At 71.8% G+C, this 56,734-nt stretch carries 49 protein-coding genes (1 of these 49 cut by a window edge); 21 read left to right on the forward strand and 28 right to left on the reverse strand.

The features are described from left to right. The 3 genes from FREUN1FDRAFT_RS10345 to FREUN1FDRAFT_RS10355 form a co-directional block, all read right to left on the reverse strand. Positions 1–1,678, reverse strand: a 1,678-nt coding sequence (locus FREUN1FDRAFT_RS10345) for a glycosyltransferase family 39 protein (RefSeq protein ID WP_006539972.1), incomplete at its 3' end; no start/stop codon positions are given. A 52-nt stretch (positions 1,679–1,730) separates the two neighbouring features. After that, positions 1,731–3,896 (reverse strand): cell wall metabolism sensor histidine kinase WalK, encoded by a 2,166-nt coding sequence (locus FREUN1FDRAFT_RS10350; protein ID WP_006539973.1) that lies wholly within the window; start codon positions 3,894–3,896, stop codon positions 1,731–1,733. A 13-nt stretch (positions 3,897–3,909) separates the two neighbouring features. Beyond that, positions 3,910–4,605, reverse strand: a complete 696-nt coding sequence (locus tag FREUN1FDRAFT_RS10355; protein WP_035951215.1) for a response regulator transcription factor — start codon at positions 4,603–4,605, stop codon at positions 3,910–3,912. A gap of 398 nt (positions 4,606–5,003) precedes the next feature. Here FREUN1FDRAFT_RS10355 and FREUN1FDRAFT_RS39655 point away from each other — a divergent pair, with 398 nt between their 5' ends. From FREUN1FDRAFT_RS39655 to FREUN1FDRAFT_RS10370, 3 genes are all read left to right on the forward strand, one after another. Further along, positions 5,004–5,684 carry a hypothetical protein gene (locus FREUN1FDRAFT_RS39655; protein ID WP_198144291.1) on the forward strand — a complete coding sequence of 227 codons (681 nt, stop codon included), beginning with the start codon at positions 5,004–5,006 and terminating at the stop codon, positions 5,682–5,684. 198 nt (positions 5,685–5,882) lie between these two features. Next, a complete protein-coding gene (locus FREUN1FDRAFT_RS10365) occupies positions 5,883–6,593 on the forward strand; it encodes a response regulator transcription factor (RefSeq protein WP_006539976.1) in 711 nt (236 codons plus the stop codon). Positions 6,594–6,642: 49 nt separating this feature from the next. Beyond that, positions 6,643–7,056, forward strand: a complete 414-nt coding sequence (locus tag FREUN1FDRAFT_RS10370; protein WP_006539977.1) for a response regulator transcription factor — start codon at positions 6,643–6,645, stop codon at positions 7,054–7,056. A gap of 178 nt (positions 7,057–7,234) precedes the next feature. On the opposite strand, the gene FREUN1FDRAFT_RS10375 is transcribed toward FREUN1FDRAFT_RS10370, so the two are convergent. The 3 genes from FREUN1FDRAFT_RS10375 to FREUN1FDRAFT_RS10385 are packed head-to-tail and all read right to left on the reverse strand — an operon-like array spanning position 7,235 to position 12,707. Further along, positions 7,235–9,931, reverse strand: a complete 2,697-nt coding sequence (locus tag FREUN1FDRAFT_RS10375; protein ID WP_232295137.1) for an ABC transporter permease — start codon at positions 9,929–9,931, stop codon at positions 7,235–7,237. Positions 9,932–9,963: 32 nt separating this feature from the next. Further along, positions 9,964–11,901 carry a histidine kinase gene (locus FREUN1FDRAFT_RS10380; RefSeq protein ID WP_006539979.1) on the reverse strand — a complete coding sequence of 646 codons (1,938 nt, stop codon included), beginning with the start codon at positions 11,899–11,901 and terminating at the stop codon, positions 9,964–9,966. Further along, complete coding sequence (locus FREUN1FDRAFT_RS10385) at positions 11,898–12,707, reverse strand: ABC transporter ATP-binding protein (RefSeq protein ID WP_006539980.1); 810 nt, start codon at positions 12,705–12,707, stop codon at positions 11,898–11,900. Before FREUN1FDRAFT_RS10385 ends, FREUN1FDRAFT_RS10380 begins: the two co-directional genes overlap by 4 nt. Before the next feature lie 790 nt (positions 12,708–13,497). On the opposite strand from FREUN1FDRAFT_RS10385, the gene FREUN1FDRAFT_RS10390 reads away from it, so the two are divergent. Then, positions 13,498–13,977, forward strand: coding sequence for a hypothetical protein (locus tag FREUN1FDRAFT_RS10390; RefSeq protein ID WP_006539981.1), 480 nt, complete (start codon positions 13,498–13,500; stop codon positions 13,975–13,977). Between the two features lie 205 nt (positions 13,978–14,182). On the opposite strand, the gene mscL is transcribed toward FREUN1FDRAFT_RS10390, so the two are convergent. Beyond that, positions 14,183–14,713: a large conductance mechanosensitive channel protein MscL gene (gene mscL / locus FREUN1FDRAFT_RS10395; protein ID WP_006539982.1), complete on the reverse strand. Its 531-nt coding sequence runs from the start codon at positions 14,711–14,713 to the stop codon at positions 14,183–14,185. A 139-nt stretch (positions 14,714–14,852) separates the two neighbouring features. Beyond that, entirely contained in the window at positions 14,853–17,198 is a 2,346-nt protein-coding gene (locus FREUN1FDRAFT_RS10400) for an Hsp70 family protein (protein ID WP_006539983.1), read from the reverse strand. A gap of 568 nt (positions 17,199–17,766) precedes the next feature. Here FREUN1FDRAFT_RS10400 and FREUN1FDRAFT_RS10405 point away from each other — a divergent pair. After that, complete coding sequence (locus tag FREUN1FDRAFT_RS10405) at positions 17,767–18,015, forward strand: DUF6158 family protein (RefSeq protein WP_006539984.1); 249 nt, start codon at positions 17,767–17,769, stop codon at positions 18,013–18,015. 168 nt (positions 18,016–18,183) lie between these two features. Here FREUN1FDRAFT_RS10405 and FREUN1FDRAFT_RS10410 read toward each other — a convergent pair whose 3' ends face one another. Then, complete coding sequence (locus FREUN1FDRAFT_RS10410) at positions 18,184–18,705, reverse strand: DoxX family protein (protein WP_006539985.1); 522 nt, start codon at positions 18,703–18,705, stop codon at positions 18,184–18,186. A 326-nt stretch (positions 18,706–19,031) separates the two neighbouring features. After that, on the reverse strand, positions 19,032–19,577 hold the full coding sequence (locus FREUN1FDRAFT_RS10415; protein WP_198144292.1) for a MarR family winged helix-turn-helix transcriptional regulator: 546 nt from the start codon (positions 19,575–19,577) through the stop codon (positions 19,032–19,034). 940 nt (positions 19,578–20,517) lie between these two features. On the opposite strand from FREUN1FDRAFT_RS10415, the gene FREUN1FDRAFT_RS10420 reads away from it, so the two are divergent. The 5 genes from FREUN1FDRAFT_RS10420 to FREUN1FDRAFT_RS45060 all read left to right on the forward strand — a co-directional run bounded on the left by FREUN1FDRAFT_RS10420 (position 20,518) and on the right by FREUN1FDRAFT_RS45060 (position 23,801). Further along, complete coding sequence (locus tag FREUN1FDRAFT_RS10420; protein ID WP_369809784.1) at positions 20,518–21,324, forward strand: phospholipid-binding protein; 807 nt, start codon at positions 20,518–20,520, stop codon at positions 21,322–21,324. Next, a complete protein-coding gene (locus FREUN1FDRAFT_RS10425; RefSeq protein ID WP_006539988.1) occupies positions 21,321–22,163 on the forward strand; it encodes a metallophosphoesterase in 843 nt (280 codons plus the stop codon). Before FREUN1FDRAFT_RS10420 ends, FREUN1FDRAFT_RS10425 begins: the two co-directional genes overlap by 4 nt. A gap of 55 nt (positions 22,164–22,218) precedes the next feature. After that, on the forward strand, positions 22,219–22,644 hold the full coding sequence (locus FREUN1FDRAFT_RS10430; RefSeq protein WP_006539989.1) for a DUF2795 domain-containing protein: 426 nt from the start codon (positions 22,219–22,221) through the stop codon (positions 22,642–22,644). A gap of 461 nt (positions 22,645–23,105) precedes the next feature. Beyond that, complete coding sequence (locus FREUN1FDRAFT_RS10435) at positions 23,106–23,432, forward strand: hypothetical protein (RefSeq protein WP_157474601.1); 327 nt, start codon at positions 23,106–23,108, stop codon at positions 23,430–23,432. A gap of 9 nt (positions 23,433–23,441) precedes the next feature. Further along, a complete protein-coding gene (locus FREUN1FDRAFT_RS45060) occupies positions 23,442–23,801 on the forward strand; it encodes a hypothetical protein (protein ID WP_198144293.1) in 360 nt (119 codons plus the stop codon). 214 nt (positions 23,802–24,015) lie between these two features. Here the strand turns inward: FREUN1FDRAFT_RS45060 and FREUN1FDRAFT_RS41315 are convergent, their stop codons facing one another. Both FREUN1FDRAFT_RS41315 and FREUN1FDRAFT_RS10440 read right to left on the reverse strand, forming a co-directional pair. Beyond that, a complete protein-coding gene (locus FREUN1FDRAFT_RS41315) occupies positions 24,016–24,249 on the reverse strand; it encodes a zinc ribbon domain-containing protein (RefSeq protein ID WP_083828645.1) in 234 nt (77 codons plus the stop codon). Positions 24,250–24,402: 153 nt separating this feature from the next. After that, positions 24,403–25,596 carry a thiolase family protein gene (locus tag FREUN1FDRAFT_RS10440; protein ID WP_006539991.1) on the reverse strand — a complete coding sequence of 398 codons (1,194 nt, stop codon included), beginning with the start codon at positions 25,594–25,596 and terminating at the stop codon, positions 24,403–24,405. A 335-nt stretch (positions 25,597–25,931) separates the two neighbouring features. Between FREUN1FDRAFT_RS10440 and FREUN1FDRAFT_RS10445 the strand changes: the two genes are divergently transcribed. From FREUN1FDRAFT_RS10445 to FREUN1FDRAFT_RS10475, 7 genes are all read left to right on the forward strand, one after another. Next, a complete protein-coding gene (locus FREUN1FDRAFT_RS10445) occupies positions 25,932–27,071 on the forward strand; it encodes an asparaginase (RefSeq protein WP_006539992.1) in 1,140 nt (379 codons plus the stop codon). A gap of 247 nt (positions 27,072–27,318) precedes the next feature. Continuing rightward, complete coding sequence (locus tag FREUN1FDRAFT_RS10450; RefSeq protein ID WP_006539993.1) at positions 27,319–28,842, forward strand: CoA transferase; 1,524 nt, start codon at positions 27,319–27,321, stop codon at positions 28,840–28,842. 368 nt (positions 28,843–29,210) lie between these two features. Next, a complete protein-coding gene (locus FREUN1FDRAFT_RS10455) occupies positions 29,211–30,383 on the forward strand; it encodes a branched-chain amino acid ABC transporter substrate-binding protein (protein WP_006539994.1) in 1,173 nt (390 codons plus the stop codon). 148 nt (positions 30,384–30,531) lie between these two features. Further along, positions 30,532–31,302 carry an SDR family oxidoreductase gene (locus FREUN1FDRAFT_RS10460; RefSeq protein WP_006539995.1) on the forward strand — a complete coding sequence of 257 codons (771 nt, stop codon included), beginning with the start codon at positions 30,532–30,534 and terminating at the stop codon, positions 31,300–31,302. Between the two features lie 190 nt (positions 31,303–31,492). Next, positions 31,493–32,164, forward strand: a complete 672-nt coding sequence (locus FREUN1FDRAFT_RS10465; protein ID WP_006539996.1) for a triacylglycerol lipase — start codon at positions 31,493–31,495, stop codon at positions 32,162–32,164. Positions 32,165–32,504: 340 nt separating this feature from the next. Beyond that, positions 32,505–33,299, forward strand: coding sequence for an SDR family oxidoreductase (locus FREUN1FDRAFT_RS10470; RefSeq protein ID WP_006539997.1), 795 nt, complete (start codon positions 32,505–32,507; stop codon positions 33,297–33,299). A gap of 139 nt (positions 33,300–33,438) precedes the next feature. Beyond that, positions 33,439–35,322 carry an AMP-binding protein gene (locus FREUN1FDRAFT_RS10475; protein WP_006539998.1) on the forward strand — a complete coding sequence of 628 codons (1,884 nt, stop codon included), beginning with the start codon at positions 33,439–33,441 and terminating at the stop codon, positions 35,320–35,322. A gap of 353 nt (positions 35,323–35,675) precedes the next feature. Here FREUN1FDRAFT_RS10475 and FREUN1FDRAFT_RS10480 read toward each other — a convergent pair whose 3' ends face one another. The 10 genes from FREUN1FDRAFT_RS10480 to FREUN1FDRAFT_RS43660 form a co-directional block, all read right to left on the reverse strand. Then, positions 35,676–36,320, reverse strand: coding sequence for a hypothetical protein (locus FREUN1FDRAFT_RS10480; protein ID WP_006539999.1), 645 nt, complete (start codon positions 36,318–36,320; stop codon positions 35,676–35,678). A gap of 370 nt (positions 36,321–36,690) precedes the next feature. Further along, positions 36,691–37,056, reverse strand: a complete 366-nt coding sequence (locus FREUN1FDRAFT_RS10485; RefSeq protein ID WP_006540000.1) for a DUF2203 domain-containing protein — start codon at positions 37,054–37,056, stop codon at positions 36,691–36,693. A 190-nt stretch (positions 37,057–37,246) separates the two neighbouring features. Further along, positions 37,247–38,326 carry a hypothetical protein gene (locus FREUN1FDRAFT_RS10490; protein ID WP_006540001.1) on the reverse strand — a complete coding sequence of 360 codons (1,080 nt, stop codon included), beginning with the start codon at positions 38,324–38,326 and terminating at the stop codon, positions 37,247–37,249. Positions 38,327–38,512: 186 nt separating this feature from the next. After that, positions 38,513–38,998: a hypothetical protein gene (locus tag FREUN1FDRAFT_RS10495; RefSeq protein ID WP_006540002.1), complete on the reverse strand. Its 486-nt coding sequence runs from the start codon at positions 38,996–38,998 to the stop codon at positions 38,513–38,515. A gap of 313 nt (positions 38,999–39,311) precedes the next feature. Next, entirely contained in the window at positions 39,312–40,163 is an 852-nt protein-coding gene (locus tag FREUN1FDRAFT_RS10500) for a hypothetical protein (protein ID WP_006540003.1), read from the reverse strand. Between the two features lie 5 nt (positions 40,164–40,168). Continuing rightward, positions 40,169–40,729 carry an OmpA family protein gene (locus FREUN1FDRAFT_RS10505; RefSeq protein WP_006540004.1) on the reverse strand — a complete coding sequence of 187 codons (561 nt, stop codon included), beginning with the start codon at positions 40,727–40,729 and terminating at the stop codon, positions 40,169–40,171. 355 nt (positions 40,730–41,084) lie between these two features. Further along, entirely contained in the window at positions 41,085–41,984 is a 900-nt protein-coding gene (locus FREUN1FDRAFT_RS10510) for a DnaJ domain-containing protein (protein WP_006540005.1), read from the reverse strand. 132 nt (positions 41,985–42,116) lie between these two features. After that, a complete protein-coding gene (locus FREUN1FDRAFT_RS10515) occupies positions 42,117–42,887 on the reverse strand; it encodes a class I SAM-dependent methyltransferase (RefSeq protein ID WP_157474613.1) in 771 nt (256 codons plus the stop codon). 177 nt (positions 42,888–43,064) lie between these two features. Next, on the reverse strand, positions 43,065–45,191 hold the full coding sequence (locus FREUN1FDRAFT_RS10520) for a serine/threonine-protein kinase (RefSeq protein WP_035951217.1): 2,127 nt from the start codon (positions 45,189–45,191) through the stop codon (positions 43,065–43,067). Positions 45,192–45,367: 176 nt separating this feature from the next. Next, entirely contained in the window at positions 45,368–45,859 is a 492-nt protein-coding gene (locus FREUN1FDRAFT_RS43660; RefSeq protein WP_006540008.1) for a hypothetical protein, read from the reverse strand. Positions 45,860–46,017: 158 nt separating this feature from the next. Here FREUN1FDRAFT_RS43660 and FREUN1FDRAFT_RS46120 point away from each other — a divergent pair, with 158 nt between their 5' ends. Continuing rightward, a complete protein-coding gene (locus FREUN1FDRAFT_RS46120; protein WP_232295138.1) occupies positions 46,018–46,308 on the forward strand; it encodes a hypothetical protein in 291 nt (96 codons plus the stop codon). Between the two features lie 53 nt (positions 46,309–46,361). Here FREUN1FDRAFT_RS46120 and FREUN1FDRAFT_RS10530 read toward each other — a convergent pair whose 3' ends face one another. Then, on the reverse strand, positions 46,362–47,393 hold the full coding sequence (locus FREUN1FDRAFT_RS10530; protein ID WP_006540010.1) for a hypothetical protein: 1,032 nt from the start codon (positions 47,391–47,393) through the stop codon (positions 46,362–46,364). A 120-nt stretch (positions 47,394–47,513) separates the two neighbouring features. Further along, complete coding sequence (locus FREUN1FDRAFT_RS10535) at positions 47,514–47,993, reverse strand: hypothetical protein (RefSeq protein ID WP_006540011.1); 480 nt, start codon at positions 47,991–47,993, stop codon at positions 47,514–47,516. A gap of 397 nt (positions 47,994–48,390) precedes the next feature. Between FREUN1FDRAFT_RS10535 and FREUN1FDRAFT_RS10540 the strand changes: the two genes are divergently transcribed. Beyond that, positions 48,391–49,272: a TIGR03854 family LLM class F420-dependent oxidoreductase gene (locus tag FREUN1FDRAFT_RS10540; RefSeq protein WP_006540012.1), complete on the forward strand. Its 882-nt coding sequence runs from the start codon at positions 48,391–48,393 to the stop codon at positions 49,270–49,272. Positions 49,273–49,337: 65 nt separating this feature from the next. On the opposite strand, the gene FREUN1FDRAFT_RS10545 is transcribed toward FREUN1FDRAFT_RS10540, so the two are convergent. After that, positions 49,338–50,099, reverse strand: coding sequence for an SDR family NAD(P)-dependent oxidoreductase (locus FREUN1FDRAFT_RS10545; RefSeq protein ID WP_006540013.1), 762 nt, complete (start codon positions 50,097–50,099; stop codon positions 49,338–49,340). Positions 50,100–50,476: 377 nt separating this feature from the next. Here FREUN1FDRAFT_RS10545 and FREUN1FDRAFT_RS10550 point away from each other — a divergent pair, with 377 nt between their 5' ends. After that, complete coding sequence (locus FREUN1FDRAFT_RS10550) at positions 50,477–50,896, forward strand: hypothetical protein (protein WP_006540014.1); 420 nt, start codon at positions 50,477–50,479, stop codon at positions 50,894–50,896. An 87-nt stretch (positions 50,897–50,983) separates the two neighbouring features. Here the strand turns inward: FREUN1FDRAFT_RS10550 and FREUN1FDRAFT_RS10555 are convergent, their stop codons facing one another. Beyond that, entirely contained in the window at positions 50,984–51,799 is an 816-nt protein-coding gene (locus tag FREUN1FDRAFT_RS10555) for an SDR family oxidoreductase (RefSeq protein ID WP_006540015.1), read from the reverse strand. A gap of 237 nt (positions 51,800–52,036) precedes the next feature. Continuing rightward, on the reverse strand, positions 52,037–53,791 hold the full coding sequence (locus FREUN1FDRAFT_RS10560) for an adenylate/guanylate cyclase domain-containing protein (RefSeq protein ID WP_006540016.1): 1,755 nt from the start codon (positions 53,789–53,791) through the stop codon (positions 52,037–52,039). Between the two features lie 321 nt (positions 53,792–54,112). On the opposite strand from FREUN1FDRAFT_RS10560, the gene FREUN1FDRAFT_RS10565 reads away from it, so the two are divergent. Next, complete coding sequence (locus tag FREUN1FDRAFT_RS10565; protein ID WP_006540017.1) at positions 54,113–56,152, forward strand: PAS domain-containing sensor histidine kinase; 2,040 nt, start codon at positions 54,113–54,115, stop codon at positions 56,150–56,152. 25 nt (positions 56,153–56,177) lie between these two features. Here the strand turns inward: FREUN1FDRAFT_RS10565 and FREUN1FDRAFT_RS10570 are convergent, their stop codons facing one another. Beyond that, on the reverse strand, positions 56,178–56,734 hold the 3' portion of the coding sequence (locus FREUN1FDRAFT_RS10570; protein ID WP_006540018.1) for a hypothetical protein. 142 nt of this gene lie beyond the right edge of the window; 557 of the gene's 699 nt are visible here — the last part of the coding sequence; its start codon lies beyond the right edge, outside the window; it ends in the stop codon at positions 56,178–56,180.

The raw sequence follows: 56,734 nt of genomic DNA on the forward strand, positions 1-56,734 counted from the left end.
CGCGGGGCAGCCAGCGGAAGACCACGAAGAGCAGCGCCGCGGCGAAGCCGATGATCAGCACCGCCCAGCGGATCCACGGATGCCAGTCGGGAGTGCGGTTCAGCAGGACGTAGGACCAGATCGCCGTCAGCGTCAGCGTGCCGGCCAGGGTGGCCGTGGCGAGCGGGTGCTCCCGCCGGCGCCACAGAACCGCGGCGCCCATGCCGACGAGCGCGCCGACGGCCGGCGCGAGCGCCACCGTGTAGTAGGCGTGGAAGATGCCCTTCATCCGGCTGAACACGATCATGGTGATCAGCAGCCAGCCGCCCCAGACCACGAACGCCGCGCGGGCCGGATCCGTCCGGGCTGCCCGCCTGGTCACCCACAGGCCCGCGACCAGCAGGACGAGCGCGGTCGGGATCAGCCAGGAGATCTGGGTACCGATCTCCGAGCCGAACATCCGGCCCCAGCCGGTGGAGCCCCACATGCCGCCACCGCCGCCACCGCCGCCGCCGCCACCGCCACCGCCGACACTGCCGGTCTCGTCCCCGGTGAGGCGGCCGAGGCCGTTGTAGCCGAGGGTGAGCTCAAGAATGCTGTTGTGCTGCGATCCGCCGATGTACGGGCGCGACGACTCCGGGACGAGCTCGACGATCGCGATGAACAGGCCGGCGGGGACGACGAGGCCGAGGGTCCCGGCACCGACCTGCCAGAGCCGCCGGGTGAAGGGGGTCGGTGCGAGGGCCAGGTAGGCGATCGCCAGCACCGGGACGATCAGCAGCGCCTGCAGCATCTTCGTCAGGAAGCCGAAGCTGATGAACACACCGGCCCACACCAGCCACCGGGTGCTGGCGGTCTCGATGGCGCGCAGGGTCGCGTACACCGAGGCGATCAGCAGGAGAACCAGCAGTGCGTCCGGGTTGTTGAAGCGGAACATCAGCGTCGCGACCGGGGTGAGCGCGAGGACCGCCCCGGCGAGCAGCGCGGCGCCCGCGGGGAACGCCCGGCGCACGGTGAGGTAGAGCAGCCCGACCGAGCCGACGCCCATCAGCGCCTCGGGGACGAGGATGCTCCAGGAGTTCACCCCGAAGATGCGGGCCGACAGCGCCATCACCCACATCGCGGCCGGCGGCTTGTCGACGGTGATGGCGTTCCCCGCGTCGGACGACGCGTAGAACATCGCCTTCCAGCTGACCGAGCCGGCCTGGGCCGAAGCCGAGTAGAAGGCGTTCGCCCAGCCCGAGGCGCCCAGGTCCCACAGGTAGAGCACGGCCGTCGCCACCAGCAGCCCGAACAGCGCGGGACGCACCCAGCGCGGATCGTCCGGACGCCCCCGCACCAGCCGGGAGAGCCGACCGCCGTCCGCCGCGTCCCTACCGGAAGCCGGGCCGGGACCTGAAGCCGGGCCGGGCTGGTCGGCGGGCGTTCCGGCTCCCGTTCCGGCTCCGGCACCGCCCCAGGCCGTGTCCGGCGGCGGGGCCTGCCGCACCGGCCGGCGCAGGTCCGGCAGGGTCGCCTCGCTGGACCAGAGGAAGGTGGGCTGCTCCGGCTCCGGGCCCGGGTACAGGCCGTCGCGTCGGGCGGGCGAGAGGCTGGCACCACCCGGGGTGGAGCTGGCGGCGGGCCATGGCCCGGCCCCCACTCCCCCCGGAGGACCGGCCTGGTCGGTCGGTAGTGGCGACGTCGGTGAGCTCGGCATACGTATCAGGCTCGGCCGGGGACCTTTCCGGTCCTTGTGATCGGCCTGTGCGTCACCTGTGAGGGTGGGCGTCCCGGCGGGGAGCGTGGACGATCTCCTTCGCCCGGGCTCGGCGGCCACGCCCCGGCCCGCCGCCCGGATGGGCCGCGCTCGGACGGCCCGGCGCCGCAGTCTCCGTCCCGGCCGACATGTGCGTGGTAACAGGCCCGGCAGCAGGTTCGGCAACGGGCCCGGCGACGGTTTCGGCAAGGGGCCTGGTCGTGCGGGCAGGTTGCGGTGGGACAGCCTGCTCGGCCGCAGGGGAGGACGCCGGTCCGGCCCCTCCGGCCCCTCCGGCCCTTCCGGCCCTTCCGGCGCCGTGCTCGGCGAGGTCAGGCATCCAGCCGGCCGGGTCAGCTTCCTGCCCCGTGGTGAGCGTGAGGTCGGGCCTCGGCCGGTAGCGGGGGCCGGTGGCCGTGCCCACCGGCAGGAGAACCGTGAACACGGTCTGGCCGGGACGGCTGGCCACCTCGACGCGGCCGTGGTGGGCCTCGACCACGGCGGACACGATCGACAACCCGAGACCGGTGCTGCCGGCGGCGCGTGAACGTGAGCTGTCACCCCGGGCGAACCGCTCGAAGACCTTGGGAAGCAGCTCGGGCGGAATCCCCGGCCCGTCGTCGATCACCTGCAGCACGGCACACCAGACGAGCGGCCCGGGCATGCCCGGGGGTGCGAAGCTCCCGGGCGGCGCCGGCCGGGCCTGGGTGGTCAGCCGGGCAGTCACCCGGGTTCCCGGCGGGGTGTGGGTACGGGCGTTCGCTAGCAGGTTGGTCAGCACCTGGTGCAGGCGTGCGGGGTCACCGGTCGTCGTGACCGGCTCGCTGGGCAGGTCGAGCTCGAAGCGGTGCGTGGGCGCGGCGACATGGGCGTCGCTGACGGCGTCCACGACCAGCCTGGACAGGTCGACGGTCTCCCGGACCAGCGGCCGGCCGGAGTCGAGGCGGGCCAGCAGCAGCAGATCGGAGACGAGCGCGGTCATCCGCGCGCTCTCGGACTCGACCCGCCCCATGGCGTAGACGACATCCGGGGGAACCGTGGCCTTGGTGCGCCGGGTGAGTTCGGCGTACCCGCTGATCGCGGCGAGCGGTGTGCGCAGCTCGTGACTGGCGTCGGCGAGGAACTGGCGCATCCGGGTTTCGCTGGCGTGCCGGGCGTCGAACGCGTCCCCGATGTGGCCCAGCATCCGGCCGAGCGCGGCGCCGACCTGCCCGACCTCGGTACGTGGGTCGGTGTCGACGTCCGGCCCGAGCGTCGGAAGGTCGACGGCGCCGCGGTGCAGCGGCAGCTCGGCGACCCGCGCCGCCGTCGCCGCCACCCGGCTCAGCGGGCGCAGCGTCCTGCGGACGATCGCCCCACCCGCGATCGCGGCGGCGAGCACGCCGAACGCCGCGACGGCCGCTCCGATCGCCGCGGTCCTGGTCAGGGTCGCGTCAACCTCGTTCATCGGCAGACCCGTGACCAGGATCCGGCTTCCGTCTCCGGAGAGGCGGGCCGTCAGTCTGTAGTCGCCGTGGCCGCCGATCGTCCGGGTGTGTGCGACGCCGTCCAGTGGAATCTGGGCCACCGTCGTCGCATCGGCGCCCGTCAGCGCGATCACGGACCCGTCGTCGCTGAGCCAGGCGGTGACCTTGTCGACTAGTTCGTCGACGTTCGGACTGAGTGCCGCGGGCGGGTCCTCGGGGCCGGCGCCGGGTCTGAAGGGAACCTGGCCGCGGAGCTCGACGACCGCCCCGAGGGTGCCTGACACCTGGCGGTCCAGAAAAAGGGTCAGCTGGTCGGATACGGACAGCTCGGACGTGCTGGAACCGTTACCGGCGCCAGTACCCGGGCGGAGACCGGCTCCGGCGCCGGAGCCGACGACGCCCGGTGGAAATCCGGTCTGTGCGGCGATGTAGGGCATATTCCAGCGGCGGTCCGCGTCGGCCAGCCGCTCGTCGAGTCGGTCGATGAGGACGCCGCGCAGCGCCACCAGCGTGACGAAGACGATCAGCGCCGACATGACGGCGAGGAGTGCGAGCAGGAGCGCCAGTAGCCGGGTACGCAGCGACCAGCCGGCCGGGCCGCGCCGCCGCCGCACGCCGACGGGCCCGCCAGCGTGGTGACTGGCGGTGTGGTGGCTCGCGGTGTGGTGGCTGAAAGTGGGCTCGCCGGGGATGCCGGCGGGGGCTTGCGTCATTGCGGCGGCCGGCTCAGGTCGCCGGGCGGAGCACGTAGCCGGCGCCACGCATGGTGTGGATCATCGGCTGCCGGCCGACGTCGATCTTCCGGCGCAGGTAGGAGACGTACAGCTCGACGACGTTCGCCTGCCCGCCGAAGTCGTAGTTCCACACCCGGTCGAGGATCTGCGCCTTGCTCAGCACCCGGCGGGGGTTGCGCATGAAGAACCGCAGCAGCTCGAACTCGGTCGCGGTCAGCCGGACCTCCTGGCCGGCGCGGCTGACCTCCCGGCTTTCCTCGTTCATGATGAGGTCGCCGACGACCAGCGTCGCGCCGTCGCTGAGCGTCGAGCGGTGCAGCCGGCGCAGCAGGCCGCGCAGCCGGGCCACGAGCTCCTCCAGGCTGAACGGTTTCGTGACGTAGTCGTCGCCACCCGCGGTCAGGCCGGCCACCCTGTCCTCGACCGCGTCGCGGGCGGTGAGGAAGAGGACGGGCACGTCCGGACTCTCCGCGCGCAGTTTGCGGAGCACCTCGAGGCCGTCCATGTCCGGCAGCATGATGTCGAGGACCACCGCGTCGGGGCGGAAATCTCGGGCGACCTTCAGCGCGCCGCGCCCGTCCGGGGCGGTCTGTACTTCCCAGCCTTCGTACCGCAGTGCCATGGACAGCAGCTCCGAGAGGGTGCTCTCATCGTCAACGACAAGGATGCGGGGGCTCGACGGCTGCATGTCGTCAGAATGCGACCGCTTCCTGTGGGATTGCTGAAGATCATCTGTGTACTGGCTGTGTTCCTTCGCGCCCCTGCGGGATGCCGGGAGGCTGGTGCGATCACACATCCGGCACCTAGCGTCGTCACAGGTCGCTCACAGGTTCGCGGCGAACTCTCCTCCCGACGGCGCGGCACTGACCCGCCGGGACGAGGAGCACGGACATGAGTCACGTCGGTCCGACCGACCCGCCCGCGTCCCCGCCAGCCGGTGGGCCGCCCTCGCCGTCAGCCGGGGGAGAGGCTCAGCTTCCGGCACTGTTCCAGCCCGCGCAGCCACCATTGCCCGCGCAGCTGCCATTGCCCGTGACGCCACCATTGCCCGTGACGCCACCATTGCCCGTGACGCCACCATTGCCCGTGACGCCACCAGCGCCCGCGACGTCACCAGCGCCCGCAGCGCCGCCTGTGATCGCGGCGCCGCTGCCGGAGCCGTGGCAGACCTCGGGCCGGTGGGCCTGGCCGACCCCGAACCAGGGCTCTCCGAGCACGGGTGGTTCGAGCCTGGATGGCCCGCCGCCCGTGGTGGGGGCCGCGACCGGTCCGGTGCCGCCCGCGTCGGCGAAATCCGCGGGGCCGCACACCTGGGGCCTGGGCCGCACGCTCGTGGCCGGGGCCATCGCGATCGCACTCGGTGTCGGCGGGGCGGCCGCCGTGAACGCCAGCAGCCTCGGGGACAGCCAGGGCGGTGGCGGCTTCGGCGGCGGCAGGCAGTTCATCAACCAGCTCGGCAACCAGTTCGGCGGCACCGGCAGCCAGGGTGGCCAGGGCTCCACCGGCCAGGGCAGCCAGGGCTCCACCGGGCAGGGTGGCCTGTCCCAGGGGCAGGGCGGCCAGTTCCAGGGCCAGTTCCCCGGCCAGGGCGGTCAGTTCTCGGGCCAGGGTCAGGGCCTGGGGCAGGGCCAGGGACAGGGCCAGCAGCAGGGCGGGACGACCGGTCAGGGCTCGGTTCCCGGCGGTGGTTCGAGTGGATCGAGCGGATCGAATCAGGCGGATCCCACCGCTGACAGGGGCGGCGGCCCCGTCCCACACCTGGTCTGACCGGTCCGCTCGCGCAGCGGGTCACGGTTGTGCCGACATTCGAGCTCACCGAGCGGGGACGCGGTGGCACCGAAACCGGAACGGCGGTCGCGGCAGCCTGATCGGCACCGCCGACTGTCGCAAGGAGGTCACGTTTTCGGACACCAGTCGTGTTCGCGTGGCTGTTTGCGTGTACCTGGGCGGGCCTAGAGTGGTCCAATGGCCGTTCGTGTGATTCTCGCTGAGGACAATGCCCTGCTCCGGCATGGTCTTGCGACCCTTATCGAGCGGGCAGACGGCCTGGAGCTGGTCGGAACGGCGACAGATCGCCCGTCGCTGGAGCAGGCCGTCCTCGACCATGATCCGGATGTGGTGGTCACCGACATCCGGATGCCGCCGTCCAGGTCGGACGAGGGCATCAAGGTCGCCGGGTGGCTGCGTCGCGAGCGGCCCCGGGTCGGCGTGGTCGTGCTCAGCCAGCATGCCGAGGCCACCTATGCCCTGGCGTTGCTGGAAGGCGGATCGGCTGGCCGCGCCTACCTGCTCAAGGAGCGGGTGGCCGGGGTGGACGACCTGCTGCGGGCCATCCGCGCCGTCGCGGCCGGCGAGTCGGTGATCGACCCGGCCGTGGTCGAGGGGCTCGTCGCCGCGAGCGCGCGCAGGCAGCCCAGCGAGCTGGAAAGGCTGACGCCCCGGGAGCTGGAAGTGCTCAGCCACATGGCGCAGGGCTGGAGCAACGCGGCGATCGCGGCTGCGCTGGTGCTGTCCGAGCGCGCGGTGGAGAAGCACAGCAACTCGATTTTCGCGAAGCTCGGCCTGACCGACGAGCCGGATCTGAACCGGCGGGTCAAGGCGGTTCTGCTCTTCCTGCACTCGGGGAACCATCCGGCCGGCGGGCCGACGGGGAAGGTAGCCACACCGACGTCATGACATGGCTGCACCCTTGGGCGCCGGTGCCCGCTGCGGCGAGACTAAGGACATGAGCTCCTCCCCGTCGGTCTCCGTGCTGGTCGTCGACGACCAGCGCCCCTTCAGGCTGGCCGTGCGGGCGGTGCTCCGCCGCTCAGCGGGCTTCGTCCTGGCCGGTGAGGCGGAGACGGGCGAGGACGCCCTGACCGCCGCCGCGCGGCTGCGCCCGGACCTGGTGCTGATGGACGTGAACCTGCCGGGCATCAACGGAGTGGTCGCCGGTTCGCGGATCCAGCAGGACGCGCCGGGCACGGTGGTCGTCCTGTGCTCGACCTACGGCCGGACGGATCTGCCGGCCGCCGTCGCGGACAGCGGCCTGGACTACCTGTGCAAGGAGGACCTGGCGCCGAGCGTGCTGCGCGACATCTGGCGCCGCCACGGTCCGGACGGCCCGCCGGATGCGTATGCGCCCGCTCCTGTCTAGAGCGGCGCCTCGCTCGGCAGCAGCGGCGGCTCGTAGTCGCAGCGCGATGATCCGATGATTTCGGTCGTTCCAACAACCAAGATCCTCAGGTCTTGCTTGGCAGCAGCGGCAGGCCGGAGTTCGGGATTCGGCTACACGTCTCGACACGTCTCGACCATCCGCTCTGGCCGTGCCCGGATCACTCGCGGCGCAGCAGGGCGCCGGGGAGCAGCCGCGCGGCCCGTGACGCCGGTGGCGCGGCGAGGATCAGGCCGATCAGGATCACCGCCGGCGGCAGTGCGACGAGCAGGCTGACGGGGACCGCCGGGCTGGTGGCGACGCCGGTGGCGGTGGCGATCTCCCACCAGGCCAGACGCCCTAGCAACAGGCCGAGGGGAACACCGACCGCGACCGCCAGCGCGGTTGTCACGCAGGACGTGACCAGCGGAATCCGGGCGGTCTGGGCCGGTGTGAAACCCAGCGTGCGCAGGATCGCGAGCTCGCGCTGCGCGTGGCGGCAGGTGGTCCCGACCGCGTGGCCGGCCGCGGCGACGGCGAGCGCGGCGAGCACGGTCTGCAGCATCGCGGGCAGCCGGCCCATGCCGCCGAGATTGGCCACCTCGCCGGGGGCCCGCCCGGTATCGATCTCGTATTCGGTTCCCAGCGTCGCGGCGAAGGTCGCGGGGTCTGTCTCCGGGATGGCCCGGACCAGCGCGCTGCGCATCGGCTGGGTCCGCTGGATGCGGGTCAGCATGTCCGGGGCCACGAGCATGCTCCCGCCGAGGCGTTCACCGCCCAGGACCGGGCCGACCCCGATGCCGACGACCTGGAGCTGGGCGTGGCCACCGGTGTTCGTGGCCACGCTGAGATGGTCCCCGATTCCGAGGCCGAAGTGGCTTGCGGTGCGTGGGCCGAGAGCGACCTGGTTCGTCCGGGTCGGCCGGGCACCTTCGAAGATCGTCCAGCCGACATCCGGGCCGGCAGCCGTGCCGGCGGCGGGGAGTGGCTTGGCGGAGAGCGCGTAGACGGTGACGTCCTCGCCGGGGGCGACGTCCCCGCGGCCGATCGCGCCCGGACCGGCGTCGCCGGGGCCGCTGGCCACCTCCGGTTCCGGTGACGGCAGCGCGTGCCCCTGGTCGTCGATCTCGATCGTCGCCGTCGAGACGTCGAGCATGCTGACCGCGGCGACCCTGGGGTCGTCGGCGAGCTGGGCGATGATCTTCGGTCGGGCGTCGGTGACCTCCAGGTCCGCGTTCCGGCCGTAGCGGTGCGGCTCGTCGACCAGGCGGTTCATGCTGGTGGCGATGGTGGCGGCGGCGATCAGGGCGATGATGCCGATCGCCGGGCCGGTGATCGGTGGGCGCCGGGCGGCGACCGGACGGTCCTGCCCCCGGGCGAGCGCGAACGAGGCACCGAGCCACAGCCAGAGCGGGCCCCGCCGGCCCACCACGCCGCGGGTTGTGCGGGTCGCTGGCGAGATCGGTCGCCTGATCGACGACGAACGCCCGCCGAGCACGGCACCCACCGGCCGGCCCGAACCCGGACTCGCACCGACGCCGACGCCGACGCCGACGCCGACGCCGGTGCCGGTGCCGGCCGAGGACCGGCCCGGGAACGGCGCGGACTGGGCTGGAAACAGCCCCGCTCGGCCCGGAAAGCGGGCGGCTCGGCCGGCCGGCCTCGCTCGGCTGAGCCGGGCGGGCCGGTGACCGGCCCGCACCGCGGTTGTGGCGGCGAGCAGCAGAGTCGTGATGATTCCCGCCGCGGCGGCGAGGCAGGTGAGCACGGTGTGCCCGGCATAGCCCGGGTGCGGCTCCATGCCGGCCAGTGGTCCCAGCGGCTCCAGCCGGCCTGCCAGCAGCGGCCCGGCCGTGGCGACCGTGCCGGCGACGACCGCGGCGGGCAGCGCCGCGAGTGTCCGGGCTCCGGCCCGCCCCAGCGTGGGCAGGCCGAGCATCGCCTCGATGTGCTGAGTCCCGGCACCGAGGGCGTGGTGGCGGTAGAAGGCCTGGCCGCTGGCCGCGAGCCCGGCCACGCCGACGACGGCGGCGAAGACGATCAGCCCGGTGATGAGGACCCGCTGGGTCGCCGCGATGCGGGCGTCTCCGTCCGTCGCCGGCCGAGAGACCTGCAGGGTGGGGAACTCCCGGGCGAGCGGGTCGGTGCTCAGGCTCTGGCCGAGGCGCCGCAGCGCGGCGGTCGCGGCGCCCATGGCCTCGGGCCCGGGTTCCAGCCGCAGCATGACCACGGTCGTCACGGCGTCGAGCTTCTCGACGAGCGCCGGCGTGACCATCACGGGCATCTGCCGCGCGTTCTCGCCGGCCGTGCGGGTCAGACCCGTGACGACCAGCTTCAGCGTCGGTCCGCCCGGTGTCCCGAACCCGGTGTCGAAACTGATGTAGTCGGATTCAGTGAGCAGGCGCAGTGTGATGGTGTCGCCGACACCGAATCCCCACCACGCGGCCGCACGTTCGTCGAGCAGCACCTCGTCGGGTGACCGTGGGTCGTAGGCGCGCCCCTCGACCACGACCGGCTTGTACAGCTCCCGCGGGCCGCCGGTGTCACCGATCAGGCCGAGATAGGCGACCGCCGCCCGGTCCTCTATGCGCCCGACCGCGCCGACGGTCGTCCACGAGTCGACGACGCCCGGGACGCCCGCCACCCGATCCGCCAGGCCCGGATCGTGGCGGAGGTAGCTGGTGACCTGTAGATCGGGCACCGCGGAGGCGCGTTCGAGGCGATCATGTGCCGTGGCCGTGCGGCGGATCAGCGTGGCCGTGCCCGTGACCATCGCGACGACCAGGCCGAGGAGCACGCCAAGCGCCGTGAGCGCGAGCCAGCGCCGGCGCAGCTCGTCGCGCGCGATCATCCGGATCGCGCCCAGAACGCCTCTCACCTCGGAACCGCGGTGCGTTCCGATACCAGGGATCACCTCGGAACCGCTGATTCGGGGTGCCCGGCGGCATCCCCGGCTCGCGCGGCATCCCCGGCTCGCGCGGGATCCGTGGACTGGCCGAGTGCGGTGGACCCGCGGAGATCCGCCGGCCGCCATGATCCGTCGCCGGGGTTGCCCCGGAAGACCGAGACCGGAACCACGCCGTGCACCTGGGTGCCCGCACCGAGCGCGGATTCCCAGCGCAGGGTCCCGCCGATGGCGCCGATCCGGTCCGCCATGTTGGTCATGCCGTGGCCGCGTTCCAGCCGTCGCGGGTCGAATCCGGCGCCGTTGTCCTGCACGCTGAAGGTCAGCGCGCCCTCCCGCTCGGCGAGGACCAGCTCCACCGAGCACTCCGCGGCGTGCTTCGCGGCGTTCTGCAGCGCCTCCAGACAGCAGAAGTAGACGGCGGCCTCGATGTCAGCCGGGTACCGGCCGATCTCGTCGGCCCGCACCGTGACCCCGACCGTCGAGCGCTGGCCGGCGGCGCGCAGGGCTTCGGTCAGCCCGGAGGAACGCAGCAGCGGTGGGTAGATGCCGTGGGCGAGGTTGCGGACCTCGGTGATGGTCTCCGCCACCTGCTCGGCCATGGCCGCGAGCAGCTCGTCGGCCGCGGCGGCGTCCTCGTTCCGGCGGGCGGCGTTGTCGGCGCTGTCAGCGTCGCCACCGGTGGCGCCGTCGGCCCCGTCCATGCTGTCGGCGCTGTCGGCCACCAGGTCACGGACCAGCCGGAGCCCGACGGCCAGCGAGACGAGCTGCTGCTGGGCCCCGTCGTGGAGGTCCCGCTCGATCCGCCGCCGTTCGGCGTCCGCGGTCGCCACCAGTCGCGCTCGCGAGACTCGCAGCTCGTCGTTGGCATGGCGCAGGTCCGCCAGCGCGTCCCGCAGGTTCGCGTCCAGCTGCCGGTTGTGCAGGACGGTGCCGAGCCGGGTGCCGAGCTCGGCGAGCATGCGGTCCTCGGGCTCGGAGAAACGGGGCGCCTCCAGCGGCCTGCGCACCACGATCATGCCGAGCAGCGCTCCGCCGGCCCGTGCCGGGATCACCCGCAGCTGGGCGTGCTCGTGCATCCGGGCGAGCACCGGCACCCACAGGGACAACCAGCCCGGGCCGGCCACCCGGGTACGGGAGAGCGCGACGCGGTCGCTCACCGTGAGTGTGATCGTCGAGCCCACCTCGACGAGGCGGATGTCCTCGCCGGAGCCACCACTGGGACCCGATCGCGCCGCATCCGTGCCCGAAGCGCCGGGAACGCCTGAAGCGCCGGGAACGCCTGAAGCACCGGGAGCGACTGAAGCACCGGGCGTGCCCGGATCCGTGGTCGGATCGTTGCCTGGCAGGCCGCCGGAGCCCTCGGGCAGCACGACCGCCGCGGTGAGCTGCCCGGCGGCACCGGTCCAGATCTCGACCCGCTGCAGCGAGAGGCTGCGCCGGAGCGCCTCGCCGAGCCCGCTGAGCGTCTCGTCGAGGTCGGCTCCCCGGCTGGCGTCCTCGCCGAACCTGCGCAGGACGTCCTCTGGCTCGTACCGGGCTCCTCGGACCACGTCGAGGACCACATTCGTGGCGCGGGTCCGTGCGCGCGTGGCGGTGATCGCGGCGAGGGCGGTGGCGATCAGCACCGGCCCGGTGAAGTCGTCCCCGCCGTCGAGTGGGCGATGCCCGAGCACGGCTATCGCGGCGACCAGGCCCAGCGCCGCGATCCCTGCGAGGCAGGCGAGATCCGCGGCGATCATCAACAGCCGCTCCGACCGCCGCCGCGCCCACGGCAGGGCGCCGGCACCCACCCCCGCGACGAGCAGGACCGCGTCGACCGAGACCGGTACCGACCAGGCGGGGTCCGCGCCACCGAGCAGCCGCGGCACGGCGCACGTCGCGGTCACCGCCACGGCGGTCAGCACCGCGGCCGACAGCAGCTGCCGATGCGGGCCCGTCATGAGCCGGCCCCGGGCCGTTCGGACACCCGACCGTCGCGCATGGTCACGATGCGCTCGGCGCCGGCGGCGACCTGATGGTCATGGGTGACCATCAGGATGGTCTGGCCGCGCCGGTGCAGGCGGGTGAACAGGTCCAGCACCTCGGCGGCGCCGGCCGAGTCCAGCGCGCCGGTCGGTTCGTCCGCCAGCAGGACGGTCGGCTCGTTGGCCAGTGCCCGAGCGATCGCCAGGCGCTGGCGCTGGCCACCGGACAGCGTGCCGGGCAGCGAGTCGGCGCGTTCGAGCAGCCCGAGCAGATCCAGCAGGTCATGCCCACGGCGCACCGCCGCCCGCCGGCCGACGCCGGACAGCCGGGCCGCCAGGACGACATTGTCCGCGACCGTCATCGTCTCCAGCAGGTGGAAGAACTGGAAGACCATGCCGATATGGCGTCGGCGTAACCGCGCCAGATCGGCCTCGGACCGCGACGCCAGCGACATCCCGGCGACGGTCACCGAGCCGTCGTCGACATGCTCGAGGCCGGCGACGACGTTCAGCAGGGTCGACTTGCCGCTCCCGGACGGACCCATCACGGCGACGAACTCGCCGTGCGCGACGGTCAGCCCCGCGCCACGCAGCGCGTGCACCGGTGCCGTGTCGGCGGCGAAGGTCTTGTAGACGGAACGTAACAGGACGGCGGCGTCGCCGGTTCGGGCGTCGCCGGTTCGGGCGACGCCGGACTGGGCGTCGGCCAGGCCAGGCCGCGGCGGCACCTGCGAGATCGGCGAGCTCTGTGGCGCCTGCGGTGTGGCAGGTGCGTCTGACACCGGGTCCGCCCCCCTCACCCTCGCAGTGCTGCTCGGGCGTCCTGTCCTCGGACGCCCGTCAGATTGCTCATTTCACCCGATGCCGGCCCGCGGGGGAACACCCATCCTGGGTTTCGGGTGGCCGGGTGTTCCGGCCGACCGCCGAAGTGCAGGCGTCACCCCGCATCATCGACGTCGCTGTGGATCAGGCCGCCCATGCTGCCCATATTGCCCGTTCTGCTCCCTGCCGTCTGTTGCGGAGCAAGATCTGAGGATTTTGGTCGTTCCCACGACCATGATCGTCAGGTTATGCCTGGCAGCAGGCTGCGGGCCGGGGTCAGGTGGGGTTGTGAGTCCGCAAGATCTGAGGATCTTCGTCGTCGTCACGACCGGGATCCTCAGGTTTTGTCTGGTGGCAGCCCCGGCCCCGCGCCGCAGCGAGCGGGTGAGCGGGCGAGCGACCGGGTGAGCGGGTGAGCGGGTGAGGGTGGACGGTGCCTTCGGTGAGGCCCGGGAGGTCCGGGTCCGGGTGTGCCGTCAAGGGCCGGACTGCTCGTCCGGCGGCGGTCCGAGTGCCGTTGCCGCCGGTGCGAATTCAGCTGGTCGGTGTCCCCTCATGCCGAGAAAGACCTTGCGTCGCAAGGGGAATGGTTCGTGTGCTGTGGGTCGGATGTGGTCTGTCGTCAGCCTGACCGGAAACTCACTCGATTTGGCGGCTTTACCTGCGCAGACTGGGTACGTGCAGTCAATGGCTCGCCACCGCCGCCCCGCCTCGCCCCGCCGGTCCGTGCGTCCCGAGGGATCTGTCCGCGTGCGTGCCGCGCGTCCCGCCGTCGCCGCTGCCACTGTGGTGGCGGCGGGCGCCGTGACGGTCGGCACAGCGTTCGCCGTTTCGTCAGGCTCCGCCCCGGCCGTTCGGGTGTCCGCCCCGCGGGCCGAGGTCCAGACCGCGGCGGCCGCCGGGCCGGGAACCGTGACCCCGTCGTCGAGCGAGTCCACGGTGATCGCCGCGGCGGTCCGCGGCAGCTCCCTCACGGCAGCCGTCGCGCCCGGGAGCTATCAGGTGGTGGGCACCGTCCTGGCCCGGTCCGACCAGTCCTGGGCCTGGGTCGAGCTCGTTCCCGTGGTGGCGGATGTCGACCGTGCCGAGGGTGTGCTGCACCGCGGCGCCACGGGGTGGGAGCTGGTCCAGCTGGGGAGCTATGAGGTCGGCTGCGGCCTCGTGCCCGCCGGCGTCGCCGCGGATCTCGAGCTGGAGTGCCCCGGCGACGAGCCGGGCTACGACGCCTGACCCGCCGCTCTGCGGCTGGCCCGGCCTCGACCCCGGCCGCTGCCCCGACTGGCCGCCGCCCTGACCGGCTGCTCTGGACCGGCCGCTGCTCTGCCGGCGGCCCTTACCTGCTGTCGGGCCTTGCTGCTGTCGGGCCCTGCTGTTGTGACTGGGACGGGCGGCGGCGCGAACCGCCGACGCGGCCCGTCCCAGGCCGGGCTCCGGGTCAGGCCCGCGGTGCCGGCGGGGTGTAGGTGGGGCCACCCGCCGGGCCGATGCCGCCGCCCGCCGGGCCGTTGCCCGCGGCGAGCAGGTCACGGATCTCGGTGAGCAGCCGCGTCTCGTCGCTGACCGCCGGCTCGTCCGCCTTCGCCTGCGGCTCACCGCGGCGCCGCATCTCGTTCGCCTTCGCGATGGGCAGCACGATCACAAAGTAGATCACCGCGGCCACGACGAGAAACGAGATCACATCGTTGAGGAACTGCCCGTAGTTGAAGACACTTCCGTTGATCTTGAAATGCAGCTGGGAGAAGTCCGGTTCACCGCCGATCGCGGCGATCAGCGGTGTGAACATGTTGTCCACCAGCGATTTGACGACGGCGGTGAACGCCGTGCCGATGACGACCGCGACGGCCAGGTCGACGATGTTGCCGCGCATCAGGAACTGCTTGAAGCCCCGCAGCCCCGGGCCGATCAGACGGGTGGGGGTCTCGACCACACCACGTCCCCTGCTCGCCGCACTCTGCCATCCGGACATGCCCGCTCCTCCGCACCACTCGCTGCTGGGCCCGACCGCAGGCTGACCTGCCCGGTTCCCCGTATGTCTGCCGTCGGCAGGTTATAGCGGGCTGATAGAGGCCAAAGCGCCAGCTCTCCACCGAACCCGAATCGCTGAATCAGCGGGTTGTGGCGTCCGGTGTGTACGAGATGTCCCAGAGGCGGGCGGTCTTGTCGGTGCTCGTGGTGGCCAGCACCAGGCCGAACGGGGCGAACGTGCAGGCCATGACCGTGCTGGTGTGCCCGGTCAAGGTGGCCACCGCGGTACCGGTGGCGACGTCCCACAGCTTGGCGGTGTCGTCGGTGCTCGCCGTCGCGAGCAGCAGGCCGTCGGGGGAGAAGGCGCAGCTCTGTGCCGAACCGGGCAGCGTGAGCGTGGTCGAGCCGGTCGGGGTGTCCGTCAGGCGGGTGCCGTCGTTGCTGGTCGCGGCGAGCAGCAGGCCGTCGGGGGAGAATGAGCAGCCGTTGGCGTAGTTGGTGTGCCCGTCGAGGTGGTGCACCGTCTCGCCGTTGGTGACGTCCCACAGCAGGGTCTGGTCGGCGCCGGCCGAGACGAGCAGGCGGCCGTCGGGGGAGAACGCGCAGCTGTAGACGGAACCGCGGTGCCCGGCGAGGGTCGCGATGCAGGTGCCGGTCGAGACGCCCCAGAGCCGGACGGTGCGGTCCGTGCTGACCGTGGCCAGCAGGCGGCCGTCGGGGGAGAACGCGCAGCCGTAGACGGGTCCCTTGTGGCCGTTGAGGGCCAGAGTCTGCTTCTCGGTCGCGATCTCCCAGATCCGCGCGGTCTTGTCGTAGCTGGTGGTGGCGAGCAGGCGCCCGTCGGGGGAGAACGCACAGCCGTGCAGGCCGGAGATGCGCCGGCCGCTGAGCTGACCGGCGGCGCGGCCGGTGCCGGCGTCCCACAGCCGGGCGCCGTCCTTGCTGGTGGTGGCCAGCAGCTGGCCGTCGGGGGAGAACGCGGCGCAGGTGACGTCGCGTTCGTGGCCGCTCAGGGTCAGTCGGGACGTGACCTCTACGTGTCTCGACGGGCGGCTGGTGCGTTCGAAGCCGCGCAGGTCAGCGGGCAGCGCGGTGCCGACGGGCGTCGGAGCCGACGGCAGCGTGGTCGCGAGCCAGTCGACGTCCCGGACGGAGGAACCGGGCTCGGCGTGGGTCTCGACGAGACTGCCGGGGGCTTCCGAGGCCAGGTCGAACAGGGCGCCGTCGCTGAGCCGGACCCGAGCGAGCACCGCGCCGGCGTCGAACCGCGCACCGGGCTCGACCAGCCAGCGCACCATCGTGGCTCGCCCACCTGGAATGTCCCACCGGGCTGGCTGCACCACCGGATCGGGCCGGGCCGCGACCATCCGGCGGGTCGACACCGTGGCCGCCCAGGACGCGGCACCGAGGACGACGGCCTGGTCCGGGTCGGGCGCGGTGAAGACATGCTGTGCCGGCCAGTCGGTGCCGACACCGAGCCGCCCGGCGAGGATCTCGGTGACCACCGGCATCCGGGACGCGCCACCGACGGGAAGCACCCCGTCGAGCTTCTCCGGCGAGACCCCGCTGGACTCCAACAGGTGCTGGCAGCAGGCCATCGTCCGGGCAAGTGTGGGGGAGGCCAGCTTGGTGAAGCGGTCCCGGTCCAGGCTGACGAGCAGGCCGGCGGGGCTGAAGACGTCCTCGACGAACGCGACGTCGGTGAGCTGGTGCTTGACCGCGCGAGCGAAGTCGAGCAGCTCGTGGCGGGTGCGGCTGGCGGCGGTCTGGAACACCTCGCCGACACCGCTCGGGTTGAGCAGCGGCTCCAGACCGGGCCCGTAGTGGCCGAGGATCTCGTCGAAGAGCAGCTGGTCGAAGTCCCGGCCGCCGCAGTCGTGCAGTGCGCTGTGCCCGAGCAGCTCGTGCCGGCCGGCCTCGCCGATCAGCAACAGCGCGGCCTCGAACGTGCCGCCGCCGAGGTCGTACACCAGCACCAGGTCGCCGGGCCGCGGGCCACCGCTGCCAAGCGGCGCCCAGGCGACCGCCACCGGCTCGGCGAGCAGGTCGACGTCGACGAAACCGGCCTCCTCGGCCGCGGCGATCATCGCCCGGCGCAGCGGGCCGGCCGGGTCGTAGCTGGCGGGCACGGTGATGACCGCCCGGTGCAGCGCGGCGCCGTCGAGCTGGGCCTCGGCCTCCGCGCGCAGCGCCGCCAGCACCGCGGTGACCAGCGTGGCCGGTGCGTGGCTGCGGCCGTCGAGCACGATGGCGGCGTTGCGGGTCAGCCCGCGTTTGATGCCGCCGTGGTAGGCGCCGGGCCAGATCCGCTTGCGGCGTTCCGCGAGCGTGCCGACGACGACGGAGTCACCGTCGGCGAGAACGGACGAAGGCCAGGCGACGGCACCGCTCGCCGGCTCCCGGATCGCGGTGACCTGGCCGTCGACCACCAGGGCCGCCGACGCGCTGGAGGTGCCGAAGTCGATCGCGAGGATCGGCTCTCCCACCGGCACCCTCCCGTTGACGGTCGCGGCCCGAGCCGCCCGGAACGCCGGGCGAATGATTCACCGTTGGTCGGAGGCCCGACCGTTCGCGTGCGGCGTGATGTCCGGAGATGACCCAGGTCTTCCGGGAATCGTAGCGACGCTCTTCCGTGAGTGGTTCGGCGGGCCGGGTGTGCGACCCGTTCGACTGGGTACGCGACCAAGGGAGATCACCTCGTCGCGGGACGTCGTCGCGCAGCGTCGGCGATCCTAGGGAGGTTTCAGCCATGCACATCGCGATCTCGGCGGAAACGGAACCTCGGCGCGCAGTCAGGCCGCCCGGCCCGGGGCCCGATCCCATTCCACCCGGGCCACTGCCCGACCCGGTGCCGCCGGGCCCGGGGCCTGATCCGGCACCTCCCGGGCCGGGTCCGGATCCGGTGCTGCCCGGGCCCGACCCCGATCCGGTGCCGCCCGGTCCGGTGCCGGATCCGGTGCCACCGCCGCCCGGCCCGGATCTCATTCCCGGGCTGGTGTCCGGCCGGCTTTTCCGCCTGGGCTTTCCCACGACCGACGCGGGTACTGGTGCTTCATGAGCCATCGCCCCGAGGGAATCCCCGCGCCCGAACTGACCGACGCCGATCTCGTCCGCGAAGTGCGTCATCTGCACCTGACCAGGCATGACACGTTTCTCACCGGCAGCGAGGACGCGTTCGAAACGCACACGCAGCGCATGCTGGAACTGGAGCGCGAGTACCTGCGCCGCTTCCCGGACGCGGCGAGCCCGGATCCGCGCAGGACCAGGGCTGGCCGCCGCCGGGCGGCCGGAGTTCCGGCCTAGGGAAGTTCCGGCCCAGGGAGTTTCCTGGGCGGGCTGCCGCCGGTGGGTGCGCACCCGCGACCGGCGGCGGCTCACCGAAGGAGCCCGCTCAGAAAAGCGCCGGGTCGGAAGCCGGGCCAGAAAAGGGCCGGCTTCCGACGGGTCGGCTCAGGACGAGGTCGACTCGGCTCAGGACGAGGTCGACGAGGCCGGCTTGCCGGGCCGCCAGCAGGTTGCCAGCAGTCCGGCCGAGCCGAGGACACCCAGCAGGACGGCGATGAGCCCACCCGCCCAGCCGTTGAGGTCCTCGATCCCGATGACGTTGTCGAGCGAGGCCTTGCCCGGCCCGAGGATGGCGATGCCGGCGCACACCACCGCGATCATCAGGACGTACTCGTAGCCCTGCCCCGGCTTGAAGATGAAGAAGCCGTTCGTGCGGTGCGCGGTGATGCCGGCCACGACCATGGTCCCGATGATCGCGCCCGCGGAGAACGGGGTCAGGAACCCGAAGGCGAGGCCGAACCCGGCGGCGAGCTCCAGCAGGCCGGACGTCCAGGCATGCACGATGCCCGGCTGCAGACCCATGCTGGAGAACCATCCCGCGGTGCCCTTCACGCCGCCCGGCCCGAAGAGGTGGTTGTAGCCGTGCGCGACGATCGTGAGGCCGACGACGACTCTGAGAACGAGCGCCGCGGTGTCGGGCGAGGTCACGGGACCTTCCTCTCCTGGGCGTAAGGACCAGTGGCGATTGTCAGCACTGGTCTGGTCGGATGCTGCAGACGCTAGCGTTACTTCGCCGCAGATTCGACAGCTTGCGCGCAGGAGGCCCCATCGGCCCGGTGCGAGGCGGTGCGGGTGTGGCTCGTCGGGTGTGACCGGTCGGGTGCGCTGCGTGGGCGCGGGCGTGGGTGCCAGAGCGATCCTGGGTGCCAGAGCGATCCTGGGTGCCAGAGCGATCCTGGGGCAGGGCGCCCGGTGGCGGGTGTCGGCCTCACTACTTCGAGTGGTTGCTCTTCTGGCGGTGAGGCCGACCCGGCTCAGACCGCGGCGGTGCCCTCTGCCGCCGAGATCGCGGGGACGGATTCGATGATCCGCGTCAGCATGGAACGCAGCGCGGCGCGCTCGTCCGTGTTCAGGGGGGAGAGCAGGAGGTCGTTCATCCGCTCCACCCGGCTCGCGACCTGGCTGTGGGTGGCCTCGCCGCGCTGCGTCAGGCGCAGGACGTTGCGACGGCCGTCGCGCGGGTCGCGAACGCGGCGGATCAGCCCCCGCTGCACCAGGCGGGCGACGACGTCGGCGACGGTGGAACGATCAAGTGACGCCCGTTCGCCCAGCGTGCGCTGGTCGATGTCGGGGTCGGCGAGCAGGCTGTTGAGAACGACGAACTGCGGTGGGGTCGTCTCGGTGGACACGACAGCTGTCCAGAGTTGATATGTGACCTGCTGCAGACGGCGGGCGAGCTGTCCGGGGTGTGTCGACAGGTCAGCTACGGGCCGTGCGCGGCCGGGGTCGGTCTCCTCGGCCGGCCGTCTCGGTCCCGGGTAGCGCTGGTTCACGGCGTCCTCACGGGTCTCAATGGTCACATAGGCAGATGACGCGGGCGGGGTCAGGGCTTCGTTCCATTCAGGGATGTCGGGCTGGGATGGGTTGGGACGTTCGCGCGCCCGACGGCATGGGGCTTCGCGTTGGTCATCATCTCGCATCTCTACGCCCGTTGCCGGCAAGCCGGAGGAATCGCACGGGGATGACCCCACGGAACGGGTAACTCATCCGGCATGTTCCAAACCGCGCTGTTCGTTCCAAAGATATCCGGTGGATGGTCACCGGTCGGCGTGCCGCGGATCTGCACGGGCATCCAGTGCCTGCCGGTGGGGCGTGCCCGACATGTCATCACGGCCGGCTTGAGGTGTGCCCGGCGGTTCCATTTTGCCGGCTCGAGGGTGGGAGCGTGACGTGTTCGGCGTAGCCCGTGCGGGCCGTTGACGTGCGGCAGGGCTCGGGCGGCGGGTCGCCCGGGAGGTGATCCACCGCCTGGGCCACAAGCGTCCCACCAGATATGTCAGCCAGACCTATGTCATGAAATTTCGACCGGCGACTCCGATGCGGTGCATAGAGTCCCCGAAGGGCGGGATGCGTGCGTCACGGTGGTCCCACGGGGGAACAACACGTAGGACTTCTTCGTCTCCGCTCCGGGTGACGCACTTGGCGCGCAGGGCGGCGATGGCTTACCGGTGGTACTCGTGGAACCACCTGCCGGCTGGAATCAGTGCCATGCTCGTGCGGATGCGCCCGGCGGAAGACCGTGTGCTTACGTGTCGTGAACACGACCATAGGGCTGCGTGTGTCACTGAGGTGCGGTCGGCACCTTGTGTCCGAATTAGCGATGATGTGTCCCGCCGGGGCATGATGCGGGGCGCCCGACACGGATGCGGCGTTCGGGGAGTCACCGACATCGGCGCGGGTACCCCGATGGTCATGGATGATGCACCACGAGGGCTACGGGAAAGCCTCAAACGGGTCGCCGTGACGCTGAAGGAGGCCGAGATCCCCTTCGCGCTCGGCGGCAGCTATGCCTGCTGGGCCCGTGGTGGTCCGGAGCCGGTCCACGACGTCGACTTCATGCTCCGTGAGTCCGACGTCCCCGCAGCCGTGGACGTCCTGCGCTCGGCGGGGCTGCGTCCAGTGGACCCACCTGAGGACTGGCTGACAAAGGTCTACGACGGTGACGTCCTGGTCGATCTCATTCACCACCCGGTCGGCCGGGCGGTGACCGACGAGATGCTCGCGCGCTCGCGTGACCTGTCCGTCGATTCGGTCCGGATGCCCGTCCTCGATGCGACCGACTGGTTCGAGATGACCCTGCTCGCGTTGGACGAGCGATACTGCGATCTCGGCCGGGTACTTCCGATGATTCGCGCGATGCGGGAACAGGTCGACTGGGCCCAGGTTCGGCGGGCCACCGCAGACTCCCCGTTCGCCGAGGCCGCGTTGCTCATCGCGACCCGCCTGAAGCTCATTCCGCCACCCGTCGGAGGGCCCGTGCCTCCGGCGGGGCTGGACGTCACCGAACCCGCGGAGTACCTCGCCGGTGATCTGCATGAGCGCCTCGCCGAGGACCCGCGGGTGGCCGAGCTCGGGCTGGAGGTGACCGTGGGTCCGGCGGGGGTGACCGTGCGAGGCGAGGTCGCGACGGAGGCCCGCCGGCACATGCTGGACGCGGTGGTGGCGGAGCTGGTCCCCGACCGGCCGATCCGCAACGAGGTCACCGTCTCGCACCGGGAGCTGCCACCGACCGCGGAGATCGTGAGAAGCGTGGAGAGCGTGTCATGATCAGGATCGCCGCCGTCGGTGACATCCATCTGGGCACGGACTCCCCGGGCACCTTCGCACCCTGCATGGCCGGGGTCGGCGACCTCGCGGACGTGCTGCTCGTCGCGGGTGATCTCACCCAGCACGGGTCGGTGGCGGAGGCGGAGGTGGTGGCGGGGGAGCTCGTCGGCGCCGAGGTGCCGGTGATCGCGGTGCTCGGCAACCACGACTACCACGATGATCATCCGGACCAGATCGTCTCGGTGCTGGCCGAGGCCGGGGTGCGGACGCTGGAGGGCACCGGGACGGTGCTGCCGGTCGGTGCCGTGCGCCTGGGGGTGGCCGGAACCAAGGGTTTCGGTGGCGGTTTCGCCGGGGCCAGCGGAAGTGACTTCGGCGAGCCGCTGATGAAGACGTTCATCCGCCACTCCAAGGAGGTCAGCGCCGGTCTGCGCACCGCCCTCGACGACCTCGACTGCGACGTGCGCATCGCGCTGACGCACTACTCGCCGGTGCCCGACACCCTCGCCGGGGAGCGTCCGGAGATCTTCCCGTTTCTCGGCAGCTACCACCTGGCGGAGGCGGTCGACGCCGGCCGAGCCCATCTCGCGCTGCACGGGCACGCCCACGCGGGCACCGAGAAGGGGCGCACGGCCGGGGGAGTCCCCGTCCGCAACGTCGCCAGACCGGTGATCGGCCGGGCCTTCGCACTGTACGAGGTCGACGAGGCAGCCTGCGCTCCGCAGGGGACCGCCCCCGTCGCGACGGACCACGCCACGGAGCGGCCTACGGCCGGTCGGCGGCCCGTGTCGTCACCCGAACGGGCCAGTTCGACTACGAATCTGTGGCGTTCGAGGTGAGCATGACCGGCTGATGCGGGTACGCCCAGGACACCAGACGAGAAGGGGCGTGCTCATGTCGATGGATCGGGGCAGTGCCAAGCACGGAGCTGTGCGCGACGAGGTGCTGGCGCACGAGGTCGCAGGCTTCGTCCGCGCGCGTCGGGACACCCGTGTCGACGAGTGGAGGTCGCCGGAGCCGCCGGCGGAGGACACCTCGGCGCTGGCCGCCCGTCCGGACGGTGCGGGCGTCCTCGGCAGTGCCCCGCCCGGCATGACCTCGGCGGACGTGGAGGAACGCTCCGAGCTGGCCCGGTGGCTGGGCCGAGCCGTCTTCCCCGCCGAACGCAACGAGGTGATGGACCACCTGCGCCACCAGCACGCGCCCGACCGGGTGGTCGACGAGGTCGGTGGCGCGCCCGAAGGGATCCAGTTCACGTCGCTGGGGCAGCTCTGGCGTGCGCTGCGGGCTGACGCGCACGTGGAGTCCCGGCGCTACTGAGGCCCGGACCTTCCCGCTGCTGATCCAAACCTGCGACCTGGGTGAGAGACGACGTGGGTGAAAGACCGCCGAGGTTGCCAGGAAGGCTGGTATACGGCCCTCACGCTGGGCACAGGCCTGGCATGGATGGTCCTGTCCTGGAACGACAGCCGAGCCCCCGGCGACGCCCCGCGAAGGCCGGGGCGTCCGCGAGATCCAAGACTTCGGCGGGCTCCGCGGCGTCCGCGGGATCCGCGGGATCCGCGGGATACGCGTCATCGGGATCCGGGAGGCTCGCGAAGTCGGGGCGTACCGCGACCGGTCCCCGCACCGGTCCGCAGCCGCCGAGCCCGATCGCGGTACATCCCGGTCGGGGGCGCGCCGGTCGGGGGCGCGGCGCGGGGACGGCACGCCGTCGCCCCGTCGGGCGCGCCGGCTCCCGCTCCCGTTCCTGCTCCAGGTGGGTGGCCCGGCATCCGGTGGTGTTCGCGCTGGTCGGAGCGGCTGTGCTGCTCGGCTGTTCGGCCCTGCTGGGAGCACTGGACCTGTTCGCCGCGGGCGCTGTCCTCGGCTTCTGGGTCCTGATCGCCGCGACTGGTCTTGTGCTCGGTCGGCCGGGCATCGACTGGCAGATACCGACCGAGCAGCTGCGTCGCGGAGCCAGGGCTGCCGTCGCCGAGACGAGGCACGAGGCACGGATGCTCACCCAGCGTCTGGCCGGCGTCCGGACCGCTCGCCGGAGCGGGCGAGGGAGCGGGACACGCCCGCGGCCGGCCCAGCCAGGCGTGCCCGACCCAGAAGATGGGTAGGGAACCGGCATGGCTGGGACCTTGGACGGTGCGTGTGGACCGGGATCCTCGGACCTGCTGGTGACGCTGGCTGGCGGTCTCGACGAGGCCGAGCGGGTGGAGACCATGCAGATCATCACCCGGCGGCTCATCGCCGAGCGTGCGGCCGCGGCCGGCGGTCAGCGCGAGCGGCAGGTCGACGTGGGGACCCGTAACCGGGCCTCACGGCGGCGTGCCCCGGGTCAGGCTCCGACGCCCACCCACCCCACCAAGCCGTCAGCAGCCACGAAGCCAGCGGGGTCAGCCACGAAGTCTGCCGAGCACCGGGAGTCTGCAGGGCGGCGCGGCGAAGGAGGCTCACGAGGTTCCCGGCAGGGTCGACAGCCTTGATCCGTGTTTCGCGCATCCGGTCCTGCCGGGCTGGTCAGCCGATTGGCGACGTGGCCTCGATGACCCCGCAGAACGGCGCCGACCAGGCTCGGTAGCCGGCCGCGTGTCCATCGCGGGAAGCACGAGCTTCCGGTTGGCGTTGCTGCCGGGCAAGAGTTGAGGATCGTGGTCGTCGGGACGACCAAAATCCCATGAGCTTCGAGCGGCGGCGATCTCAGCCGCAGCAGCCTCCGCCGCAGCAGGCGCCACCACCACCACTGGCCGGTGCGGGCGCGCTCGCCATCGCGGGCGCTGACGCGCCGCGGCTCACCGCGACCGCGGAGAAGACCCGGGAGGTCTCCTGATGGCCCGCGGGGCACAGCGCCGGGGCAGTCGTGTCAGCGTGGATACCGCGACGCACCTCGAAGGAAGCGTCACAGACACGGCATCGGTACTCGTAGGCGGGCACAGAGCAAGGATAGGCCGGTGCCGGGTGCCGCGGGGGCGGAGTCACCCAGCCCGGCCAGTCCAGAATCCTCACATCCGCCTGAGAGCCACAGGCGCCTGGAGAACCTCAGGCGCCTGGAGAGTCACAGGCGCCTGAGAGTCCGACTGATGAGGGTCACAGGCGCTCGAGAATCGTCGCGTTCGCGAGTCCGCCCGCCTCGCACATGGTCTGCAGCCCGTAGCGCCCACCGGTCTGCTCCAGGGCGTGCACCAGGGTCGTCATGATCCGGGCGCCGCTGGCGCCGAGCGGGTGGCCGAGTGCGATCGCACCTCCCCGTGTGTTGACCCGCTCGGCCGGGGCGCCGATCTCGGCTCGCCAGTCCAGGACGACGGTGGCGAACGCCTCGTTCACCTCGAACAGGTCGATGTCGTCGAGCCGCAGCCCGGAGCGTTCCAGCACCCGGCGCGTCGCCGGGATGACCCCGCGCAGCATCAGGAACGGGTCGTCGCCGACGACGACGAAGCTGTGCAGCCGGGCTCGCGGGCGCAGCCCCAGCTCGCGGGCCCGTTCCGAGGTGGTGATCAGCAGCGCCGCGGAGCCGTCGCTGATCTGTGAGGCGTTGCCCGCCGTCACGTTCCAGCCGATCTCCGGGAAACGCGCCGCGGCCGCCTCGTCGTAGTAGGCGGGACGAAGCCCGGCGAGCGCCTCCATGCTCGTCGACGGACGGATCCCCTCGTCGGCGGAGACCTCGACGACCGATCCGTCCGCCTGGGTGACCTTCACCGGCGCGATCTCGGGGGTGAGAAGCCCTTCCCGGGTGGCGGCGAAGGCCCGCTGGTGGCTGGCGAGCGCGAACTCGTCCAGCTGCGCGCGAGGAGTGCCGCGCCGCGCGCCGATGAGCTCCGCGCTGATGCCCTGCGGCACCAGCCCGGCGGGGTAGCGCTCGTTGATGCGGACGCCGCGGCTGTCGCCGGGCTGGGTCGCCGAGCCCATCGGCACTCGGCCCATCGACTCCACTCCGCACGCCACCACCATGTCGTACGCACCGGCGATCACGCCCTGCGCGGCGAAGTGCACGGCCTGCTGGGACGAGCCGCACTGCCGGTCGACGGTGGTGGCCGGCACGGATTCGGGCAGGCCGGCCGCGAGCCCGGCCCAGCGCGCGATGTTCGCGGACTGCTCGCCGGTCTGGGTGACACAGCCGGCGATCACGTCGTCAATGTGCGTGGGATCGATGCCGGCCCGCTCGACCACCGCGGAGATGCTGTGGGCCAGCAGGTCGATGGGGTGGACCGGGGCAAGGCTGCCGGTGGCCCGCCCGCGCCCGATCGGGGTCCGTACCGCTTCGACGATGACGGCGTCACGCATGGAAGACTCCTTCTCCCGAGTGAGTCCGAAAATTGAACTCACTATGTAGGCCAGTCTGGACCTATGGGTTGGAAAAGGCAACTCACTGGTTGCCGCGGCCACGGTCCCGCGTAGCCTGAGCCCGTGACTACTCCGACGGCTGAGGCCGCCGGCTTCTCAGGCCGCGTGCGCGGTCTGACGGGCCAGCCCGGCCCGGAGGGTGTTGACGGCCGCGTTCACGTCGGCGCGGCTCCGCGATCATGAGGATGTCCGAGGCGAGCGTGTCGGAGCAGCGCGCGCCAGAGCGGTGCGGAGCCGGGCAGCCCGCGCCGGAACAGGATCGCCCGGAGGGGTACGTGGCTGGCAGGTCCGACGGTGCGGCGCCACCTGTCGTCGCCGAGATCCTGCGGGGCCGCGCGCCCGGCCTCGACGTGCTGGTCGAGAGCCGGATCAGGGGAACCGTCGTGGGGCTTGACCCCACTGGCGCCGTGCTGCTGGCCGCCGGCGACCCGAGCGCGGTGATCTCGCCGCGCTCCACGGTCAAGCCGATGCAGGCCGTGGGCATGCTGACGGCCGGGCTCGACGTGGTCTTCGGGGCGACGCCGGGCGGGCCGGCTGTGCCGGGCGGGCCGGCTGTGCGGGGCGGGCCCGGAGGTGGGAGCGGCGCCGTGGGCGGCATCCCGCCGGAGCTGCTCGCGATCGTGGCCTCGTCGCACAGCGGTGAGCCCGAGCAGGTGGCGGCCGTGCGCGCCGTGCTGGCGGCGGCCGGGCGGGGGCCGAGCGACCTGGCCTGCCCGCCGGACCTTCCGCTTGGGCGTCTTGCCCACGAGCGGCACCTCGCCGCCGGGGGAAGCCCCGAACGACTACTGATGAACTGCTCGGGCAAGCACGCAGGCATGATCGCCTGCTGTGTGGGGTCCGGCTGGCCGGTGAGCGGCTACCTCGAGCCGGACCACCCGCTGCAGCAGCGGATCCGAGTCGCGATCGAGGAGCTTGTCGGCGGCCCGGTGACGGCTCCCGCCGTCGACGGCTGTGGCGCACCGCTGTTCGGCGTTCCGTTGCTCGGCCTCGTCCGAGGGATGCGTGAGCTCGCGCTCGCGGCGGCCGGGTCGGCCGGGTCGGCGGGGCCCGCGGGAACGGCGTCGCCGAGGCGGCGGGTCGCGGCGGCGATGCGCGCCTTCCCCGCCCGCGTCGGCGGGCCCGGGCGCCCGGACACCGAGCTGATGCTCGCGGTGCCGTCGCTGATCGCGAAGGACGGTGCGGAAGGCGTGTCCGTCGCCGCGACGTCGGCAGGGTTCGCGGCCGCCGTCAAGATCGAGGATGGTTCTCAGCGTGCCGCGATGCCGGTGCTGATCGCCGCGTTGCGGTATCTCGGTGCGTTCGCCGCCGACCCCGACTCCGATCTGGCTCGCGTCGAGGAGCTCGGTACGCCGAAGATGTTCGGCGGGGGCGCGGAGGTGGGTGTGCTGCGCGTGGTCCTCTCGCCGGGCGTGTGATCACAGTGCGTGACACCGGCGTGTGATTCCGGGTGTCGGGTCGGGTGTCTGTTCCCTGCCATGTGTCGGTGTCCAGGCCTGCGACGTGCCCGAAAGCAGCGTTGCGTGCGCGTGGTGGCACGGCTGTGTAATGCTGTCCGTCACATAAGCCTCACTCTGGGACATGGCCAGGGGGTGGTGGTAACTCGGGCGGTCCGGCCGGTTACGCGTCAGGCAGCATTGATGATCCGCTGCACAGGATGGGGAGATGGCCGACAACGCGATGATTGCTGCCCAGGTCGCGACGCTCGTCCGCGATCAGGGAGTCGTGGACCGGCTGACCATCACCGGTCCCGTGGATGTCCTGCCGAGTCTGCACCGGGTGACGGAGCTGGCCACGGCGAGCGTCGCCGCCGCGGCCGTGGGCGCCGGCCGGTTACTCGTCGCGCGGAATTCCGGCGCCGGTGGCATCGGTGGTTCCGACGGTTCCGATAGTTCCAATGGTTTCGGCGATTCCGCTGGTTCCGCTGGTTCCGCCGCGTGCTGGCCGGATGCGGGTGTGGGTGTGGGTGTGGATGCGACGGGCCAACCGGAGATCGAGATCGATACCCGGCATGCCTGCGCGGCGTTCCGCAGCGAACGGTATCTGCGGGTCGATGGCCGGCCCATGCCGACGCCCTGGGACCCGATCTCCGGCTACTACCGCACCGCCGACGACCGGTGGATCGAGCTGCACTGCAACTTCCCGCATCATCGGGCCGGGATCCTGGAGCTGCTCGACGTGTCGAACGACCGGGCCGAGGTCGAACGGGCGGTCGCGCGCTTCGAGGCCGAGTCGCTCGAGCTGGAGCTGCAGGCGATGGGCATGTGCGCCACGATGGCGCGCGACGAGGACGAGTGGTCGTCCCACCGGCAGGCGAAGGCGCTGGCAGAGCTGCCCGTCCTGGAGATCGAGCAGTTCGGGGAGGCCGCGCCGACCCGGCTTCGACCGGCCGACCTGCCGGCCGAGGGCATCCGCGTGCTGGACCTGAGCCGGGTCGTCGCCGGGCCGGTCTGTGGCCGGACCCTCGCCGGCTACGGCGCGGAGGTGCTGCGGGTCGGCGCCGCGCATCTGCCCGAGGAGCGGTCACTGCTCATCGACACCGGCTTCGGGAAGCGGAACACGTTCCTCAACCTGCGGGTCGCCGCGGACGCACGCCGGCTGCGGGAGCTGATCTCGACCGTCGACGTCGTCATCCAGGCCTACCGCCCGCGTGCGCTGGACCGCCTGGGTTTCGGCCCGGACGCGTTGGCCCGCCTGCGGCCCGGAGTCGTGGTCGCGACGATCAGCGCCTACGGCCGTACCGGCCCGTGGAGCGGCCTGCGTGGCTTCGACAGCCTCGTCCAGACCGCTTCGGGCATCGCGATGGCGGAGGGCCGGGCTGGTGGCGACGACGGCCCGCGGCTCCTGCCCGCCCAGGTCCTCGACCACGCGGCCGGTTATCTCGCCGCCTACGGCGTCCTGGCCGCCCTGGCCCGGCGCGGCGAGGAGGGCGGGAGCTGGCAGGTCCGGACGTCGCTCGCCCAGGCGGGGCGGTGGCTGCGGGAGCTGGGCCACCGCGACACGTTCGCGTTGCCGGACCAGACCAGAGCCGATGCGGAGGGCTTCTGCCGGCGGCTCCGCAGCGAGTTCGGTGAGGTCTCCTACGTCGCGCCCCCGGGAACGGTCGGCGGCCGGGCGCCGGGCTGGACGATGGCGCCAGCCTCGCTGGGCACCAGCCCGCCCGGCTGGGAGCCCCGGGATGAGGCCTAGCGTCCCGCCGCCCACGCCCCTGCCCGCGGCCCGGCCTCGGTGTTGCTCGGTAGCAGCGGCAGCTCGTAGCCACAGCGCGAAGATCTGAGGATTCTGGTCGTTCCAGCAACCACGGTCCTCGGATCTTGCTCGGCAGCAGCCCGCATTGCCGCTTCCCGGGATTTCGCCCGGGGCCCGGTGACGGCTGACGGATGACCGGCCAGGAGCCCGGAGCCCGGGACACGCCAGGAGCCAGGAGCCAGGAGCACGGGACACGGGACACGGTGACCGCCTGAACGGGCCGGGTTGTCTCGTCCACAGGCCTGTCGTCGCGTAGGACTGGGTTTTGCGACTTCGTGGTGTGGCGCGAACCGGAGGCGACGCAGAACATGATCAGGCGACCGGCCATGGGCGCGATCGCGCTCGCCGTCGTGACGGCGGTGACCGTGGCGGCATGTGGGCTCGGTCGGGAGGACTCGCCCGGCGACGGCAGGAAGACCATCACCATCGGCTTTCAGGGCATGCTGTCCGGCGACGACCGCAAGCTCGGCGTCAACGCCCTCTACGGGGTGCGGACGGCGGTCGCGGAGGTGAACGCCGATGCCAGCGTCCCGTTCCGGCTGAAGCTCGTGGAGGTCGATGACGGTGGCTCGCCCGACCGGGCGCCGGGTGCGGCGCGCGGCCTCGTCCGGGACTCCGGCGTGGTGGCGGTGATCGGGCCGCTGCTGACGGACACCGCCGAGGTCAGCGAGCCGCTCTACAGCGAGGCCGGCCTGCTCTCGGTGAGCCCGTCCGCGACCGGTCCGGCCCTGACCGATCTGGGCTTCACCACCTTCTACCGGGCGATCGCCCCGGACACCGTGCAGGGGCGGGCGGCCGCGGACTACATCTCCACGGTCCTCGAGGCGAAGAAGGTGTACTCGATCGACGACCGCGGTGACTACGGCATCGGGCTGTCCACGGCGCTGGAGGCCGAGCTGACATCCGACGGGGTCGATGTCACGCACGACGGGATCGACCCGGCCAGGGACTACACCACCCGGGCCGAGCGGATCATCGCCGAGGCGCCGGACGTGGTCTACTATGCCGGCTACTACACGGACCTCGCCCGGCTCGCCGAAGCGTTGCGGGACAAGGGCTTCGCCGGCACAGTGATGTCGGGTGACGGTTCGTGGGACCAGCGGTACGTCACCCGGGCCGGCGCCGACGTCGCCGAGGGAACGTTCTTCTCCTGCGCCTGTGCGGACGTCCACGAGGACGCGAACGCGGCGGACTTCGTCGCCTCCTTCGAGACGGCCAACGGCGGGGCGCAGCCCGGGGTCTACTCGGGTGAGGCGTACGACGCCACCAGGGCCCTGGTACGCGCGCTGCGGGCCGTCGGCCCCGACGGGGACCGCCAGGCGGTCGCCCGTGCCTTCGCGGACGTCAGCTGGAAGGGCGTCACCCGGGACGTCTCGTTCGAGGAGACCGGCGAGCTCAAGGTGCCCACCGTCTACCTGTACAAGGTCGAGGACGGCGAGATCGTGAGCCTCGGGAAGATCGCGGACCTGCTCCGATCCTGATGCCCCGGGGAGGCTGTCGGGATGTCTCCGGCACCGATGGGGTGTCGTCCCTGCGTGGCGTGGGCGGTCGATCGGCCGGACTGTGCCGGATTCGGCGTAAGGTTGAGCACGCTGAACCTTCCACTAACGTAAGGGTTGTTTGCCTGTCATGGTGCGGTCGCCGACCATCGGTGACACGCCGTCCCCGCGCCGTCTGGCGGACCGGGCGGCGGTGGTGACCGGTGCTTCCAGCGGAATCGGCTATGCGGTGGCGCTCGATCTCGCCGCCGCCGGGGCGGCGGTCCTGGCGACCGGGCGGGACGACGCCGCGTTGTCCCGCCTCGCCGCCGAGGCTGCTCGCCACGAGCTCGACGTGCGCGTCTTCGCCACCGAGATCACCGACCCCGCCGGTCGGGAGCGGCTGGTCGAAACCGCGCGGGACATGCTGGGCGACGTCTCCGTGCTCGTTCATTCAGCCGGCGTCTACCACAGCGGCCCGATGAGCATCGCGAGCCTCGCGGATCTCGACGATCAGTACGCCGTCAACCTGCGGGCGCCCTACGCGCTGACGCAGCTGCTTCTGCCCGATCTCACCCGGACGCTGGGCGACATCATCTTCGTGAACTCCACCCAGGGGCTGGCGGCGGGGCCGACGGTCGGTCAGTACGCGGCGACGAAACACGCGCTGCGCGCGATCGCGGACAGCCTGCGTGCCGAGCTCGGGCCGAAGGGGCCACGGGTGTGCACGATCCTGCCAGGGCGGACGGCCACCGCGATGCAGCGGAGGATCTTCGAGACGGAGGGTCGGGACTGGGATCCCGACGCCCTCATGCAGCCCGAGGACGTGGCGGCGATGGTGCATTCCGTGGTCGAGCTGCCGCGCCGGGTCGAGGTGACCGACATCGTGATGCGGCCGACGCAGAAGGTCGCGGCGATGTAACGAAACGACATCCGGATTTCCGGGCGTGCAATTGACGGTGAACATGAAATGGTCCGGCGGCTGTGCCCCGGGCCGGCAGTGAGAATCGAGCTCTGATCCGACCTCCAACAGGAGCCCCGGCGAGACCTTTCCATCTCACGGTGCATGGTCAGTGACGCCGGGGGTCCGAGCCGACGATGGAAAGGGCTCAGTGTTCAGAGCAGCCAGAATTCTTGGTGCCCTCGCCGTCGCGTTCACCGCATTGCTGGGTACCAGCACCTCGGCGTCCGCGGCGACCCACGACCCGGTAATTTTCGTCTACGGTTTCAACGGCTCGACGTCCACCTGGACCGACATGGTCGCCGACTTCCAGGCCCACGGCTACTCCGTGTCCGAACTGACCATCTTCACCTACACCTCGACCCAGTCGAACGTGACCACGGCGAACCAGCTGGCCAGTAAGGTCGCCGCGGTGCGGTCCGCCACCGGCGCGGCCAAGGTCGACCTGGTCACCCACTCGATGGGCGCGCTGTCCTCCCGCTACTTCCTGAAGAACCTGGGCGGGACGTCCGTCGTCGACGACTGGGTTTCGCTCGGTGGCCCGAATCACGGCACCACCACCGCCTCCCTGTGTAGCTGGCTGTTCACGGCCTGCTCGGACATGGTCCCCGGATCCTCTTTCCTGAACGCGCTCAACGCCACCGACGAGACGCCGGGTTCGGTCAACTACGGCACCTGGTGGTCGTCGTGCGACGACACCATCAATCCCGATTCGAGTGTTGCGCTGAACGGCGCGACCAATACCGCCGCCGGCTGCCTGGGCCATTCCGAGCTGCATGACGACGACACCGTGGCCGCCGGAGTGCGCGCGTTCATCGGCTGAGCCCGAGGGCCCAGCGAATGCCGGACGCGTTGCCGCACCGGCGTCGCGACGAGGCGACGTCGGTGACGGAACGTGATCGAGGCTGGTGCTGGATGCCCGCCCCGGTGCCGTGGCCGGCAGGTGTTACCCCTATCTGGGATCCTGCCGGTCACGGCACTGTTTCCCGGCCCGCGGCGGCTGCATCGTCCCCCTGCTCCGGTACCTTGGCTTCCGTCGGAAGCGCCCCAGTCCGTCCAATCCCTTCCGTTTCGTCACTGTTTGTCGCTGTTTGGCGGTCGAGACCGTTCGGCCGTCGGCGGGCTGTCCGGCGCTCCGTCACCGACCTGAGGAGCTTGGCGACGTGACCGATTTCCGCGGCCGAACCGCGCTGGTGACGGGTGCTTCTTCGGGGATCGGCGCCGCCCTGGCCGAAGCGTTGGCCGGGCGCGGGGCCGATCTCGTCCTCACCGCGCCGCACCAGACGCGCCTGCGGGCCGTCGCGGACAGAATTCAACTCCTGCACGGCGTGGACGTCGCCGTGATCCCGGCGGATCTCTCCGAGGAGCGCGGCCCGGACGACCTGGTCGAACGGGCGCTGGCCGACGGCCACGAAATCGATGTGCTCATCAACAACGCCGGCTTCGGAACACGTGGCCGGTATGACGAGCTGGCCGCCGAACGAGACCACCGCGAGGTCATGCTCAACGCCGTCGCGGTCGAGCGGCTGACCCACCTGCTGTTGCCCGCCATGGTCGAACGCGGACGCGGGACGCTGATCAACGTCTCGTCGACGTCGGGTTTCCAGGCGGTCCCCTACATGGCTGTCTACGGCGCGTCGAAGGCCTTCGTGTTGTCCTTCTCGATCGCGCTGTGGGCCGAGTACCGGTCCCGCGGTATCCAGGTGCTCGCGCTGTGCCCCGGGCCGACCGACACCAGCTTCTTCGACGCCCTCGGGTCGACGATGAGCGCGGGCGGTCGGCTGCGCACCACCGAGGAGGTTGTGACCAGCGCCTTCCGGGCGTTGGACCGCGGCCAGCCCTACGTGATCGACGGTCGGCTCAACTACCTGACCTCGAACGCGTCCCGCCTGCTGCGCCGCGGGTTCGTCGCGGGGATCACCGCGCGGGTCCTCGGCCCGCAGACCGGCCACGCCTGACCGCGGCACGCCTGACCGCGGCACATCTGACCGCGGCACGCCTGACCGCGGCACATCTGACCGCGGCATGCCGACGCCGCCGTCTGTCCAGCGTCAAAGTGCTCTGGACAGACGGCGCGGCGGCGAGAGGATGGCAGGCATGGGCGAATACCGGCGCGTGTACGAGGACTCACAGGCCGACCCCGAGGGCTTCTGGGGCGCCGCGGCGGAGGCCGTCACCTGGACCCGCCCGCCGGTCCGGGTCCTCGACGCCGGCAACCCGCCCTTCTACCGCTGGTTTCCCGATGCCGAGCTGAACACCAGCGTGAACGCCCTGGACCGGCACGTCGACGCCGGCCGTGGGGACGCCACCGCGCTGGTCTACGACTCGCCCGTGGCGGGCACCACCCGCCGCCTCACCTTCGCCCAGCTCACCGACGAGGTGGCCCGGGCCGCCGGCGCGCTCGCGTCGCTCGGGGTCGGGCGCGGTGACCGGGTCATCATCTACCTGCCCATGATCCCCGAGGCGGTCGTGGCGATGCTGGCCTGTGCCCGGCTCGGCGCGGTCCACTCTGTGGTCTTCGGCGGCTTCGCCGCCCCGGAGCTCGCGGCCCGTATCGACGACGCCCGCCCGGTGGTGATCGTCAGCGCGTCCTGCGGCATCGAGCCGACGCGGCTGGTGCCCTACAAGCCGATGCTGGACGAGGCCATCGCCCTGGCCGCCCACAAGCCGGCGGCCTGCGTCATCGTCCAACGTGAACAGCAGCGCTGCGAGCTGCTCGCCGGGCGGGACCACGACTGGGAGCCGCTCGTCGCCTCGGCGCCGCCGCACCCGGCGGTCCCGGTCGCGGCGACGGACCCGCTGTACATCCTCTACACGTCCGGGACGACCGGGCGTCCGAAGGGGATCGTGCGGGACAACGGCGGCCACGCGGTCGCGATGGCCTGGTCGATGCGCAACGTGTACGGCATCGGGCCGGGCGACGTGATGTGGGCCGCCTCCGACATCGGGTGGGCGGTCGGCCACTCGTACACGGTCTACGCGCCGCTGATCGCCGGCGCGGCGACCGTCCTGTACGAGGGGAAGCCGGTGGGCACCCCCGACGCGGGGGCCTTCTGGCGGGTGATCGCGGAGCACGGGGTGAACATCCTGTTCACCGCGCCCACCGCGATCCGCGCGATCAAGAAGGAGGACCCGGCGGGCGCCCTGGTCGGCAGGTACGACCTCACCTCGCTGCGGGCGCTCTTCCTCGCCGGTGAGCGACTGGACCCGGCGACGTTCGACTGGGCCACGGCGGCGCTCGGGCTCCCGGTGATCGACAACTGGTGGCAGACCGAGACCGGCTGGGCCATCTGCTCCTCGCCGTTCGGGCTGGAGCGGATGCCGCTCAAGGCCGGGAGCCCGTCCGTTCCGATGCCGGGGTACGACGTCCGGGTGCTCGGCCCGGCGGGTGAGGAGGTCGCCGCCGGGGTCGAGGGCGCCATCTGCCTGCGGCTGCCGCTGCCGCCCGGCACCCTGCCCACGCTGTGGGAGGACGACGACCGCTACGTCGCGTCGTATCTCTCGGCGTTCGCCGGCTACTACCTGACCGGCGACGGCGGCTTCGTGGACGACGACGGCTACCTGTACGTCCTCGGGCGCACCGACGACGTGATCAACGTGGCCGGCCATCGGCTCTCCGCCGGTTCGATGGAGGCGGTGCTCGCCTCGCATCCGGCGGTGGCCGAATGCGCGGTCGTCGGCGTGGCGGACACCTTCAAGGGGCAGGTGCCGCGCGGGCTGGTGGTCATGAAGAGCGGCGTGCAGACCTCCTCGGCGGCGCTGGAGGCCGAGCTCGTGGCGCTGGTCCGCGCCGAGATCGGTCCGGTCGCCTCACTGCGGCGGGTGGACGTCGTCGCCGCGCTGCCCAAGACCCGGTCCGGCAAGATCCTGCGCCGGACCATGCGTGAGCTGGCGGACGGCCGCTCGCCGGCGGTTCCGTCCACCATCGAGGACGTGGCGGTCCTCGACGCGATCCGCCCGGTGCTGGCCCCTGACGCCTGACCCCTGACGGTCTGACCTTGGAGTTGGCTCCGGCGCTGGTCCCGGGTCCTGAAGGGGAGCACCGGGCAATCACGAGAAACGGACCCCGCACCGCCGCGCAGCGCCAGCAATCCGCGCCAACAGGTGTAAACAGGACGCAGAGTCGTTTGACAATTCGCAAGGAAGTGAGGATTTCGGTTGCTGAAGCAACCCTAACCCTCACTTCTTGCCAGGAAGCGGCTGCGGCAGCGGAGACCCGAGGCTTGGGATTCTGCGACGGGCTGCCAGAACGACCAAAATCCTCGGCTCTTCGGCTCGCCCTACCGGGCCACCCTGCTCACGAAAATCCTCGACTCTTCGCGCGAAAGGCGCGGCTACCTGACGGAGTACTCGTCCGCCGATTCCTGGTGGTCGACGTAGGCGTCGGCGATCAGGTCGAGCTCGTCGAGAGGGTAGTCGAGCTTGCGGCGCATCGTGCGGCGCCCGACGAGCAGCAACTGAAGCAGGTACTCCGGGACGTCCGCGCGCTGGCACCGCTGGAAGCCCATCGTGTACCAGGTGTGCGCCTCGACGAGCTGACCGTGCTCCGCCAGGGTCTCGGCTACCGCCGCGTAGACGTCCGGGTCCCTGGGCCGACTCGCCTTGATCTCGGCCAGCAGGGCTGCGGCCTCGGTGCCGCGCTCGAGCCGCTCGGCGGCGTCGGCGGCGGCGTCATCGGTGTCGGTGTTCCAGCGCAGGAGCGCGTCGTGTAGCCAGACCCTCGGGTCGAACTCCTCCCGCCCGCTGTCGTGTGAAGCGGCCAGGGCGCCCCGGTAGCAGCGCACGGCCTCGTCCCACCGGCGGGCGAGACCGTACTGGCCGCCGGCGTGGACCAGCAGCGTCGTGGCGCTGATCTCGCCATGAAGCGCGGGCTGGCCGGCGAGGTCCTCGAACTCGGCCGCCGCCTGCTCGTGCCGGCCGTCACCCGCGGCACGGATGGTGATGTCGTCGATGTCTTCCTCGGTGAGCACGCCGGCCATTCTGCTCCGCCGGCCGGATCGTGGAACGTGAAGGCCCCGCCGACCCAGGTGCTTACTCGCCCTCCGGAGCCTTCCGGAGCCTTCCGGAGCCCCCGGAGCCACCGGGGGCTCCGAACCGTCGCCGGGACTGTCGTTGCTGATGAGTACGAGTTGAGGATTTTGGTTGTTCCGGCGGCTCGTCGCAGAATCCCGAACTTCGGGCCGCCGTCGCTACCGCTGCTGCTGAGCAAGAAGTGAGGATTTTGGCTGCTGCAACAACCGAAATCCTCACTTCTTGCGGATTGCCCCGCCCGGTTTGTCGCTATTGGTAGAAGTGAAGTGATGGCGTTGTGTCGCGGCGCGAGATCCTCGGTGGGTCGCCAGGCGGGCCCTAGTCCGGGAGGCGGCGCCGGGCGGCGAAACCGAGGTCGGCCCGGTGGTACCAGGCGAGCTCGGGCTCGCCCTCGATCCAGCAGAGGAGCACGCTCTCGCCGTCGAGGACAGATGGGAAGTCGATCAGGAGCGGAGCGGCCCCCTTGACCTGGATGCCGTGGGCTGGAAACCAGGCCAGCGCTTCGGACAGCCAGGCCTGCAGGGCCTTCATCTCGGCGAGGCCACCCTTCGGCGACGACGCGCCTTCGGAGAGGGCCGCGCTGAGCTCCGTGAGATCAGCCCGACGCGCCACGAATTCGGCGGCGCGTTCGTGGATTTCGGGCATCAGGGCACGGGCCTCGTCAACGGAGAAGATCTGGTCCACGTAGCCAAGTCCATCATGTCGCGGCTGGCGCCGAGCCGGTTCGGGGCACTGACCGGCAGGCGCGTTCGGGGGTTGCGGCCGGTGGCGCCGGCCATAGAGCTTCCCGTGGTTCGCCGCGGCCCACAGTGGTCCGTCGTGGTCCGTCGTGCCGGCCGTGGCGAAAGGGCCGGAGTCCGCCGATCCGCCGGAATCAGGCGCGGCGCGCCATCTTCAGGGTCTTCTCCAGGTGTTCCCGGTCGGCCTCGGTGGAGCGGCCGTTCGTGGCCACGGCGGGAATCTGGTGCCCACCGCCGAGCACGAGGTCCGTGGTGTGCCGAAGCCCCATGTCCCGCTGCTCGACGTCGAGGATCGCCTCCTCGACCCGGTACAGCTTCTCGATTTTCGCCACCTTCGCCTCGACCTGTGCCGCGACGATCCGCAGCCGTCGCTCCGCCTTCGCGAGGCGCCGCTCCAGCCGCCGGTCGACGAAGTTGGGCATCGGCTCGTCCCGCTCTGTCGGGTCGTGCAGGGACAGCTCGACGACGACCGCCACGAAGGGGATCAGCGCGGTGAACAGGATCGCGGGCCCGTCGCTGCCGTCGGTCGCCGCGCCCTGGATGCGGACCATGATTCCCGCGATCGACAGCAGCAGGAAGACGATCGAGGTCAGGGCGAGTGCCAGTGCTGAGGACTGGGTGGTGACGAGCTGCTCGCGGGTCTCGGCATCCACCTTCACGGTGCCGGCGTCCGCGGCCTTGAGCAACTGGACCTGGGCACGGGCCAGGATCGCGCCCTTGATCGCGTGGGCGAGCACCATGCCGGCGATGAAGACCGCGATTCCCAGGATGCCGCCCAGGAACCAGCTGACGCCGTAGTCCGCGGCGTCGGTGAGCACGCCGTAGGCCTCGGCGAAGACGAAGAAGTCGAGGGAGGCGAGCACGGTGAGGACCAGGGTCCGGATCAGCGGGGCGAACGGCATCAGGGGAATGCGCTCCTGGATGCCGACGGTGCGCCAGAGCCGGCCCTGCTCGACCCGGTTCCTGATCAGCTCGGTTCGCCGCTCACGGCGTTCCGCCCGCGAGTCGATCTCCATCCGGAGCTCGGCGATCAGTTCCTCAAGGGTTCTCGCGTCCGCGCGGACGGCCGCTCGGACCTCCTGGACCTCGGCCTCTTCCAGGCTCTTGAGGACCTTCGGTCGCGTCTCGGCCCCCGCCAGCGCGATATCGGCGTCCCCCACCTGCCGGATGAGCTTCTTGGCGAGACGTCCTGGCCGATTTCCCCTGCGCAGCACCTGAGGGTCTCTCTTTCCGTGTCTTCGTGCGGACGGCCTCGGTGGGCTGGACGGCCTCCCAGATCCGGTCGGCCGCAGAAATCAGAAAAGAAATCAGAAATCAGACGGAGAAGGCTCGGTGAGCCTTTTTCGTCTCACGGTCCACGGTCAGGCGCGCGGCAAGTCCGAGCCGACAACGAAAAAGACTCAGTCGATGGGGCGGGCAAAGGTCCCTCCCACGAAGCAGAGCATGGCGCAGACGATGCCGAGGACGGAGGCGACCATGGCCTCTCGGGCGCCCTCCGTCTCGTCGCCGGCGAAAATCATCGTCAGTACCAGCGTGCCCACCCCGACGACGGCGCCGATGGCGCCGAGCATGAAGCGGCGGGCGATGGTCTCCCGGGGCGGCAGGGTGGAGAGCGCGTCAATGGGCGCGATCCGCCCGGCGCGGGCCCGGTTGCCGACCCGGCGGCGGATGTCGCGCAGGCGGAAGGTGTTGCCGGCGATGAAGAAGCTCACCGCGGTGACAATCATCGAGCCGGTCACGGAGACCCGGGCGAACGGCGACGACAGCGTCACCCAGACCCAGACCTCCAGGACCGCGAGCAGGACGACGCAGGTCAGGATGACCACGGTCGACCGCATCAGGGCCGGGCTGAAGTGCTGTTCCTCGGGCTCGAACAGGACGCCCATCGGTCGCCTCCTCGCGGTGGTGGCTGTTCCGGCTGTGGGAGCGACGGTGGACGTGTTTCCTGCGTTTGCTGCGTTTGCTGCATTTCCGGCCGTGGTTCCGGTTCCAGGGGCGGCGGCGCGGGAGGACCTGATACCGGCGGTGAACGCGGCGCCGGCCGGGAGCGGTCCGGTGGTGGTTCCGGCGACGAACGCGGCGCCGGCCGGAAGCGGCCCTGTGGAGGCGATCCCTGTGGAGGCGATCCCTGTGGAGAAGGCGACTCCGCCCGGCACGGCTGCGCCCGTCCGCGCGGCGGGGCCGGTGGCCGGCCCGGTGTCAGCCGCAGTCACTGCTGATCCGTCGGCACAGCTCACCCTTGAGATAGCGGGCGATGTCCTGTTGTGGTTTGGTCGCGGGGCCGGCGTTCACCCCGATGAAGCGGACCTTGCCATCGGTGATGGGGGTCAGCTGCTGGGCCTCGGGGGAGAAACAGCGCCGCACCATCGCCTCCGCGATCTGCACCGACGCCTTCTTGCCGTCGACGTTGAGGCAGTCGGAGGCCTCGCCGGAGCCCAGCAGGTCGGTCCAGACCACGACGGTCACCGCGCCGATCCGGGCGCCCGGTGCGGCGCGCAGCGTGGCGATCTCGTCGTTCGTCCCGGACAGCAGCTTGGTGACGCTGCCGGTGGGGCTGACCTGTTCGCTCTGGACGATGTGGTCGACCTCCTCGGTGAGGGCGTCCACCGCGGCGTTGCGGTCCTTCTCCTCCCGGGTGTCGTTGTTTCGGTCGATCTTGAACAGTGCTCCGCCGTCGAGGCAGTCCGAGCTGGTCAGGCCCGCGTTTCCGCCGCCGCTGGCGAGGAGGCGGATGTACTGGCCCTCCCGCAGCGCCCCCTCGAAGTAGGGGCGCAGGTTCTCGGAGATCCGGGACGCGCTCTCCGTCGAGTTGTCCGAGATATCCAGATAGATCAGCAGCAGCGGGGCGTCGCTCTTGGGCGGGTCGTCCTGGTAGCTGGTGCAGTCGATGGGGCCGTCGGCCTTCTTGCCGAGCATCGTGTCCATCGTCTGGCAGCCGGCCAGCGCGGGCGCGACGAGCAGCACCGCGGCGAGCAGGCTGGTCGCCCGCAGCCGGGACGAGCCCCGCAGCCGGGACGAGCCCCGCAGCCGGGAGAAGCGCAGGCGGGTCATCCCGGTCACCTCAGCACGATCTCGACCCGGCGCCGGCTGGCGTCGGCAACGTTGTCGGCGGCGCCCGCCTCGCCCTTGGCGACGACCTCGAGCATGGCCGCGGGGATGTCCTGACTCGTGAGGTAGGTCTGGACGGCGACCGCGCGCTCCCGGGAGAGCTCCAGGTTGTGCTCTGTGGAGCCGAGGCCGTCGCTGTAGCCGACGACCTGGACCTTCCCGTCGTGCTCGCGGATCTGGGGCACGATGCCGGCGAGCGCCGTGGCCGCCTCGGGGCGCAGGACGTCGCTGTCGGCGTCGAAGAGGTAGTCGGCGCTGACCGTCGAGACCCGGCTTCCGTCGGCCTGGGTGATGAAGCTGCTCAGCGGCGGGAGCGGGTCCGCGGACACCGTCGGCGGCACTCTGGTGGCATGCGGGGCGGGGGTGAAGGTGGACGCGGCGGCGTCGTTGGAGCAAGCTGCGGTCAGCCCGAGCAGAGCAGCCAGCGCGAACGGTGCGCATACCGCGAGCCCGGGTAGCCGGCGTCCTGCGGACGCGGCGCGTCCGGCGGTGCGAAGCGCGAGATACACGGTCGGCCCCCAACAGCGAGTGCGGCGCCAACCATAACCGTGTCGATTAGCGCCGCTTCACCCAGGCTTGGGTGTTGTGTCAACAGTGGGGTGAGACCGTTTTGTGTTGACTTCATGGGAACGTGGTGGGGCTAATCGAAGGCCGGTGCCACCGGGTGCTGAGGTGGGCTCGAGAAAGTTGAGCTTTCCGGTTCGTGGTGTTCTGTCATGCTTTGGGCCACTCGGGCGCTCGGCGACGTGACACCCGGTCATGCTGGCGCGGAACATGCCCCGGAGCCGGCGAGGTGGGCACCTCACCGGCTCCGGGGCCGTGCGATGTCGGGACCAGCGACGTAAGGGTCAGCGACGTCAGGGATCAGCGACGTCGAGACGTGTTGACCGCGAAGACCGCCAACGGCGGAATGATCATCGCGGCCGCGGTCATGCCCAGCGCCACCGGAATGGAGTAGAGCCGGACAACCGCGCCGGCCAGCACGAACAGGGTCAGGCACAGTGCCATCGAGATCAGGTACCGGTGCCGTGCCCGCCGGCTCGGGCTCCAGGCCGTCGCGTCGTCGTCCGACCAGGCGGCCCAGATGTCGGGCTGGTCCGACTGCCAGACCGTGCTGTCCGCCGACTGCGCGCGTCGGCGCGAGCGTCGCCGCCCGCTGGTGGCGCTCCGGTGCCCGGGCTCGTCCAGGTTCTCCTGGCCGCCCAGGGAGCCGTCGGCGCCGCCGAAGGGCCCTGAGTCGGCCCTGAGTGGCCCTGAGCTCGTCCCGAACAGCCCGGAGCCTGCCCCTGCGGCACCTGTGGCTCCGGCCCAGGCGTCGGGCGAACCCGCACCCGGCGCCGGTGCGCCCGATCCGCCGGCCTGGGCCTGGCCCGGGGCCGTGGCATCCGGCCGGCCCGAGCGCCCGGACGGATCCGGTGCTGCCGAGCCCGCCCGACCGCCGGAGCCGGTCCGTCCGCCGGGCGTGCCCCGTCCCTGCGGCGAACGGTTGCCACCGGAACGGCCCGGCTCGTCATAGGCGTCGAGCAGGTGGGCGAGCCACAGATCATGGGCACGCCGCATGCCGGGATCGGAAAGCACCCGGTATGCCGCGTTTACCCGAAGGAATGCACGTTGGGATCCGCCGGCATCCGGATGAGCGCGTTTCACCACGCGGCGATAGGCAGCGTGGACTTCCTCGTCCGAAGCCGTTGGTGCGATCCCGAGCACCTCGTACATCGAGGCCCGCAAGTACTGGGCCGACTGGCTTTTTGGCGTATCACGCATGGCGATCACCTCCCGGCGCCCGTGCATTGGGGCGTCGCGTCGACCTGAACCCCACCGTAGGCCGGATCTCGCGGATCGGCCCGTTCCAGTCGCGGTGAGCGACGCCACGGATAGCCCGAAGGTCGGTCGCCGTCAGTGCGGCTTGGCCGTGACGAAGATCGATGTGGAGGGAACGAACTGCCCTCGAAGGGGGCCCCACTGGCCCCAGACCTGGTCGTGCCCCTCAGGCCATTCCGGCTCGATGACGTCGACTAGTACCAGGCCAGCGGCAACGATCTCCCGGATCCGGTCGCCCATCGTCCGGTGTGCCTCTATATAGAGCGGTTCACCTGCGGCGGAATGCTCCGTATACGCGCGACGATCGAAGTAACTGTGGAAGACGACTAGCCCGTTGGCGTCGGGGGCATCCGGCAGACACCACACGAAGGGGTGGGTGGTGGAGAAGATCCACCGGCCTCCCGGCCGCAACACCCGGGCGGCCTCCCGCATCAGGGCGAGGCTGTCGGCGACGAACGGGACGGCACCGAACGCCGAACAGGCGATGTCGATGCTCTCCGAGCGGACCGGGAGAGTGATCGCATCCGCCTGGACGAGCGGAACCGGCACTCCGGTGTCTTCGTTCAGCCGGCGCGCCTGGGCCAGCTGGCCGGCTGAGAGGTCGGTGGCGATCACCTTCGCGCCCTGGGTGGCCAGCCACCGCGCGCACTGGGCCGCGCCGCAGCCGATCTCCAGCACGACCCGCCCGGAGACGTCGCCCAGCAGCCGTACGTCGGACTCGCGAAGTCCCTCCGGGCACCAGCAGAAGTCGACGTCGCCGAGGAACTCGCCGTGCTCGGCGTAGTAGGCGGGGGCCTCGTTGTCCCAGTAGTGCCGGCTCGCGGCCCTGGCGTCGTCCGAGTCCATCTCGGTGTAGCCGTAGGAGGGATCGGTCGGAATGGTCACGGCGGCAATGCTCGCACCACCCGGCCGGAGCAGCTCCACCGCCGGCCGGAGCAGCTCCGCCGCCGGCCGGAGCAGCTCCACCGCGGGCCGGAACAGGGCCGCCGCCGGCCGCCAACTGCGGGTAGCCGCCGGCTGCGGTCAGGCGCAGGTGTGGGTGACCGCGGTGCCGATCACTGCCCGGTTCTCCACGATGCTCACCGGGGTGTAGACGACGGTGCCACTGCCCTCGCGATCGACCAGGCGCCCCCGCCGGCTTTCACCGACCTCCCTGGCACGGCCCTTCAGGGAGTCCAGGCCGACCTCACGGTCCGCCGGACCGAACGGGCCGGTACCCACCAGGCCGGCCTGCTGCGGCGCCTGCGTGGCGTACACCCGGACGACGCAGCCGGGAACCGTCGTCCAGCGCAGCACCGTTCCGCCGAGGGTGTCGCGGGCCTCCAGGTCCACGACCGCGCGCGGCCGGGCGATGACCCTGGCGGCGACCTCGGTGAAGGTCTCGGGCCGCAGCCCGTCCGACTCCTCGCCGGCGGCGACCCAGACGCGGTACCGGTAGACGGCGCCGGCCTGCACGTCGCTGTCCACGAAGCTGCCCTTGAAACCGCGATAACGGCGCATCGCCCCCCGAACGGACGACGTCTCGTCGTGGGTCCGTTCGATGATCACCTCGTCGTGGCCGGGCATCAGACGCCACGAGAGGGCCACCGCGTCGTCGGTCATGTCGGCGCGCAGGGCGGTGACCGGGGGAAGCACGGTCCGCACCGGGCTACGGGCCGCCGCGGACCTGGCCGCGCCCGCGCTGCGCGGGCCGACCGCGACCACCTCGTGCCAGACCTGGACGCCCTTGGGGACGCCCGCGTCGAACAGCTCCGTGGCGGAGGTGATCCCGAGGCTGCGCTCCCGGCGGCCGCCGTCGGCCTCGGGGGCGGCGACCACGCGCACCACCCGATAGCTCTCGGCGCCGGGCGAGGCCGTCCAGGCGATCAGCAACGCGCCGTCCTGTTCGACGACGGTCACTTCGGCCGGCGGCGGTGGCGCTCCATCGGCCGGGCTGGGTCTGCCGTCCGTGCCGGGTCTGCCGTCCCTGCTGGGGCTGCTGGCGGGGCTGGGGCGGCCGGTGGGCCGTGGAACGGAGCTGTCGGCAGGGGCGGTAGGCCGTGAGGCGGGGCCCGCGCCGGGGCGCGCGAGGGTGGTGGGCGCGTCCGGATCCGGCAAGGGCGGTTGGAGCCGCGACGCCGGGGTGTCGTCGGCTCGGGTGCGCCAGCCGAGACCGTCCACGCGGACCACGGGACCGCCGCCACCGGGCTGCCCAGGCTCGTCCGGCGCCGGCGGTGTCGGTGTCGCCTGGCCAGCACCGCCGAGGACGGCTGTCCCGGTGCGGGAGCCGACGCCGCCCGACAGGGCGCCGAGCGTGATCGTGCCGGTCGCCTCCACGGCCGGCCTCGCGTCGGCGAGCTCGCCGAGCATCGACCGGGCCGCGCCGGCCGGGAGCCGCCGCTGTGGTTCCTTCTCCAACAGGCCGGTCAGGATGCCGGCCAGCGGACCGGCGCGTCGCATGGGTGTCGGCGGATGGAGCAGTACGGAGGTCAACATGGCGCCGAAGCTCTCCCGCTCGAACGGGGGATGCCCCTCAACGGCGAAATACAGTGTTCCGCCCAGGCTGAACAGGTCGGCTTCGAACGTGGCCGGAGAGTTGTTCAGTCGCTCCGGCGCCATGTACAGCGGCGTGCCGAGCACTCCGGTCACGGTCAGCGTCGGATCGCCGTCGCCGGTCGCGATACCGAAGTCGGTGAGCACCACCCGTCCGTCCGTGCCGATCAGGATGTTCGACGGCTTCACGTCGCGGTGCACGATCCCCCGGTCGCGGGCGGCGAGCAGCGCGTCGATGACGGCGACGCCGATCTGGGCGACCGCCGGCACCGGCAGCGGCCCGGAGTCACGCACCATCTCGAACAGCGACCGCGACGGCACCAGCTCCATGACGATCCACGGCAGGCCGTTCTCCAGGACGACATCCAGGATGGTCACCACATGCGGGTGGCCGCGCAGCTTGGCGGCGTGCCGGGCTTCGCGCATCGCGCGTTCCACCCGTTCGGCCCGCTCGTCGCTCGGCACACCGCCGGCGAACTCCATCTCCTTGAGCGCGACCTCGGTCTCCAGGACCTCGTCGAAGGCACGCCAGACCGTCCCCATCGCGCCTGCTCCGAGCCGTGCGACAAGCCGGTAGCGTCCCGCGACGAACCGTGCACGTTCCGGACCGACTGCCACCTGACCCCCTCGGCCCCACACATCACCGTGGCCAGCATCTCAGGCGACTGTTGGCAACGGGACACCGAGGACGGATCGCCGACAATCAGCTTTTCCATCTCACGGTGCGCGGTCAGGCCACCGCGGGTTCGAGCCGACGATGGAAAGGGCGCAATCTCCGTCGGTCCTCCGACGGATCAGCCGCGCAGGAGCCACAACTCCACACCGTCGACCTGCTTCGGCGGTGTGCCCACGATGCCGGTCATCAGCCTGGACAGCTCGGCGCGCCGCGGCGTCGGCCCCAGGATGACCGCCGCCGGCGCGAGTTGGGCGAACGTGCCGCGCACGGCGGGATCAGCGAGCGCGGCGTCGGCGTCCGCCCGGCCCTGCTCGATGGCCACCAGGGCGCTGTTCAAGGGGTCCGTCCACGCGTTGAACACGGCGCGGCCGTCCGGGCCCGGGATGGTGCAGTAGCAGCCGGGCAGGCGGAAGCGGTAGTGCGCCTCGGCCTGCCACAGCATGGCCTCGGTCCGGGACGGATAGGGGTAGGGCAGCACGAGCGCCGTCGCGCCTTCGGGAACGGCCTCCACCGCGGCGCCGGTGAAGAAGGCGGGCGTGACCGCGGCCGTCGTGATGTGGGCGCGTGGCAGTAGCGGCACCACGACGGCCACGGCCGCCAGGACGGCCATGACGAGCCCGGTGCGGCCGGTGCGGCTGGCGAGGGCTGCGCCGATCGTTCCCGGTCGGCCGGCCCGTCGGCACGAGGCTTCCTGACCGGCGGTGCATCGCCGGGGGCGCGATGGCGCGGGGTGCGCTGTGTGTGCGGGGCGTGCCGGGCAGGCTGGGTGTGCTGGGTGTGCTGGGTGTGCGGCACGGACCCTGGCTGCCGGGCGCCGGGGCGTGTGGCCGTGGCCGCCCGGTGCAGACCGGCCGCGACGACGATTCCCACGAACATCATCAGATAGAGCGCGAAGCGGGACGGAAGCGCGCTGTTGATGACCGGCGCGTCCTCCAGGGCGAGCCAGGGCAGTGGAACGCCGGTGATCCGGCCGTCCACGTGCAGGTGGCCGCCGAGGGAGAGCACCGCCGTCACCACCGCCAGCGGAGCGAACAGGGCCACAAGCGGATCGCGCCGTAGCCGGATGGCCACGGCAGCCGCAACGAGAACCAGCGGGAGGCCGAGGTAGCCGGTCACCTCCACCGCGTTGCCGGTGAACCGCGCGCTGTGCCGCAGCGCGACGTCGGGTGCGACAAGCTGGGCGGGGTCGGCGTGACGAAGGTCAGCAGGTCCGACACGGCGACGTTGTGTGGCTGGATGTTGCCGTGGACCCGAAGCGGGCCCAGGAACTGGACGGCCAGCGGCCACAGCAGCAGCGCCGCGGCGACGGCCGCGCAGACAGCGAGGCCGCGCGCGAGCGCCCCGGCGCGGGCCCGTGCGACGTCGCGGTGCAGGAGCGCCGCGATGACCAGGCCCGTCCCGCCGACCAGGGCCGACGTCGCCACGATCTCCTCGGAGATCAGAGCCTGGGCGACGACCGCGAGCCCGAGCAGGGCTCCCGTGCGCGCCGGCGGGCGCCCCCGCACCACCAGGTCGTCGAGCAGCGCGAGCAGCAGCGGTGGGAAGACCGCGAACGTGAGGTGCAGGTGGCCGTAGGACTCGCCGATCATGTACGGCCCGAACCCGTAGAGCAGGCCGGCCAGCGCGGCGGCCGGCGCGGACATCCAGCGCAGCAGCACCCGGAACAGCGCGAACGCCGACAGCGCCGGTGCCAGTGTCAGCAGGAGGTTGAGGGAGACGACCGGGCCGAACAGCGCGGTCACCGGCGCGACGAGCAGCCCGAGGAGCGGGATGGGCGTGCTCCAGAGGATGTTGGTGCCGGTGGGAGCATTCAGATGGGACGTGACGAACGGGTCCAGGCCGGACGTGAGTGCGTGCGGGATCCAGCCGAGATACCACGCGAAAAGCACCGAGTCGCTCTCGCCGTAGAGCACGCCGCCGGGCTCCGCCCACGCCGCCCGGAAGATCAGGACCGCGAGCGCGAGATACCCGGCGAGAACGGCGAGCGATCTGGGAACTCGGCGCAGGGCCCGGCTTGGACCGGCCGCGGATGTCAGACGGCTGCCGGCCTCGCCCGTCCCGCCCGTTCCATCCGTCCCGGCGGGGCCGGCCGGAGGAGCGGCCGGCCGGACGGCCTGGGACGCCGGATCCGCGCAGGTTGCCACACCGTTCCCCCCTCAGCACGGACGGACGTAGCCGATCGCGGGCCGATCTGCGGCTGAAACGGCATGTCTACACCTGAGGCGCTATGCGCCCGGATCCATCCGATGTACGTGGATTAGACCCTAATGCTTACTGTGGGTCCTGTGCGGGGGCGGCTGGTCGCCCTGGTCGTCCCATTCGGCGACGAGTGCCGACCACCTGCGATAGCGCGCGACCGGGTAACGCGGAGAAACCCGGCCGCGCGGGTCGAAGACCGCGACGGGGTACCCGCGCTCGGCGCGGTAACCGCGTTCCGCGATGATCACGCGACCGCCCAGCCGGGCCACGCCGACCACGCAGGGGTACCTCGTCCACCGTGGCCGGCGGGCCGCCGCGAGCAGTGCGGAGCTGCGCCAGGCGTAGAGGCCGCACACGCAGTCATCGGCCGGTGTCCGCTCGTGCGGAGCCTGCCGGCCCGTCTCGGTGCGCAGGCAGCACGCCTCGGTCAGGCCGTCGGGGCGCCACAGCAGCAGGCCCGTGGGGAACGGTGACCACGGGGTCCAGGCGGGGCGCAGCAGGCCGTCGCCGTCCACGGCCCACTGGCGCCACCCGAGCAGGCTCACGCGGGGGCCGGCTCGACCGCGGGTTCGGCTGGTTGAGCTGGTTGAGCTGGTTCGGCGGGTTCGGGCCGGGCCGGGACGTGCACGGGAGCTGTCAGCGGCTCCTCGTCTGGAAATCCGATCGGTTCGTCCTCGACGATGCGTTCTGGCTTGCCGACGTCGCCCATTCATGGAACGGTCCCGGGCCGCCTCGGTGGGGTCAATGCCCCGATTTGCCCAAGCGGGGCCAGTCCTCGCGGGGAGTGGTCGGCCACCCGTCCGTCCTGTCCGGCCCGTCCGTCCTGCCCCGCCTGCCTGCCGCGCCTGCCTGTCCGCCTGCCTCGCTCGCCCGACCGCTCGCCGTCGCCGCCCGTGGGCCGGCTGGCCGTCCTGTGTGCGGCGTCCGCCATAAGGTGCTTGTATGAAGATCCGTATCGGGATCGGCTTTGCCTCGGTGTCCGGCGGGGAGTTCACCGAGCGAGTCGATGCGATGGAGAAGCTCGGCCTGGACTCGCTCTGGCTGTCCGAGCAGCTCTCCACCGTGGCTGTCGACCCGCTCGCGGGCATGGCCTACGCGCTGGGACGCACCAGCGCTCTCAAGGTGGGAACCAGCGTCGCGGTGCTTCCCGGGCGCAATCCCGTGCTGCTCGCCAAGCAGCTCGCGACGATGGCAGCGCTGGCTCCGCGGCGGGTTCTGCCCGTGCTGGGGCTCGGCCCGGCCCGCGCCGCGGACAGGTCCGCGTTCCCGGTGCCGGCCGGGCGGCGGGGGGCGGTGTTCGACGAGGCGCTGCTGCTGGTGCGGCGGCTGCTGGTCGAGGAGTCCGTGACCTTCCACGGTGAGTTCTTCGATGTCAGCGAACTCGGTATCGGTGAGCGTCCGCCCCGCCCACTCGACATCTGGCTCGGCGGTGCGGCGCCGGCGGCACTGCGTCGCATCGGCCGCCTCGGCGACGGATGGCTGGCCAGCCTGGTCGATCCGGCGGAGGCCGCCGCCGGAATCGCGGCGATCAACGCCGCGGCCGCGGCGGCGGGCCGGGAGATCGACCCCGAGCACTTCGGGCTCAGCCTGCGCGTCACGTTCGGTGAGCTGTCGGCGTCGACCATGGAGGCACTGCGGGCTCGGCGGCCCGACAGCGACCCGGCCGAGCTCGTGCCGCTGGGCTGGGCCGCGGCGCGGGATCTCATCGCAAGGTATGTGGCGGCCGGGGTGAGCAAGTTCGTCATCTACCCGGCGATCGGGCCGACCGGCTGGCCGGAGTTTCTCGACGGCTTCGTCCGCGAGCTGGCGCCGCTGCAGACCTGACCTGCTCGGGTGGGCCGGCTGCCTGGCTCGAGACGGCGGCGCGGCTCGAAGATCTGGCAGCCTGGTCAGATGACGGTGATTCCGCCGTCCACGACGAGCGTCTGGCCGGTGACGTAGCTGCCGGCGTCGGAGGCGAGGAAGACCAGCGCGGCGGTCAGCTCCTCGACCTCGCCGAACCGCCCCGCGAGGATGCGCGACTCCCGCTCCTCCACATAGCCGGGCCGGTACTGGTCGGTCATCTCCGTCTTGAAGAAACCTGGCGCCAGGGCGTTGACCCGGATCCCGCGCCGCGCGGTCCACTGCTGGGCCAGGTCGCGGGTCAGGCCGATCAGGCCGGCCTTGCTGGCCGAGTAGGCGGCCTGGGGGAGCCCGCCGCTCTTGAGGCCGAGGACGCTGGAGATGTTCACGATGCTGCTGCCGGGCTGCATGACCCGGCCGGCGGCCTGAGCCATCCAGTAGCAGCCGTTGAGGTTGACGTCGATGACGGAACGGAACTGCTCCGGAGTCTCCCGCGTCGCCGGGGCCGCCCATCCCAGACCGGCGTTGTTGACCAGGATGTCAACCCGCCCAAAGGTGGTCATGGCCTCGTCCACGAGCCGTTGACAGGCGTCGGGGTCGGCGACGTCCGTACCGACGCAGACGGCCCGGCGACCCTCCTTCTCCACCAGCGCCGCGGTGGCTGCCAGCCGGTCCGTGCGACGCGCGCCGAGGGCGAGGTCGGCACCGGCCTCGGCGAGGCCTCGGGCGAATCCGACCCCGAGGCCCGAGGAAGCACCGGTGAGCACGGCGACCTTGCCGTCAAGACGGAATCTGTCCAGCACTGACATGTCAGTTCCTCGCTTCCGGCGTTCTGAGCTGGTCCGCAGCGTAAGCGGCACTTCGTCGGGTGGCTGGGCCACTCCGTGGAGCCACCGATTCTCGGCGTCCGCGCCGCCCACACGCGACCGATCCGTGTACCACCCGCGACCGATCCGAGTACAGGCTGCCGGTACGGGGCAGAATCCCGGGACGGAAACGGCCTCATGGTGCGGGTGGACCAAGCGGCCAGTCGGCTACGCCGAACAGCGGTGTCGCGCACCCCAGGGGGCGGTCGGAGGAAAAAGGATCCTGTTTGCCACTTCCCCTTTGTGACGTCACACCTCACAATCTGGCCATCATTCTTGGTCGAGTTGGCGGCCGAGTAGGCGTCGGTGGAGGAGGAGCCGTGGAGCAGGCGGAAGGACGTCGACTCGCCACGCGGACGACGTCGGGCAGTCATGTGATCGTGGGCCTTCGCGCCGGAGACGCCGGAGATCTCGCCGATGTCCTGCTGGCGGCGGAGCTCGCGGCACGGATGGGGTCCCGGCTGGTCGTCGTGGCCGTGCGTGACCGGTGGTCGCGGTGGGCCCGCTGGTCCACGGGCATGTACGGGGCGTTCGGGATGGAAGGCGTCGCGTACGCCTCCCGCAACGCCGAGCAGGAGGTCGACGACGAGTTCCAGCAGCGGGTCGCGGACGTCGTCAGCCTCGTCAACGTCGAGTGGACCCTGGAGTGGGTCAGCGGCTCGTGCGAACGTGCCGCGATGCGCTACGCCCGGCGTAACCCGACCGCGCTCGTGATGTTCCGGCCGCCCTCCGGGCGTTGACGGGGGCTGGTGCCGGTGGGCTGGTGGGCTGAGTCGGCCCGCCACCGGTTCCCGCCCTGAGACCGGACGTGCTCTCCGGCAGGCGGCTCAGCGTCCGCCGGAGACGTCCACGATCGCGCCGGTGGTGTAGGAGGCGCCGTCCGAGCACAGCCATGCGACGGCATCGGCGACCTCGTCGGCGGTGCCGGGCCGGCCGGCCGGGATGGTGCTCGCCGCCTGCGCCGGCCGGTCGGCATCCCCACTGGTCGCGTGGATGTCGGTGAGAATGATCCCCGGTCGGACCGCGTTCACCCGCACCTTCTCGCCCGCGACCTCCCGGGCCAGACCGATCGTGAACGTGTCGATCGCGCCCTTGCTTGCCGCGTAGTCGACGTACATCCCGGGGCTGCCGAGCCGGGACGCCGCCGAGGAGATGTTGACGATCGACCCGCCCGGCCCGCCGTACCGGGTCGACATCCGGCGCACGGCCTCGCCGGCGCACACGATCACCGAGATCGTGTTGATGGTGAACATGCGGGTCAACCGGTCGACCGTCATCTCGTCCACCCGGGCGGAGCGGTCGGTGACCCCGGCGTTGTTCACCAGGACGGTGAGCTGGCCGAGGCTGTCCGCGGCGGTGAACACCTCGGGGATGCTCGCCGGCTCCTCGACGTCCGCGGCGACGGCGATCGCTCCGGTCGGAGTCCCTGGCAGGCCGTGCTCGGCGTGGAACTCGCGCGTGGCGGCGTCACACGCCCGGACGACCTCCGCGGCGGCGTCCTTCTCCTTGCGGTAGGTGAGGCAGACCGTCCACCCGGATCTTGCGAGCAGGCGGGCGGATGCGGCCCCGATCCCTCTGCTCCCACCGGTCACGACAGCCACGCCACGGCCTGCCTTCGGCACCGACCGCTCCGACAGCGTCATCGTGTTCCTCCTGGTCCTGTCCGGCCGTCCTGTCCGGCGGGGGCCCGGCGGTCGGGCCGAGGCCGGGCCGGGCCACCGGCGGCTCGTCTCGGTCGGCACCTCGGTCGGCATCATCCTCTCTCGGAGCCTGACCCCGGCCACTCGACGGCCCTGGTCAGGGGGGGCAACCCCAAACAGGACCAATGGGATCGAACGGGTACCAAGCGGGACCGGGCGGGTGTCGAACGAGGCCTCCCCTCAGGCCGCGGGCCGCAGGAGCCTCCGACGCCGGCGCGGAGCCTTGCCGGTGGCGGCCCGGGACATGCCGGGCCCGGTCGCGTCCCGTCGCGCCCCGATCGCGGGCGCCTGCATGGGTACTGACATCGGCACCGACACCGGCGCGGGCACCGACACGGGCGCCGGCACGGAAGCCGAGGCCGGATCCGTGGCCGAGGCCACGCCGGCAGGCGGGATGGGCCAGGCGGGGAGTACCCGAAACGCGAACACGTCGCCGACCCGGCCCTTCACCGGGCGCGGGTCCAGCGGGACGACGAGGTCGGCCGGAAGCGCCGCCGCCGTCGCCGCGCTGAGGATCGTCGCGCCCGCCTCGGCCATGGTCTGCAGCCGGGCGGCGAGGTTCATCGTGTCGCCGACCAGGGTGTACTCCCGGCGGGCGTCACAGCCCAGCAGTGCCGCGGCGACCTCACCCGTGGAGACGCCGACGCCCAGCCCGAAAGGCTCCAGGTCGCCGCGCCTGGCCCACTGCTCGTTCAGGGCGTCCTGGCGGCGGTGCATGGCCGCAGCGGCGCGCACCGCGCGCTCCCGGTGGTCGCTGGTCGGATTCGGTGCGCCGAAGACGGCGACGACCGCGTCGCCGGCGTACTGCAGGACGCTGCCGCCCTCGTCGAGGATCGCCGCGTTCATCTCGCGTCGATGTTCGTCGAGCTGGTGCGCGAGCACCATCGGGTCCGTGCGCTGCGCGATGCCCGAGTAGCCGCGGATGTCCGACATCAGGACGGTGACGTCGAGGCGTTCCGCGCGACTGGCGGCCGTGGCGTCGTCGCGCAGCTTCTCCGCCAGGCCACTGGGCAGCAGCCGTGCGAACTCGGCGTCCTGCTCCTCTCGTTTCATCAGCGCCTCGTGCAGCATGCGCAGTCGGCGCAGGGCCCCGGCCTGCCCCGCGCTCGCGCCCTGGGCGAGCCGGAGCAGCAGAGTGTCGATCGCCGCGTTGACCGCGGCGGGGGTGTCGCCGTGACGCGCCGCGATCGCGGCGACGGGCCGCCCGTGGGCGACGTCGCGCAGCAGCTCCTCCTGCTCCGGGCTGAGCGTCCCGGACTCGCGAACCGGTGTCATGACGGCCGCGACGATGTCGGGGTCCAGCAGGGAGCCACCGGTGGCCACCTCGCGGATGGCCCGGGCCAGCAGATCGGGGTCGGCGACCCGTTCCTTCAGGAGGTAGGCATAGCCGGAAGCACCGTCCCGAAGCAGTGCGATCGCGTAGTCGGGCTCGTCGTACTGGGAGAGGAGCACGATGCCCGTAGCCGGGTTCGCCGCGCGGATGAGCTGGGCTGCGCGTACCCCTTCGTCGGTGAAATCCGGCGGCATGCGGATGTCGGTCACGACCACCTCGGGACGCAGCCGGCCGGCGGCCCGCACGAGTTCGTCGTGGTCGGCGGCGACTCCGATGACCGAGATGTCCGCGACCTGGGAGAGTAGCGCCCGGACACCCTCGCGGACGATAAGGTTGTCGTCCGCGAGCAGCACGGTGATACGCGTCGTCCGCACTGTGTTGATGTTTTTCGCGCGGTCGTTTTCTGCGGTGATGTCTGCTGGCCTGGTAGCGCCGGCCGCGGCGGCTGCCGCCGCCGTCCGGTCGCCGGCGCCGGGGCCGTCGCCGCGGGCCGCGTGGTCGCGCCCGGTGGTGTGGTCGCGCCCGGTGTGGTCGTTCCCCGTGGTGTGGTCGTTCGTGGTGTGGCTGGTTGTACTGTCGCCCGCCCTGCGGTTGCGCGCCATGGCAATATTCAGCCGATTCGGCACCGCCGGCGCCAGCAGGCTGGGGTCACCCCGGCGGGGGTGCTGGCACCACCTTCGTGGGGCGGACTGGCCTCACCGCTCGCTGTGCACACTGCTTACCGCTCGTCGCTCGTCCCGGGTAGCCGGTCGCAGGTCGTGGTCGCCGCTGGCTGTGGTCGCGCGGCGTCCGACACCAGGCAGGCTAGATCGTATGTTCCTTATAAGGATTCCGTTTCAATCCGTACGAGGTCGATCCTGGTAAGCGGCGCGGGCTAACATGCGTCATTGCGTGACACATCGTTCACAGTCTGGGAGTTGTCGTTGGCGGGATATGCCGACGTCCCGCCTGGCAGTCTGCTGGATGCCGCGCCGGACGCGATCGTCGGTGTGCGCCCGGATGGCCGCATCGTGCTGGTGAATGCCCAGGCCGAGTGGCTGTTCGGGTACAGCCGCGAGGAGCTGGTCGGCCAGCCGGTGGAGATCCTCGTGCCCGAGGTGTTCCGCGCGGCCCACCCGGCTCGGCGGGGCGCGTATCTGGCGGATCCGCGGCCACGGCCGATGGGCGCGGGTATGGAGCTCGCGGCCCTTCGCCGGGACGGGACCCAGTTCCCGGCCGAGATCTCGCTCTCGGCCGTGCGGACCGCAGAGGGCACGTTCGTCACGGCGGCGATCCGTGATGTGACAAGTCGTAAGCGTGCCGAGGCGATGTTCCGGGGCCTGCTGGAGGCGGCGCCGGACGCGATCGTCGGCGTGCGTCCGGATGGCCGCATCGCGTTGGTGAACGCGCAGGCCGAGCGGCTGTTCGGGTACGGCCGCGACGAACTGGTCGGCCAGTCGGTCGAGATCCTCGTGCCGGAGTCGGCCCGGCACCTGCACCCACAGCACCGCGAGCGTTATTTCAGCGATCCGCGGCCACGCCCGATGGGCGCGGGCATGCAGCTCGCCGCGCGACGCCGGGACGGGACGGAGTTCCCGGCCGAGATCTCGCTGTCCGCGCTGGAGACCGAGGACGGGCTGCTCGTCTCCGCCGCGATCCGGGACGTCACCGACCGGCTGGAAGCGCAGGCGGAGCGGGAGCGGCTACGGGCCCAGGCCGAGCGGGAGCGGCTGGAGGTGCAGCTCCACCAGTCGCAGCGACTGGAAAGCCTGGGCCAGCTCGCGGGCGGGGTGGCGCACGACTTCAACAACCTGCTCGCGGTCATCATCAACTACACGACCTTCGTGGGGGAGGTCGTCACCGACGCGGCAAAGGTCCAGGGTGGCCGCTGGGAGTCCGCCCGGCAGGACATCGAGCAGATCCAACGGGCCGCCGAGCGGGCCGCGCAGCTGACCCATCAGCTCCTCGCCTTCGGCCGGCGCGAGGTCGTGCAGCCCAAGCCGCTCGACCTCAACGGGGTCGTTCACGACATGGAGCAGCTGCTGCGCCGCACCCTCGGCGAGCATGTGGAGCTGCACACCTCCGCGTACCCCGGCCTGTGGCCCGTGCTGGCCGACGTCGGCCAGATCGAGCAGGTTCTGGTCAACCTCGCGGTCAACGCCCGGGACGCCATGCCAGGCGGCGGCACGCTCACCATCGACACGGCGAACGTGCGGGTCAACGAGGAGACGGCCGGTACGCGTCCGGGGGCGCGCCCCGGGCGTTTCGTGCACCTGCGGGTCAGCGACAGCGGCACGGGCATGCGCCCGGAAGTCGTCACGCGGGCCTTCGAGCCCTTCTTCACCACCAAGGCGAAGGGTGAGGGCTCCGGGCTGGGCCTCGCGACGGTCTACGGCATCATCACCCAGGCGGGTGGCCACGTGGAGATCATCTCGACGGTCGACGTCGGCACCACCGTCAGCGCGATGCTGCCGGCGATCGAGGGTGCCGTGCCGGCGATCGAGGAGGTCGCGACGGGCGGTGAGCTGTTCGGCGGCGAGACGATCATGGTCGTGGAGGACGAGTCCGCGATGCGCGAGCTCACCCGGCGCATCCTCGCCCGCAACGGCTACCGGGTGATCACGGCCCGCAGCGGCCCCGAGGCGATCACGATGGCGCAGCAGCTGACGGCCGACATCCACCTGCTGCTGACGGATGTCGTCATGCCGCAGGTGCTGGGCAGGGAGGTGGCGGAGCGGATCTGCCTCGGGCGCCCGAGCCTGCGGGTGCTTTACATGTCCGGGTACGCCTATCCCGCACTCGCCCAGAACGGGACGCTCGCTCCCGGGCTCGCCCTGCTCACCAAGCCGTTCTCGGAGCGGGTGCTGCTGTCCAAGGTGCGCGAGGTGCTCGACGCCGCCCCGGCGGCCCGGCCCGCGCCCGGCCAGGCCCCGGCCGAGGCGGGTCCGTACCCGCTCCCGTGGTCGGCCGACGGCGGCGGCTGAACCGGGCCCGGCGCTGCCGCTGCCGCTATCGCTGCCGGTTGCCGCGGCGCGGCAACCGCACCGCGGCCGACCATGCGCCGGTCGCGGGGTCCGTCCGCAGCTCGGCGCCCAACAGCTGCGCGATCGGCGCGAGTCGCTCCCGCCAGCTCGCCGTGTTGTCCCGCGTCGCCAGTGGGCCGTCCTCGTCGTCGATGCCCGCGGGCCGCACCTGGTCGTCGGCCTCGGCCGTGAGATCCGGGGCGAAGGGCTGAACCGTGTCGGCATACGCGACGCGCAGCGCCAGGTCGATGCCCTCGGGCCTCGCCCGCACCGACACCAGGGCACGCGCGGCCTGGTGTATCGGATCGCTCTCCTGAAGCAACAGCTGAACGGCGGCGAGCAGGACGGCGACCTCTCCCAGCACCGGAGGGGCGGAATCGAGGTCCAGGCTGATGTACAGCCTTTCCACGAGCACCCCCTCGACCCGTTGGGTCAGGCCGAGCTCGAGCATCTGCCGTGGGCTGTTGCCCGGACGGAACGGCGATGGCGGCCGGTGCAACGTGGCCGCGGTGTCACGCAGCCTGGTCTCGATCTGGGTGACCC

The sequence above is a fragment of the Parafrankia sp. EUN1f genome, from assembly GCF_000177675.1.
Taxonomy (GTDB): domain Bacteria; phylum Actinomycetota; class Actinomycetes; order Frankiales; family Frankiaceae; genus Parafrankia.

What these genes read in the sequence shown, in the direction of transcription:
- FREUN1FDRAFT_RS45060 (WP_198144293.1), top strand. Translation starts at nt 23,442, where the DNA reads ATGGCTGGGACCTTGGACGGTGCGTGTGGACCGGGATCCTCGGACCTG.
- FREUN1FDRAFT_RS10440 (WP_006539991.1), bottom strand. Translation starts at nt 25,596, where the DNA reads ATGCGTGACGCCGTCATCGTCGAAGCGGTACGGACCCCGATCGGGCGC.
- FREUN1FDRAFT_RS10460 (WP_006539995.1), top strand. Translation starts at nt 30,532, where the DNA reads ATGGTGCGGTCGCCGACCATCGGTGACACGCCGTCCCCGCGCCGTCTG.
- FREUN1FDRAFT_RS10450 (WP_006539993.1), top strand. Translation starts at nt 27,319, where the DNA reads ATGGCCGACAACGCGATGATTGCTGCCCAGGTCGCGACGCTCGTCCGC.
- FREUN1FDRAFT_RS10545 (WP_006540013.1), bottom strand. Translation starts at nt 50,099, where the DNA reads ATGTCAGTGCTGGACAGATTCCGTCTTGACGGCAAGGTCGCCGTGCTC.
- FREUN1FDRAFT_RS10475 (WP_006539998.1), top strand. Translation starts at nt 33,439, where the DNA reads ATGGGCGAATACCGGCGCGTGTACGAGGACTCACAGGCCGACCCCGAG.
- FREUN1FDRAFT_RS10405 (WP_006539984.1), top strand. Translation starts at nt 17,767, where the DNA reads ATGAGCCATCGCCCCGAGGGAATCCCCGCGCCCGAACTGACCGACGCC.
- FREUN1FDRAFT_RS10555 (WP_006540015.1), bottom strand. Translation starts at nt 51,799, where the DNA reads ATGACGCTGTCGGAGCGGTCGGTGCCGAAGGCAGGCCGTGGCGTGGCT.
- FREUN1FDRAFT_RS10365 (WP_006539976.1), top strand. Translation starts at nt 5,883, where the DNA reads ATGGCCGTTCGTGTGATTCTCGCTGAGGACAATGCCCTGCTCCGGCAT.
- FREUN1FDRAFT_RS10540 (WP_006540012.1), top strand. Translation starts at nt 48,391, where the DNA reads ATGAAGATCCGTATCGGGATCGGCTTTGCCTCGGTGTCCGGCGGGGAG.
- FREUN1FDRAFT_RS10355 (WP_035951215.1), bottom strand. Translation starts at nt 4,605, where the DNA reads ATGCAGCCGTCGAGCCCCCGCATCCTTGTCGTTGACGATGAGAGCACC.
- FREUN1FDRAFT_RS10500 (WP_006540003.1), bottom strand. Translation starts at nt 40,163, where the DNA reads ATGACCCGCCTGCGCTTCTCCCGGCTGCGGGGCTCGTCCCGGCTGCGG.
- FREUN1FDRAFT_RS10425 (WP_006539988.1), top strand. Translation starts at nt 21,321, where the DNA reads ATGATCAGGATCGCCGCCGTCGGTGACATCCATCTGGGCACGGACTCC.
- FREUN1FDRAFT_RS10560 (WP_006540016.1), bottom strand. Translation starts at nt 53,791, where the DNA reads ATGGCGCGCAACCGCAGGGCGGGCGACAGTACAACCAGCCACACCACG.
- FREUN1FDRAFT_RS10495 (WP_006540002.1), bottom strand. Translation starts at nt 38,998, where the DNA reads ATGGGCGTCCTGTTCGAGCCCGAGGAACAGCACTTCAGCCCGGCCCTG.
- mscL (WP_006539982.1), bottom strand. Translation starts at nt 14,713, where the DNA reads ATGTCCGGATGGCAGAGTGCGGCGAGCAGGGGACGTGGTGTGGTCGAG.
- FREUN1FDRAFT_RS10370 (WP_006539977.1), top strand. Translation starts at nt 6,643, where the DNA reads ATGAGCTCCTCCCCGTCGGTCTCCGTGCTGGTCGTCGACGACCAGCGC.
- FREUN1FDRAFT_RS43660 (WP_006540008.1), bottom strand. Translation starts at nt 45,859, where the DNA reads ATGGCCGTCCTGGCGGCCGTGGCCGTCGTGGTGCCGCTACTGCCACGC.
- FREUN1FDRAFT_RS10455 (WP_006539994.1), top strand. Translation starts at nt 29,211, where the DNA reads ATGATCAGGCGACCGGCCATGGGCGCGATCGCGCTCGCCGTCGTGACG.
- FREUN1FDRAFT_RS10430 (WP_006539989.1), top strand. Translation starts at nt 22,219, where the DNA reads ATGTCGATGGATCGGGGCAGTGCCAAGCACGGAGCTGTGCGCGACGAG.
- FREUN1FDRAFT_RS10515 (WP_157474613.1), bottom strand. Translation starts at nt 42,887, where the DNA reads ATGGACTCGGACGACGCCAGGGCCGCGAGCCGGCACTACTGGGACAAC.
- FREUN1FDRAFT_RS10380 (WP_006539979.1), bottom strand. Translation starts at nt 11,901, where the DNA reads ATGACGGGCCCGCATCGGCAGCTGCTGTCGGCCGCGGTGCTGACCGCC.
- FREUN1FDRAFT_RS10480 (WP_006539999.1), bottom strand. Translation starts at nt 36,320, where the DNA reads ATGGCCGGCGTGCTCACCGAGGAAGACATCGACGACATCACCATCCGT.
- FREUN1FDRAFT_RS10350 (WP_006539973.1), bottom strand. Translation starts at nt 3,896, where the DNA reads ATGACGCAAGCCCCCGCCGGCATCCCCGGCGAGCCCACTTTCAGCCAC.
- FREUN1FDRAFT_RS10510 (WP_006540005.1), bottom strand. Translation starts at nt 41,984, where the DNA reads ATGCGTGATACGCCAAAAAGCCAGTCGGCCCAGTACTTGCGGGCCTCG.